Here is a 57,671-nt window from a genome sequence, read left to right on the forward strand (position 1 = left end):
CCTATTTTTATAAAAGCATTTTGATGGCGGCTTGAGATAATAATAGAATCATCATTTTTGTCATAATCAACACTATTTACATGAGCCCAGTTTCTACCTATACCAGTTCCTGCTATATCACCAAACTTATCTTGTTTATCAAGTTTTGCAAGTTCTTGGGAGCTTGTAGTATGGCCTGCCTTAGAAGCATCAACATTTAAACAAACCGCACCTTGATCTAGAACCAAAATAGCATCGGCTCTATAAGGATCAAGTATCTCAAACAATCTCCAATCATCAACAACATTTCCATTTTGATCAACTTCAACAATTGTATCTCTAACTGTTCTTACATTTTTACCATCTGGTCTTTTTACATTAGATGTGCCAACTCTTAGAAAATAATCGCCATTTGAAGCATTTTTTAAAGAGTGAGAAAAGTCATTATATCCAAGTGGTAATTGACGATCAAAAATTTGTCTTCCCATCAAATCATACTTAACATATCTTTGTCCAAAACCCCAAGTTAAAGCACCATCTACATTTTGTCTAAAGCCCATTTGAATACCGGTTTTGTATATATTACCATAATCCAATAATTTGTCTGAATCAAAAAACCATCTTACCTCGCCTTTTGTATCAACAACGAATGAATTTGATGAATCATTCCACTCTAAAGCACCACCAGCTGGATTATTCCAAGTAGCTTGAGAGCTTCTTCCAGGAGCTTTTCCTGAAACATTATTTATAAGATAAAGTCTGTCTGCAAATTCTTTTGCGGCAGGAGTTACAACTTTTACAGTGCCAAATAAAGGTCCTTTTTGCATAGTAAGCCCTGATGGAGTTAAACCTATACCGCCTGTTGTTATTAAATACTGCTCAGTAACTGTTTCGTTTTTAAAGCCAATAGCTGCTTTTGTATAAGTAACTTCAACAGTATTTGTATATGATGGATAAAGACCAAATACAGGTATGCCACCATAAGTTTTTAGAGTTTGATTATCTACCTTATAACTAATAGTTTGTCCATCTTTTTTCGGAAGAATGGTTACTTGCACATCTGAAAGGATGTAGCCACCATTCATAATTATAGCTGTTAGTGGGGCATATCCATAAGGATTTAACTTAATAGCGCCTATTTTACCTTGTACTTGATAGTCATTTTTTGGTCCGCTTGGTCCGCCTATGGCAAATGCAGTTGTGCTAAGTCCGCCTATAAGCATTGCAGCAACTAAGGCTGATGAAATAATACTTTTTGATTTCATTGATCTACTCCTTATTGATTTAAAATATTAAATACAAAAATTATTTTTTATATTTAATAAATTTATATATTTAAATAATTCTATAAAAATAAAATAACAAATAAATCACGCAAATATTAAAACAGCATTAATTAAATATACAAATACACTAAATTATATAGCTAGTTTAAATTTATATATTACTGAGTAATTTTTAAATAAACAATATATTTAATCTTAAATTTATACTAGCGTTATTTTTTTGGAAGTTGGTTTGTATAAAATTACATTATCAAATTTTTATTATAAGGAGTTTTATTATGAAATCTTTATTTGCTAAGACAACTAAACTTTTGTCAGCTGTTGCTATCTTTGGTGCTTTAAGTGCAAATGCTTTTACAGAAGGAAAGGACTACATGAAACTAGAAAATCCTCTACCTGTAGAAAACAATACACTAACAAAAGTATTTAGTTATGCTTGCCCATTTTGTTATAAATATGATAAAAGTGTAACACCAAAAGTTGTTGAAAAAGTTGCTGGTTTAAAGTATGTTCCATTTCATCTAAAAACAAAGGGTGATTATGGTGAGGCTGGAAGCAAAATATTAGCTATTTTAGCTGTTAAAGATATGAAAAATGGCACTAGTCTTTTAGATGAAAAATCACTATTTAAAAAAGCTAAATTTGCATACTATAAAGCCTATCATGACAAAAAAGAGAGATGGGATGCTGGTAAGAATGAAGCAGCTTTTTTAAAAACAGGTCTTGATGCTGTTGGTATGAGCATGGATGAATACAATAAAGAGTTACAAACTCCAGAAGTTCAAGACTTACTTAAAAAATGGGATGCTGCCTATGATGTAGCTAAAATTCAAGGTGTTCCAGCATTTGTTGTAAATGGTAAATATCTAATCTATACAAGCAGTATCAAATCAATAGATGGTTTTGCACAACTTATAGAAGAACTATTAAAAAAATAGGCTTTAAAAATGAATATAGTACAAAAAATATCATCTTGGCAATATACTAGATACCCTTGGATATTGTTGATAATTGTAAGTGCTGGGCTAGTAGTTTTAGCCCACTCTTTCTTTCAGCACTATCTTTATATGCCTCCTTGTGAGCAATGTGTATATATAAGATTTGCATTTTTATGTATGACTCTTGGTGGGATATTAGCTACAATAAACCCTAAGAAAAATTATTTTATACTACCTGGGTATGCTTTTGCTTTTTGGGGTGCAATACAAGGAATTATGTATAGTGTAAAGCTTGCTAGAATACATGCGGCAGCACATAGCGATGATCCTTTTGGTGTTCAAGGTTGTTCAACAGATCCAACATATCCATTTAACTTACCACTTCACATATGGGCTCCTGATTGGTTTTTACCTACTGGGGATTGTGGATTTGAGAACTCTGTAATACCAGATGGAGTTACTTTAAATAGCATTCAAGAATACTTCATAAACTTATATCAAGATGGCTGGTATTTGATACCTTCACAACACTTTATGTCTATGGCAGATAGTACTTTACTTGGCTTTGTTGTTTGTTTTATTGTATTATTAGTATTATTTACTAGTAAAATCATAACAACAGTTAAAAATCCAAAATAATAAAAAGGTCTATTGTTAGACCTTTTTTGGTATAGTTGTTTTTATATTTCAAAAAGGAATATGAGTGCATTTTTTAAATGAGAAAAATTTAAAATTTTATACCATAATAATTATTTTAAGCATGTTGGTTGTATTTCTTGGGGTAAATATGTACAACAATGCAAAATACCAGATAACAACACTTTTAAACAAAAATTCGCAAACAACAAGTCAAAATATAGTTGAAGTATTTCATTTTTGGCTAAATGAAAGGATAAATTTACTTTCTTCGGCTTCTAAATTCATAGAAGCATCTAATGTTCTTCAAGATGAAGAAAAAATCAAAAAATTTACAAAAATATTTTTAAAAGGTTCGGCAAGTGGTTTTGATCTTATACAAATTTTAAATAAAGATGGAGAACTTTATATAAACGGCGAAAAAATTATAAATGAGCATGAAAGAAAAACAAGACTAAATTTAATATGGTATTTAGACACCAAAGAAAATCTAAAACCAACTGTGAATTTTATGCCAACTCATACAATTTTAAAAGAAAAAACACTAAATATATGTGTTCCAAACTATAAAAACAATAAATTTGAAGCCGCTATTTGCGGGATTGTAAGACTAGAAAGTCTTTTTAAAAATATAAATAATTTCAAACTTCAACCAAATTCTTACTCTTTTATAGTAACACATAGTGGTGAAATTTTAACCAAAATAAATGATTTGAATTTAAAAAATAAAATTCAAAATAAATTTAAAAGTATATTTTTGATAGATGAAGATATAACAAGCTTGCAAGTAGATTCAAATTTTATATCTATTTCAGAAATTCCTTCACTAAACTGGTATATAGGAGCTGGGACAAACAATAAAGAAGAGATAAATAAACTTTTATCAACAATAACCAAAAATGCCATACTTGTTCTTTTTGCCTTTATATTACTAGCGGCTTTGGCAAATTTTTTACATAATTTAATGTATGAAAAAATTAAAAAAAGCAAGGATGAATATGAGCTTTTGCTTTCGCATAAAGCCAAAATGAGCGAAGCAGGAGAGCTACTAACTGGGATAAATCACCAATTTATCCAGCCTGTAAATTCATTAAATTTAATGATTTCAACCCTATTAATGTTAAAAAAAGAGGGTAATTTGGAAGATGGGGTTTTAGAGAGTATGCTGAGCAAAGGACAAAAATCAATCGTTCTTTTAAATAATACTATTGAAATTTTTAGAAATTTTTATAAAACCACAGAAAATATCAGTGAGTTTAGTATAAAGCAAAGCATTCAAAATCTTCTGACACTAATGCATACGGAACTAGCAAGAGCAAATGTTCATATTGTTTTGGATATAAAAGATGATAAACAAGTAAACCAAATAGAAAATATAATCCAGCAAATACTGCTTATACTTATTCACAATGCAAAAGATGCTTTAGTGGACAAGTTTAAAAATGACATACAAAAGAGAAAGATAACTATATCGGTAAAATTTAGCAACTTAAAGTGTTATATAAAAGTTAGTGAATTTGGTAGCGGCATAAATGAAATAATGATAGGTAAAATTTTTTCACAGCCAAAAACAACTAAAAAATACGGAAATGGTATAGGACTTTACTTTGGCAAAAAGCTAGCAAATGAAAAAATTAATGGAGATATCAAACTTATAAAAAATGCAGAACCTACAGAATTTGAACTAAGTTTTGATATAAATTTAAAAAGCAAAAAGGAAAACTTATGATAAATGAATCTCTAAAATTATTAAAAGATATATCAGTATTGATAGTAGAAGATGATGATATGTCAAGAGAGCTTTTGGTAAGTGGTTTGAAACCTTATTGCAACAATGTTTATGGAGCAAAAGATGGGCTTGAAGGAATAGAAAGTTTTAAAAAATACCAAGCAAATATTGTTATAACAGATATTCATATGCCTATAATGAATGGTCTAGAAATGATGAAAGAAATTTCTAAAATAAAACCTTATCAAAAATTTATAGTCTTCACATCTTTTGATACTGATATGAATTTAATAAAAAGCATACAACAAGGTGCTGCTCTTTTTTTAAAAAAACCAATAGACATAAAAGAGTTAAGATCTATGATAATAGCCTTAACTTATGAAAAATACCAAAAACTCACAAAAATAAACGATCAGATAAGTATAAATTTAGAAAAAGAAAAGATATTTAAAAATGGAGAAGAAATTTACCTATCTTATCTTCAAAACAAATTCTTTTGGTTATTTGCTTATAATCTAAATAAACTAGTTAGCTATGAGATGATAGAAGAATTTGTATATGATAATGAGTATGTAAGTAAAGGTGCTATTCAAAACACCATACTAAGATTAAAAAGAGAGCTTGGTATAAAGCTAAAAAATGTATCAGAAACAGGATATATATTAACTTGTGATTAGTATTTTTTTGCACAGCAAAATAGATAGTTTATAAAAAATAATTTTAATGATTTGTTGTTTGAAGTTTAAGTATTTTTTTGTTAAACCAATTAAGGCTTTAGTGATTATATGTTTTTTGTATAAATTATGGTGTCACTAAATATAATAATAGCTATAAATATCTAAATTATTGTTTTTTCTTGCCATTTATATATTAAAATATGAACATAATAAACCTAAAACACCCATCCCTCTTCACACAACAATCATCAACCCATATACACCCATATTAAACATAGCCATAATTTCTATTATTTTCCATACTTTTATATAAAACCAACCCCAATCTCACCCAAATTCAAATTATTTAAAATATTATTTTATATTTAAGTAGCATTTAAGCATTACTCTTATATAATTCCAGCTCACGATTTGAGAAACCACCTTTAACTTTTAGTTAATAAAGCTTTTCTTTTTAAATATCGTTGTTCTGTTAAATTATAAATGTTAAACTATTAGTCAATCTTTGAAATCTAAACAAGTGATCGATTGAGCCAGTCTATATTGTTTATAGACTTAAAACTGATTAACAAAAAAATTAAAGTTTTTTAGATTAAAAACTTCATATAAATTATATGGAGAGTTTGATCCTGGCTCAGAGTGAACGCTGGCGGCGTGCCTAATACATGCAAGTCGAACGGAGATTAATTAAGCTTGCTTTTTTAATCTTAGTGGCGCACGGGTGAGTAATGTATAGCTAATCTGCCCCTTACAAGAGGACAACAGTTAGAAATGACTGCTAATACTCTATACTCCTTCCAAACATAAGTTTGGTCGGGAAAGTTTTTCGGTAAGGGATGAGGCTATATTGTATCAGCTAGTTGGTAAGGTAATGGCTTACCAAGGCTATGACGCATAACTGGTCTGAGAGGATGATCAGTCACACTGGAACTGAGACACGGTCCAGACTCCTACGGGAGGCAGCAGTAGGGAATATTGCTCAATGGGGGAAACCCTGAAGCAGCAACGCCGCGTGGAGGATGACACTTTTCGGAGCGTAAACTCCTTTTGTTAGGGAAGAACCATGACGGTACCTAACGAATAAGCACCGGCTAACTCCGTGCCAGCAGCCGCGGTAATACGGGGGGTGCAAGCGTTACTCGGAATCACTGGGCGTAAAGGACGCGTAGGCGGATTATCAAGTCTTTTGTGAAATCCTATGGCTTAACCATAGAACTGCTTGGGAAACTGATAATCTAGAGTGAGGGAGAGGCAGATGGAATTGGTGGTGTAGGGGTAAAATCCGTAGAGATCACCAGGAATACCCATTGCGAAGGCGATCTGCTGGAACTCAACTGACGCTAAGGCGTGAAAGCGTGGGGAGCAAACAGGATTAGATACCCTGGTAGTCCACGCCCTAAACGATGTATACTAGTTGTTGCTTTGCTAGTCAAGGCAGTAATGCACCTAACGGATTAAGTATACCGCCTGGGGAGTACGGTCGCAAGATTAAAACTCAAAGGAATAGACGGGGACCCGCACAAGCGGTGGAGCATGTGGTTTAATTCGAAGATACGCGAAGAACCTTACCCGGACTTGATATCTAACAAATCATCCAGAGATGGAAGAGTGTCTGCTTGCAGAAATGTTAAGACAGGTGCTGCACGGCTGTCGTCAGCTCGTGTCGTGAGATGTTGGGTTAAGTCCCGCAACGAGCGCAACCCACGTCATTAGTTGCTAACGCTTAGGGCGAGCACTCTAATGAGACTGCCTTCGTAAGGAGGAGGAAGGTGTGGACGACGTCAAGTCATCATGGCCCTTATGTCCGGGGCGACACACGTGCTACAATGGCATATACAATGAGAAGCAATATCGCGAGATGGAGCAAATCTATAAAATATGTCCCAGTTCGGATTGGAGTCTGCAACTCGACTCCATGAAGCCGGAATCGCTAGTAATCGTAGATCAGCCATGCTACGGTGAATACGTTCCCGGGTCTTGTACTCACCGCCCGTCACACCATGGGAGTTGATTTCACTCGAAGTCGGAATGCTAAACTAGCTACCGCCCACAGTGGAATCAGCGACTGGGGTGAAGTCGTAACAAGGTAACCGTAGGAGAACCTGCGGTTGGATCACCTCCTTTCTAGAGTACAATGTATATTCTCTCACAAGATATACATCAAAGGAAAATATCTCAATCAATCCTTGTTTAGTTTTGAAAGATTGACAGCTAATAATTAAATATATTTTATTTCTATTAGTATTTAGAAATTAATATTGGGGAATTAGCTCAGCTGGGAGAGCGCCTGCTTTGCACGCAGGAGGTCAGCGGTTCGATCCCGCTATTCTCCACCATTTAAGGGCCTATAGCTCAGCTGGTTAGAGTGCACCCCTGATAAGGGTGAGGTCACAAGTTCAAGTCTTGTTAGGCCCACCATTAATATAGTTTAACAAAATACTCTTTTTAATTATTCTATATACTTTTTATCATTGTTTCTTGTATTAATATTTTATGTCTATACTTTTGTATGTCATATAATTTTGACAATAGTTTGTTTAAGATAAAAAACAAGCTTATGTATTTTTTGGTATTTATCTTTTAAATATTTTGGAATTTGGGTTAAATAAATATAATGCTAATAGTTAATAAAACATGTTTGAATTAAATTTTTTAAATCTAGATAGATAAAAATTACATTTTTGATTGTCTTTCTTTGAAATACCCTAAAAATAATTAAAGATATAAGTAAAATACGAAATAAAATAAATGTTTTATAGTAATAAAGAGGCATTTAAATACCTCTTTGAAGATTTAAATGTAAAGTTATTTTATTTATTTTGATTTTTGAATAAAATAACCACAAAATAATTGTAATAGTATCTATAAAAGTTTATTTTTAAATTATTCTTTAAATAAACATCTTGGATATATAAAATTTATTTTTTTATAGTTTAATACTATTAATCCAAGAGAGCAAGTTACTAAAAAATATTCTACAAATCCTGGTGATTTTGCTGAGCTAAAAACATGCATACTTCCAAAAAGTATGGCAAGATAAACTAATATTCTTCTAGTTTTACGATATTTTTGAAATTTATTTATACTAAATATGCCTGTAATAATTAAAACTAATGCCGAGATTAAACCTAGCCAAATAAATTTATTTCTTCCAAGCTCTCTTATAATTTCTAAAAACATTAACTCTTTATCTAGTACTATATAAGAATATAAATGAGCTATAATAAAAATAATAGAACTAAGCCCTAAAGCTCTTGCGTATTTATGAAGATTAAACTTACTAAGTACTATACAAAAAAATATTATTCCTAAAGCTATGTAACCAGTATATGAATAAAGCTTATCTAATGGATCAGCAGTGCTTAAAGCCATATTTATAGCAATAGTTAAAACTATTGCGTTTGCAATAAGAGATGATATAAATATTGTTATAAATTTTAGTTTCATTAAAAAAACTTCTCCAAATCCATACCATCATATAAACTTGCCACTTCATCGTAGCCATTAAACATTAGAGTCTTCTCTCGCTTAAAGCTTCCAAGCACTCGCTCATTTGCTTGAGACCATCTTGGATGATCTACGTTCGGATTTACATTTGCATAAAAGCCGTATTCGTTAGGTGCTAGTTGTTCCCAAGTTGTTTTTGGTTCCTCTTTTACAAACTCTATTTTTGCTATGGATTTTATGCTCTTAAAACCATATTTCCAAGGCACAACAAGTCTTAATGGTGCTCCATTTGCTCCGCCAAGTGGCTTGTCATACATTCCAAGTGCTATTAATGTAAGCGGGTGCATAGCTTCATCTATTCTAAGACCTTCTACATAAGGATATGGTATATTTGAAAATCTTGATTTTTGATCTGGAAATTTATTTGGATCAAAAAGAGTTGTAAATTTTATAAATTTTGCATCGCTTGTTGGTTGTGCTAATTTTATAAGCTCTCTTAGTTCAAATCCAACCCAAGGTACTACCATGCCCCAAGCCTCAACGCATCTAAATCGATAAACTCTTTTTTGTAGTTTAAATTTAAGCAAATCATTGATGTTTAAATTCATAGGTCTTTCACACTCTCCATCTACACTTACCATCCATTCATCTGTGTTTAAATCTTTTGCTTGATTGGCAGCTGCTGTTTTGTTTGTGCTAAACTCATAAAAATTTACATAGCTGCTTGCATTTTCATAAGAAGTTATTTTTCTTCCAGTATCATTGTTTGCTTCCAAGCTAATAATATTTTGAAATATCTCTTTTTCATCTTGTTGTACAAGACCTAATTCATTAGCTTTTGCATTTATGGCGGTTAGACTCGCCATGGCGCCAAGTTTTAAAAACTCCCTGCGCTTATTAAAAAATTTTTCATCTGTTATTTGCATTTTTATTCCTTAATATTTTTTGCCAATTATATAGATAAAATATTAATAAATTATTTATACTATAAAATAAAAATTATTATATTTTGCAAGTTATTTTTTTTGCAATGATATAAACAGACTCGTATGTCAGGGTGTTTTTAAATTCATTCTCGCATTTTGCTAATATGCTTTTACTAAGATATATATTCCCTAAACTATTTACACCACTATTTTTTAGGTGCCTAAAAAGTTCTATTGGGCTATTAAATTTAAGCTCATGTAGTTCGCTTTTTATTTTTACATCTTTATAGCTTTTGCATAAGCTTTGCAGTTCATCTACATCAAGATAACTAAGACCAAAACCTGTAAGATCATATACTTGTTTTAAATTTTCTTTACCAAATGTGCTTATTGCTAAAATCCCATTTTCTTTTAGATGATCGCTAAGCAAAGGAAGTATTTTTCTAGCATCCAACCATTGCAAGCAAGCGTTTGAAATTATTAAATCAAATTTACTAATATCACTAAAATCTGATATTTTATTCATATCTATAGTTTTGAAATTTACATTTTTATCTTTATAATATACACCATAATCATTTATATCGCTACTTAAATATTTATCATATCCTATATGTTTGCGAATTATTTTACCAAGCTCGTCTTGTCCTGAGCCAAATTCCCAGATTCTACTATAATGTGATTTTTTTTGTGCTAATAATTCTTTAAGTAGCCTTTCTCGCATAATCTTTTGAATTTTAGCTTCTTTTTCATAAGTATCTTTTGCCTTTAAAAAATTATTTGCTACTTTATCCAAAACTCATCCCAACTCTTAAAATTATTAAATACAAAATGTCCAGATTTTATGGTGCTTAGTTTTTCTTTGAAAAATTTTTGCATTGCTGTAAGTGGAAATATTTTATCATTAACTCCTGCTAATGCCTTTTGCCAATTTGTATTTATAGGTTCATTTTGACATAAATCAAATAAATATTTTAACTCTTTTTTATAATCCCTTTGTAAATTTATCTCCAAGTCTTTAGCACTCATATTTTTTATAAATTCTTTTGGTTCAAAACTTTCTATACTTCGCTTAAAAATCGCACTATGTATCCCGTAAACTCTATCAATCCCATGTGGTGTGCCACCTACTGCTAGGTTGAAAATTATTTTTTGTTTATTGTTTAGCAATAAATCAAAATCAATCCTTGATGCTACTCCAACCCCCATACTAAAACCAATTATTTGTATTTTTGCGTATTTTGATAGCAAATCTTTTGGAAAATTTAGATTTTCATATTCATATATGATGACAATATCAAACTCATCACTCATTTTTAAATGTGAAAAATGGTTTGGTTCACTTGCAAATCCTGTAAAGAATAATAATAAATTTTCTGAATTATTTTGTACTAAATATTTAAATTTCATAACAAACCACCTCTATAAGTTTGTTTAAGTCTTGCAATTTTATTAATGAGTTTAATGAAATTCTGATACGAGAACTATTTGGAGCGACAGTAGGTGGCCTTATTGCTGGAGCATAGTATCCGTTTTGTTCTAGCTTTTTTGCAAGTTTTGTTGCTATTTGGCTACTTTTTGTGATTATGCTTATTATGTGTGCATCGCCTATTGCATTTATTTTGTTGCCAGTTAAAATCGATTTAAAATCATAACCTAGTTTTATTAACTCTTTTCTTTGAGCGTTCATACCTTCTATTTTTTTGAATATAAAATGAGTATAAGCGACATTTATCTGTGGTAATGCTGTTGAGTATATAAGACTTCTTGCTTTGTTTATAAAAAAGTCTTTAAAATTTTGTTCACAAAGCAAGGTTGCACCTATGCTTGCTACCGCTTTTCCAAATGTAAATACCACAAAATCAACTTCTTTAGCAAATCCACTAGCTTTTACTAGCCCAAGCCCATTCTCGCCACAAGCTCCAACGCTATGGGCTTCATCTATATATAGTAAGATATTTTCATATTTTTGTTTTAGATTTACTAGACTTACTATATCTGCAAAATCTCCGTCCATGCTAAAAAGAGCTTCTGTTAAAACTATAATATATTTAAACTCATTTTGGTTTTTTTGTATCAACTCTTCTAAGTGATTTAAATCGTTATGCCTATATCTTTTAAAGTTAGCACCGCCTTGTTTTAAACCATCATACATACTAGCGTGTGCTTGTCTGTCTATTAAAAAAAGTATATTTTTTATCCCACTAAGTGCTGCTATTACTCCTACGTTTAGATGGTACCCACTGTTAAATAATAAGGCTTTTTTATTGTTTTGGTATGAGTTTTGTAAATATTGTTCTAATTTTTCAAATTCGTTATGATTGCCACTAAGACTTCTAGAGCTAGATGCGCTAAATTTTAAAGGCGCGCCTAACGTGCTTTTTATAAATTCATCATCAAACATCTGTGTAGATGCTATGCCAAGGTAATCATTGCTCGCTAAATTTAATAGTTTGTTTTTATTTTTTATTATATTTAAGCCATTAGTTTTTATATTTTGTAGTTCTCGTTTTTGAAAATTATTTTCTAACTCTTCTAAGATATTGTTAATTTCTATCACTACGCGTCCTTGAAATTTTATACTACTTAAAATTTATTCTATCATTATACATTTTAAACCACTATTATACATGGAAATTACTATTAGCTCTCTCCAAATTCCAACAAACTAAAATATTTTTATTTTTTTTACAATATTAAGCTCATATTAAGCATTGCTCTTATATAATTCCAGCTCACGATTTGAGAAACGGAGTTTATCTCCTTGAGAATATAAGTCAATATTTTATTTTTAAACAAATCGTTGTTCTTTTAATTACAATTGTTAAGAGTCACAAGCAAGTTTTAATAAAAACAATTTTACAGGACTTGTTAAAGATTTAAATATCTAATCTCTTGTATATAAATACAGAAGTTTAACATCACAAGATATTATAGAGTTAAAACTTATCTATATTATCTGTTAATGCTTTCCGTCTTGGGGATTATGTGTTTAGATTTAGTAACTACATATATTTATGTATAACAGTTACCTTTAACAAGGAAGTGATGCGAATTAGAATATAACAAAAAATATACTAACAACTTATTATGTATTAATAGGTAAAAAAAGGTAAGCTACTAAGAGTAAATGGTGGATGCCTTGGCTAGTAGAGGCGATGAAGGACGTGCCAGGCTGCGATAAGACTCGGGGAGCCGTCAAGGGGCTTTGATCCGGGTATTTCCGAATGGGGCAACCCAACTGATAGCGATGTCAGTTACCATATAATGGAGCAAACGTTGGGAATTGAAACATCTTAGTACCAACAGGAAGAGAAATCAAAAGAGATTACGCTAGTAGCGGCGAGCGAACGCGTAAGAGGGCAAACCACTAGTTTACTAGTGGGGTTGTAGGACTGCAACATAGACTAAACAAAGCTAATAGAATAACCTGGAAAGGTTAAGCGTAGAGGGTGATACTCCCGTATATGAAAGCAATGTTTTACTTAGCAGTATCCTGAGTAGGGCGGAACACGTGATATTCTGTCTGAAGCTGGGTAGACCACTATCCAACCCTAAATACTACTACTAGACCGATAGCGAACAAGTACCGTGAGGGAAAGGTGAAAAGAACTGAGGTGATCAGAGTGAAATAGAACCTGAAACCATTTACTTACAATCATTCAGAGCCCTATGATTTATCAGGGTGATGGACTGCCTTTTGCATAATGAGCCTGCGAGTTGTGATGTCTGGCGAGGTTAAGGAAACCCGGAGCCGTAGCGAAAGCGAGTCTTAATAGGGCGATTAGTCAGATGTTGCAGACCCGAAACGATGTGATCTATCCATGAGCAGGTTGAAACTGGTGTAAGAGCCAGTGGAGGACCGAACCCGCTAGCGTTGAAAAGCTATGGGATGACTTGTGGATAGGGGTGAAAGGCCAATCAAACATCGTGATAGCTGGTTCTCTCCGAAATATATTTAGGTATAGCGTTGTGTCGTAACACTAGGGGGTAGAGCACTGAATGGGCTAGGGCATACACCAATGTACCAAACCCTATCAAACTCCGAATACCTAGTGTGTAATCACAGCAGTCAGGCGGCGAGTGATAAAATCCGTCGTCGAGAGGGGAACAACCCAGACTAACAGCTAAGGTCCCTAAATCTCATTTAAGTGGAAAACGATGTGAAGTTACTGTAACAACCAGGAGGTTGGCTTAGAAGCAGCCATCCTTTAAAGAAAGCGTAATAGCTCACTGGTCTAGTGATTTTGCGCGGAAAATATAACGGGGCTAAAATGAGTACCGAAGCTTTAGACTTAGTTTTACTAAGTGGTAGGAGAGCGTTCTATTCAGCGTTGAAGGTGTACCGGTAAGGAGCGCTGGAGCGGATAGAAGTGAGCATGCAGGCATGAGTAGCGATAATTGGGGTGAGAATCCCCAACGCCGTAAACCCAAGGTTTCCTACGCGATGCTCGTCATCGTAGGGTTAGCCGGGTCCTAAGCAAAGTCCGAAAGGGGTATGCGATGGAAAATTGGTTAATATTCCAATGCCAACATTATTGTGCGATGGAAGGACGCTTAGAGTTAAAGGAGCCAGCGGATGGAAGTGCTGGTCGAAAGGTGTAGGTTAAGATCTAGGAAAATCCGGATCTTTTTAAGCCGAGACCCCACAGGCAGACAACATTCTTCGGAATCGAGTCTGAATCCTTGATACTGTCGAGCCAAGAAAAGTTTCTAAGTTTAGATAATGTTGCCCGTACCGTAAACCGACACAGGTGGGTGGGATGAGTATTCTAAGGCGCGTGGAAGAACTCTCTTCAAGGAACTCTGCAAAATAGCACCGTATCTTCGGTATAAGGTGTGCCTAACTTTGTTAAGGATTTACTCCGTAAGCATTGAAGGTTACAACAAAGAGTCCCTCCCGACTGTTTACCAAAAACACAGCACTCTGCTAACTCGTAAGAGGATGTATAGGGTGTGACGCCTGCCCGGTGCTCGAAGGTTAATTGATGATGTTAGCTCTGCGAAGCATTTGATCGAAGCCCGAGTAAACGGCGGCCGTAACTATAACGGTCCTAAGGTAGCGAAATTCCTTGTCGGTTAAATACCGACCTGCATGAATGGCGTAACGAGATGGGAGCTGTCTCGAAGAGGGATCCAGTGAAATTGTAGTGGAGGTGAAAATTCCTCCTACCCGCGGCAAGACGGAAAGACCCCGTGGACCTTTACTACAGCTTGACACTGCTATTGGGATAAAGATGTGCAGGATAGGTGGGAGGCTTTGAGTATATGACGCCAGTTGTATATGAGCCATTGTTGAGATACCACTCTTCTTTATTCTGATAGCTAACTGGCATGAGTTATCCTCATGCAGGACAATGTCTGGTGGGTAGTTTGACTGGGGCGGTCGCCTCCCAAAATGTAACGGAGGCTTACAAAGGTTGGCTCAGAACGGTTGGAAATCGTTCGTAGAGTATAAAGGTATAAGCCAGCTTAACTGCAAGACGTACATGTCAAGCAGGGACGAAAGTCGGTCTTAGTGATCCGGTGGTTCTGTGTGGAAGGGCCATCGCTCAAAGGATAAAAGGTACCCCGGGGATAACAGGCTGATCTCCCCCAAGAGCTCACATCGACGGGGAGGTTTGGCACCTCGATGTCGGCTCATCGCATCCTGGGGCTGGAGCAGGTCCCAAGGGTATGGCTGTTCGCCATTTAAAGCGGTACGCGAGCTGGGTTCAGAACGTCGTGAGACAGTTCGGTCCCTATCTGCCGTGGGCGTAAGAAGATTGAGGAGAGTTGACCCTAGTACGAGAGGACCGGGTTGAACGAACCACTGGTGTACGAGTTGTCCTGCCAAGGGCATCGCTCGGTAGCTACGTTCGGATGTGATAAGAGCTGAAAGCATCTAAGCTCGAAGCCAACTCCAAGATGAATCTTCTTTTAAGAGCTCTAGTAGACTACTAGTTTGATAGGCTGGGTGTGTAATTGATGAAAGTCATTTAGCTGACCAGTACTAATAGCTCGTTTGCTTATCTTTTTAAGCATCACTTCCTTGTTAAGGGTAAAACCTTATACAAGAAAAGATTGTTTAATAAAACAAGCTTTACTCTTAACGATATAATTTAACACAAACAGTGTTAAATAAGAGATTACACAAATAATCACTAATCTTTTATTTAACACTGCTCGTGGCTATACAGACGAGGAAACGCCTTGCTCCATCTCGAACCAAGAAGCTAAGCTCGTCCTGGCTGATGATACTCTCTCTTACTGAGATGTTGGGAAAGTAAGTCGCTGCGAGCTTTGTTTATTCTTTCTTTTTATAAATCCAATTAATATTATTTATTATATATCTTTATTTCTTATTCTTTTTTATGTTTTTTTATTTAATAAATTTAAAATATTTTTTATTCTTTTATGTTATTGTGTTTTACTTGGTTGTGATTAATATACAAGTGGTATATTTTATTGATTGTGGATAATTGTTTTTTATTCTTTTTTATTTTAATCATTTAAATTCTTGTTGTTTAATAGCTAGATGGTAGGTTTTTTATAAATTGAGGATATAGTTTATGAGGAATTTTAACAGCTCAATTAGCACAGAATTTAATCTAAAAGGTTATGATTATGATCCATATAAAAATAATTAGGAATAAATTTATTAGAATATAATAATTATAAAAATGTGCTAACAAAATAAAAGAGTGAGCAGATAAATCAAATTTACAAAGATACAAAAAACAAAACTACTTAAATAAACAAACTCTTCCTTGATGGACATATAAACAAAATAGAAATTTTACAATCACTAATCAACTCATCAAACAAATCATATTATAAAGTCACAAGCAAATAATATAAAAGCAACTGTAATTGTGTGATACTCTTACAGTATTTATAATAAGTTCTTTTATTTAAACAATATAAAAAAGATTAATTAGCTGTGAGTATACGAAGTACTTATTTGCTGAAAGGTAAATTAGCGATTACTCTTGTTTCGTTTTTTGTTAAAAATCTTAGTAAGTTTATCAATACTTTACTCATATAATACTGCTATATTTATAGATAAGTACAGTTGAATGCTTTATAAAAGTGTTATTTGATAATGTAGAATCTTTAATAGGCATTATAAAAAATTTATAGTGAATTGATTCATGTTCTTTTTTGTTGATAAATTTATTTATCTATTTATTTGTCTTTTATAAATATGTATATTCACTAAAGATAATTTATTTAACTTTTATGAAGAAAAAGGATTGGTATGGTGTTTTAAACAAAGAGTTAAAAACATAAATATTTGATGCTTTTAGTAATTCACTAAATTTAGATTTGCTTACACAAAACTCATCCATAACTTCAATATTTGGTAACTCAAGCATCTCACTCTTTAGTAAATTTAAATCCTTTTTTTGTAGTTTTAAATATATTATCAAATGCTTATCGCGAGTTTAAAAATCATAAATACGAGTATTCAAGTTAATAATAAAAGATAAAGTTAGAATGATTTTAAAAATGCAGTCGTAAAATAACTTCAGAAAAAGAAGAATTTGAAAATACATACAAAATAAAGATATAAGAATTAACAAATAAATGTATATATCAACAATTATTAACTATCTATAAAAAATAATTTGAGAAAAAAGAACATCGTTTTAAATTTACTATAGAACTTTATTCTGATAATTCAGTGTATTATGGCATTAGTAAAATAGTTGATTGTAAAAATTGGATGGTGATTTTGCAAAAGAAACAACAGAAAGTTTAAATTACAAAATAATCGCAGATATAATATTAAGTATAAAAAATGAAAATTATAAGGATAAAGTAAATAAAAACATACAAAAATATCTAAAAAATGGATAATTTAACACTATTAGATCAAATACCAAATGCTTATTTAGTATTTGATTTTTCAATAAAAAATTAAATCATTTAAACCCATAACTATCTTTTAGCCTTTTAAGATTTTCATTTCTTATATCTCTAGTATCAACTTTATTATCTGAATTATTTTCATAAAAATAAAATATATCAACTATCCAAAGGACAACTATAAAACTAATAATAACAAAAAAATATATCATTTTATCTACCTTTTAAGTCCATTTACGATTTCAAGCATAGAGTCACTTGTTGTAATTGCCTTCGAGTTTGCCTCATAAGCACGCTGTCCTGTTATAAGGTCAGTCATCTCCTCAACAAGCTGAACGTTACTCATCTCAACAAAGCCTTGTCTTATCGTACCAAGTCCATCTAACCCAGCTGTTCCAACTACAACATTTCCACTAGCACTAGTTTGCAAATAGTTGTTATCACCCATAGAGTGAAGTCCGGCTGGATTTATAAAATTTGCGAGTTCTATTTGCCCTATCTGATTTGTTTCTTGTTCTCCAGCTTGTAAAACAGATATCGTTCCATCGGTGCCTATTGAAATTTGAGTAGCATTAGCTGGTATTGTGATTTGTGGTATTAGTTGATATCCATCTGAGTTTACAACAGTTCCATTAGCATCAAGTTTAAAAGCGCCATTTCTAGTATAAGCAGTAGTTCCATCAGGTAGCTGAACTTGAAAAAATCCATCACCAGCAATAACCATGTCAAGATTATTACCTGTCTCTTTAAAATAACCCTGAGAGAAAATTTTATTTATAGCAGTAGGTCTAACACCAAGACCAACTTCTATGCCAGTAGGACTTGTTGTTGTCTGGCTTGTAGCTGTTCCAGCATATTCCATAGTTTGATACATCAAATCAGCAAATTCGGCTCTGTTTTTCTTATATCCGTAAGTATTAACATTTGCGATGTTATGAGAAGTAACATCTATTTGAGTTTGCTGAGCTATCATTCCTGTAGCTGCAGTATAAAGAGATCTCATCATAGTTTTATCCTTTTGTTATTTAAGCTTTTACTGCACCAAGTTTTGTAACAGCATCTTGATTTAGATCGTTCATATGGGTATTCATAACCTTTTGATACATATCAACCATTCTTTGAGTTTCTATAAGCCCGACCATCTCCGTGACTGGATTTACATTTGACATCTGAGTATATCCTTGCAAGAGACTACCGGCATCATCTACATCTCTTAACTCATCTAAATTTTTCAGTTCAAACAAATTAGCCCCAATTTTTTCTAAGTTTCTAATCTCTTTTGGTTGTGCGATAAAAAACTTAGCAAAAGCCTTACTGTTTGAGTATAAATTTCCATTTTTGTCAGATGTTATTCGTGTCCCCTGAGGTGTTTGAATACCTCTTTCATTTTGTTCTTGATAATTACTAGGTAAAACACGAAAACCATCTTTATTTACTATAAAACCCTCACTATCTAGTGTAAAGGCTCCATTTTTTGTCAATTTAGCACCATTTGGAGTTTGAACTAAAAAAAACAAATCCTCTCTTTTTAAAGCAAAATCAAATGTATTTAGGCTATGTTTTAATCCACCTGAGCTAAAATCAGTATATTGCTCACTTACCTGAGGAACTCTATCAATAGTTCGATTTAGATACTTTGCGGCATCCCTTGTATGATTTTTTAGTGGTAATTCATCTTGAGTTTGTTTAAAAATTCTTTCAAAATCACCTATAACAACATCATCTCTTTTAAAACCTATTGTATTTACATTTGCTAGATTATTTGATATTACATTTAATCTATTAAATTGTGCAACCATCGCTCCGGTTGCCTGATAATAACCATTTTGCATGTTTGTCCTAAATCCAAAATAATATTTAAAAATCAGCTAAAGCAAATAACGTTCCATATTTAAATTTATATACTTTTAATAAAATTTCGGTATAATCCATAACTTTTTATCATATAAATTAATGATATTTAACCAGTGAAATACTAGAAAGGAATTTAATGAGTTCTGCAAAAGAGGCATTTTCACAAATAGAAGAGCTTTTTGCCGAAAACGCAAAAGGTTTTATAACTTATGAAAAACTTGTAAAATTATTTGACAAAGCACCAACAGCTACTATAGTTAAGAAAATAGAAGCTTTAATGAACAAAAACAAAACTCAACTTTTAACAGCAGCTGAAGTTGCTAAAATGAAAAATTTAGCAGATGCTAAAAAGAGAAAAAAAGAGGCTGAAGAAGCTCAAGAAGAAAATATAGATGATGATTTTGATCTAGCTAATGACTCAGACTATCTTGAATGGTCAAGGTCTGATAGCCCTGTAAGAATGTATCTTAGAGAGATGGGTCAAATATCTCTTTTAACCAAAGATGAAGAGGTAGAAATAAGCAAAAAGATAGAACTTGGGGAAGATATTATCATAGATGCTTTTTGTTCTGTCCCGTTTTTGATTGATTTTATACTTGATTATAAAGAGCCACTTATAAATAGAGAGCGTCGTGTAAAAGAGCTATTTAAAAGCTTTGAAGAAGATAGTGATAGTGATGATGACAACGATGATGACAACGATGATGATTCAAGTGATTTAGATGATAACAATAGTGAAACCCCAGCATCTAAAAAAGTTGCAAAAAACGACAAAAGAGCATTAAAAGTAATAGAAAGTTTTAAGGCATTAGAAAAAGCAAAAAAAGAGTGGTTAAAAACTGCAAATAAACAAGGTGAAATAGACAAAGATGATATATTTGCAAATATAAATATAGCTTTTAAAAAGAAAATTTTAAAAGATAAACTTATGGATCTAGGTCCAACAAGCAAACTTATAAGCGAAATAGTAAAATCAATGGAAACTGCGCTAAAAAGCGATGATGAATTTGATAGAGAGCTTAAGCGTTTAGAATATCGTCTTCCTATGTTTAGCGATGAGCTTAAGAAAAATCACAAAGGAATTTTAAAAGATATCTTAAAACTCAGCAAAGATGACATAATAGCAAGAGTTCCTGAAGCTACTATGGTTTCTACCTATGTTGAGATCAAAAAACTTTTCCAAACAAAAGAGGCCAGTAAACAAGGGTTTAACCTAGAACCAGCAAAATTAAAATCAGTCTTAGAGCAAATAAAGCGTGGTAAAAAGATATCTGATGAGGCAAAAACAAGAATGGCTAAATCAAACCTAAGACTTGTTGTAAGTATTGCAAAAAGATATACAAATCGTGGATTGCCATTTTTGGATTTGATTCAAGAGGGAAATATAGGCCTTATGAAAGCTGTTGATAAGTTTGAATATAGAAAAGGCTATAAATTTTCAACATATGCAACTTGGTGGATAAGACAGGCTATAAGTAGAGCAATAGCCGATCAAGCAAGAACAATAAGAATACCTATCCATATGATAGAAACTATAAATCGTATAAATAAAATCAACAGAAAATACCTACAAGAAGAAGGCAAAGAACCTGATGTAAGCGTTATCGCAAAAGAGGTAGGGCTTAGTGTAGATAAAGTGAAACAAGTTATAAAAATAACAAAAGAGCCTATCAGTCTTGAAGCACCTATTGCAAATGAAGATGATGGTAAATTCGGGGATTTTGTTGAGGATAAAAACTCATTAAGCCCAATGGAACATATCCTTAAAAATGACCTTAGAGAACAAATAGATGATGTTTTATCTCAACTTAACGATAGAGAAAAAGCTGTTATTTGTATGAGATTTGGACTTTTAGATGATGAAAGTGATAGAACGCTTGAAGAGATAGGAAAAGCTTTAAATGTAACAAGAGAGAGAGTTCGTCAGATAGAAAGCTCAGCTATAAAAAAACTAAAACATCCTAAAGTTGGAAGAAAACTCAAAAACTATATAGAGGGTTGAAAAGTATTTTTTTAAGTTTTTTTAGTTACAATTATAAAAAGCACAGTAAGTGGTCGCTTGAAAAAGAGGAAAGTCCGAGCTACAATAAGACAGAGTTCCATCTAACGGATGGCTAGGGTGACCTAAGGGAAAGTGTAACAGAAAGCAAACTACCTTATTTTATAAGGTAAAGGTGAAACGGTGGGGTAAGAGCCCACCAGCACTCTTGGAAACTAGAGTGGCTAGATAAACCCAACTCGTAGCAAGAATGGGCGGTTTTAGTCTTATAATTAAACCATTCGCTAAAATTTGTATGTAAATGCAAATTTAGATAAATGACCACTCACGACAGAACTCGGCTTATCGCTGTGCTTTTTACAAATCATATCTTGGTGTAAATTTCAATGAAAATTATATTAGCCCCAAATAATTTTTTAGATGACTATGTTTTAGGAACTGAGCTATCAAAAAATGCAAATATATCATCCAATGCATATCTTTTTTGGAAAAATACAATATCTGCAAAATTTCAAAACTCGAGAACTGTATTTATAAATAAAAAAACCATACCAAGTAAATTTAACCAAGCATTAAAACAATGCACAGAGCTAAATGGACTTGTTTTAAGCAATACATTTTGCTCTTTTACAGGGATATCAAATTCACATCTAGTAAAATCAAATAAATCAAAATTTTATGATTTGGTTGAAATAAAAGAAATTTCTGGAATCAAATTTGTAAATTTAAAGAAATTTTATGATGATTTAAGTCTCGATTATAATCTTAACCTATATATAGAAAAATGCAAATTTTTCTCTCCAACGCCTTTTGAAAAAAAGATAAAACTTACAGACACACTATGTCTCGGGTATTATTAATCACAATTTTTATCTTAATATCAGCAAAAATAAACTATCATCACAAGATAAAATTATACTTAGGATAAAGAATGGAAAACATCATATTATACATAGTTGCTTATTTGCTTGGTGCTATACCTTTTGGGCTTTTGTTTTGCAAAATTTTTGCAAATACTGACATAACAAAGCAAGGAAGTTGTAGTATAGGCGCAACAAATGTCCTAAGAGTTATTAAAACAACAAACCCGAAATTAGCAAAAAAATTAGCCATTTTAACGATATGCTTTGATGCTCTTAAAGGGCTATTGCCAATCTTTGTAGCAAAATTATATGGAATAAATGATAATACTCTTTGGGCTATGGCTGTTCTTGCTGTTATTGGACATTGTTTTTCTCCATTTTTAAAATTTGAAGGAGGAAAAGGCGTTGCTACCGGTGCTGGAGTATTGTCATTTTTCCTCCCATTTGAACTTTTGATAGCATTATTTGTTTGGTTTATAGTAGGGAAGGTTCTAAAAATAAGCTCACTTGCTTCAATACTAGCACTAACAGCTTTTATCGCTTCTAGTTTTATAATTCATCCGGCTATCGAGCCGATAAATACACATGCACCAATATTAATTATTGCTTACATAATAATTTATAAGCATATTCCAAACATAAAAAGAATAATTTTAAAAGAAGAAGCCAAAGTAATATGAAACAAACGCTAACAACTTATATAAAAGATTTTGAGTTTAAAACTATAATAGGAATGTGTGATTTTGAAAGAGTAACACCACAAAAAATAAAAATAAATGCCGAGTATCAATCAAATGATTTTATTGATTATGTAGAGGTTATCAATTTCATAAGATATACTTATGATGACTATAAATTTGAAAAACTTGAGGACTCTCTTAAAATAATTTCAGAAAAATTAAAAGAAAATTTTCAAAATTTAATATCAATTAAAATAGAAATTTTCAAACTAGAAATCATAAAAAATGCAATAGTTGGAGCAAAGATAGAGGTTGTTTATTAATTTTTTTTTAAACTATCTTGAAAATTTGCTTAATTTATGATACAATTTCCTCCAAAATTATAATATATAAGGAATTAATAATGAGAATATTGGTAGTAGAAGATGAAATAACACTTAATAGAACTATTGTAGAAGGTCTTGGAGAGTTTGGATACCAAACAGATAGCTCTGAAAACTTCAAAGATGCAGAGTATTATATTGGTATAAGAAACTATGATTTAGTTTTGACTGATTGGATGCTTCCTGACGGAGATGGTATTGATTTAATACATGTTATAAAGCAAAAATCACCAAGGACTTCAGTAGTTGTTTTATCAGCAAAAGATGATAAAGAAAGTGAGATAAAAGCTCTTAAAACCGGCGCTGATGATTACATAAGAAAACCTTTTGATTTTGATGTTTTGGTTGCTAGACTAGAGGCTAGACTTAGATTTGGCGGAACAAATATCATCAAAATAGATGATTTAATAATCAATCCTGATGAAGAAAAAATAACATATCTTGGTAAAGACATAGAGTTAAAAGGTAAGCCTTTTGAAGTTTTAACTCATTTGGCTCGCCATTCAGATCAGATAGTAAGCAAAGAGCAACTACTAGATGCTATATGGGAAGAGCCTGAGCTTGTTACACCAAACGTAATAGAGGTAGCTATAAATCAAATTCGTCAAAAAATGGACAAACCTTTAAATATTTCAACAATTGAAACCGTTAGAAGACGCGGATATAGATTTTGTTTTCCGAAAAAAGCTTAAGAACTAGATTTATTTTACAATTAGCATCAGCATCTATGGTGCTGATCGCTATAGTTTCTATTATGTTATACTACTATATAAGAGTTACTATACTAGAAACTGTAGTAGCAGAGCTAACTTATGAAGCAAAGTTAATAATAGAAAAACCTTTGGAATTTAATCCAAAAAATGAGTATAAATTTAAAATACAACTTCCAAATAAAACAGTAACAAATGTTGAAATTTTAGAACACAAAGACAAGATAAAAAAACCTTATTTTTCACACTATGAAGATGAATTGCAAACATTTATGCAACTTGTATACAATTATAATGATAATTCATATATGAAACTTACAAAGGAAACCACAACACAAAGTAATATAATAAAGCAGATTTTAATAGATATAATAATTGTCAATGCTACCTCTATATGCCTTGTTATTTTTTATGCTCTATTTTTATCAAGAATGCTATTAGTCCCAATAAAAACCCTTGCATCAAAACTAGGTCAACTAAACGAAAGATTCCTAAAAGAGATAAATACAAACTCATTGCCGGTTGAATTCGAGCCACTTGGAAACGGCATAAATAGCCTTATCAACAGAATACAAACTTTTGTAGAATATCAAAAAGAGCTATTTATAGGTCTAGCACATGAACTAAAAACTCCAATAGCCGTAATAAAAACAAAAAATGAAGTTACTCTACTAAAACCTAGAGAAAATGAAAAATATATAGAAACCTTAAAATCAAACAACGAAATAATAAATTCAATGAACTCAATGATAAGTTCAATCCTTGAAATAGGTCGTCAAGAAGGTGCACAATTTGAAGAACCGGTAATGGTAGACGTTATAGGATTTTTAAATAAAATAGGAAATAATCTAGCAATATTGGTTCATCAAGAACAAAAAGAGCTGATTTTAGATCTAAATCCAAAAATTTTAAATCTAAAAATACAGCAAAATTTATTAATACATATAGTTCAAAATTTTGTTCAAAACGCCATTAAATTCTCGCCTGAAAACTCCAAAATAACACTCAAAACACAGATAATAGACAAAAAATTTATCATAGAAGTCACAGATGAGGGAATAGGGATAGATGAAAATAAAGATCTATTTGCGCCATTTAAAAGATTTGGCAACAAAAGTGGTGTTGGGCTTGGCTTATTTTTAGCAAAAGGTGCAGCACAAGCTCTGGGCGGAACAATAACTATAAAAAATAGACAAGAGCAAAATGGAGCGATAGCAACTTTCACTTTGCCAATTGTAAAAAACAAAAAAGGCAAATAATGGCAAAAAGAACAGCTGTAATAGATCTTGGCTCAAATTCAACTAGAATGGTTATTTTTGAAAGAACTTCAAGATGGGCATTTTTTACTCTTGGTGAATATAAGATGAAAGTTCGTTTGGGGGAAGGTGGATATGGAAATAATGGAAATATCTCACAAGAATCAATGGATACAGCTTTTGAAGCCTTTAGTGAGTTTAAAAATATAGCAACTAGTTATAAATGTAATAAAATTTTGGCTGTTGGAACATCAGCATTAAGAGATGCTCCAAATTCAAAAACATTTATAAATTTGATAAAAAATAAGCTAAAAATAAACCTAAAAATTATAAATGGAGATGATGAGGCTAAATTTGGTGCATTAGCAGCTATAAATTTATTATGCATTCCAAATCATTGTGTTACATTGGATATAGGAGGCGGTTCTAGCGAACTTGCTTTAATAAAGGATTTAAAAATTGTAAAAACCATATCACTAGATATAGGAACTGTAAGACTCAAAGAGCTTTTTAAAAACACAGATAACAAAGAAGAACTTGATATTTTTATCAAAGAAATTACTGAGAAAATACCTAGTGAGTTTAAATCAGAAAATATTGTTGTAATAGGCGGTTCTTTAAGAGCGTTATCATCAGCTATAATGAAAAAGATAAACTATCCATTGCCAAGCATACATGGGTTTTGTTACGAGATTGAAAAATACCATAAATTTATAAGCAATATCTCAACATCAAAAAAAGAAGAGTTAGAACAATTTAATATCAAAAAAGATAGGTTTGACACAATAAGAGAAGGTGCTTTAATTTTTTTAAATATAATCAAACATTTAAATATAAAAAATGTATATACAAGCGGTGTTGGCATAAGAGAGGGTATATTTTTATCTAATTTTTTAAGACCATCTTTAAAATTTCCAAGCAATTTAAATCCAAGTTTAAAAAGTCTACAAGATAGATTTATCTTAACAAACAATAAAAATATAGCATTTTACTCAAAAGAGATCTTCAAAGAGTTATCACCTCTTCACAACCTAAATGAAAAATACTTATACGAACTAAATATAGCTTCCAAATTATACAATGCTGGTCAAGACATAGGGTTTTATAATGATCATATCAGTTCAGCATATATTATACAAAATGCTTTAAATTTTGGTTTTAAGCACGAAGAAAAAGCACTTATATCCGCAATAATAAGTACAAATGGCAAAAAAAATGTATATGAATATGAAAAATTTAAGCCTCTGCTTCCAAAGCAATCACATATAAGATGGTTAAGCTTTATATTAGCATTAGCAAAAACACTAGATATAAATTGTTCATCTAAAAAATTATGCTTTAAATTTGAAAATCAAACACTTAGAATTTTTGGTTCAAAAAATCTAATAATGGCAAAAGAAGAGATCAAAAAACTAAATAAACCAGAACCTTTTGCTATAAGTTTTGAATAGAACTAAATTTAATATTTAGTCGCATTTAAATCATCTTGGATTAGATATTGTTGCTCTAGCTCTTCATATTTTTTATTTGATTTATTGTAGATTTCATCATCCACATTAAGTCTATTTTTCAAATCAACAATGTCAGAACAAGCATTTATGTTTCCAAGCTCACAACTTTTAAAAATATAAGATATACCTATTTTAACAATATCTTTATCATTAACTGTATTGTCTATATCTTTTGTAACTTGTTTGTTTATATACATAAAGCCAAGTTCGTTACAAGACATATCATCATTTAATTCACAGCCTTCGTAAAAGATATCATAAGCATCTTTAAAATTTCCATTATTTAGATATAAAACACCTTTATCAAAATCATCTATATCAAAACCAAAAGAACTATAAATAACCATTAAAACTAAAATAAACTTTTTCATTACATAAAACTCGGGGCATCATTAGAAAACAAGATTAAATCACCTATTTTTGTATGCTCTATCAGTGTTTCTTGCATTTTGTTTTTATCTTTTAAAATAACTATTTGTGGCTTACTAAGAAATTTTAGCAAGGCTTGCGCATTCAAAGGACTAGAAATAATGACAACATCAAAAATATCATTTATAATACGCGAAAGTTTTTCATTTTCATCCTTACTACTTTCCATTATTCCGGGAGTTATAAGAATTTTTCTTCCACTATAAGTGCTTACAAGCTCATAACTAGAACTCATGCCTGTAAAATTTCCATTAAAGCTATCATCGATGATAACCTTGCCATTAGCATTAATTTTTTCAAGTCTATGTTCAACATTTTTTAAATTTTTAATTTTATTTTGTATTTTATCACTATCTAGACCAAAAAATTTAGTAACCTTTATACAAGCACATAAATTTTCTATATTAAACTTACCTATCAATGAAGAAGAGAAAGAATTATCATCCAAAACAAAGCTTATTCCATCTAAATCTGATTTAATATCTTTTATATTTTTATTGTAAATTTCAATATTTTTTTCATCATTTTTCAAGGTAGAGCTATGTAAAAAAGCTTTTTTTAGATTATTGCTTTGCAAAGCTTCAAGTTTTGTGTTTCTTATGTTTTCAATGCTTTTAAAATACTCTATGTGTTGCTTTCCTATCTCTCCGACAACAACAACATCAGGATTTAAATACGTAGAAATTTCATATATATCGCCCTTTAGTCTAGCACCAGCTTCAGCTATATATATCTGAGTTTGATTAGTGATATTTTCGTTTATATCCTTAATAAGCCCCACTAATGTATTTACACTTCTTGGTGTTTTGTGACAATTGAAATCATCTTTTAAAATTTCAAAAAGAAAGTTTTTAATACTTGTTTTACCATAACTTGCTGTTATTAAAATTATTTTTAAATTTTTATTGCTTTGTATTTTATCTAACGCTTTTTTCTTATAATAAATAGCATTCATTTTTTCAAAAAAGTGGCTAAAAACAAAACTTATAAAGATAGGAAAAATAATATCTTTTGAAAAATTTCCATTATTTAGTATATAAAATAAATTTTGAATAATCAAAGCCAAGCAAAGAATAACAAAAAAGCGTTTGACTCTATTTGTAAATACTAATTTCTTATCTAGTTTTTTATTCCACAAAAATAAACTAGGAACAAAAGCAAAATAAAAATATATAAAAAATAAATTACCAGTAGTATAATAAAGCATAATAGGAACTATAAAGAAAAATACATGCCAAAGAGGTCTTGTGAAATGAAATATTACTCTTTTTATCTTATATGAAAACCATTGAAAACATGTCATTAAATAATAAGAAACCAATAAAGCAAAAAATATATTTGAAATACCAAAAAAAATATCTTTAATCTCAATCATTGTTTATTAACAACCTCTATACAACTTTCATCTTCGATATTTGAAGAACTGTTTATATCAGATATAACCCTATCTTGTATAAATTTAGAATGCAACAAAAAGAAAAAATGATCCCCACTTAAAGGATAAAAACTACTATCTTTTATCATCGAATGTATAAATTCTCCATTCTTTAATGGTGTGGCTTTGTCGTTTTCGCCCCAAAATATAACAGCTTTATTTGAGAATTTTTTAAACTTTCTTGAAAAATCTTCATCAACTACATTTTTTAAAGTTTCATACATCACAACACTCATTCCACTTATATCTTTTGTAGCAAACACTCTATAAAATCTACCAAATCCGAAAAATTTTAAAATTTTAAAAATTCTAATTTTAACTCTTACAAGAAAAGGTTTTTTGCTAATAATTCCCGCCGAACTAAGCAAAACTAAATTTTTTGGATTCAATAAAGTAGCAACCTTGCCACCAAAACTATGTCCAAGGATAATATCTGGTTTTTGTGGTAATGAGTTTATAAACTCTCTTATAATGTTTGAATAATCAGATGTTTTTAAAGGACTAAAAATATTACTATTTCCAAAACCTGGCATATCAACATATATATGTTTATAATCACAAAAAGTATCTTTAAAAGCCTTTTTCATAATTTCTTTACTAGCACCCCAGCCATGCAAAAAAAGTATAATTTTTTCGTTTTCCGGATTTAGCATTTCATAAGAAATCAAATATTTTTTTGATGAATATTTTATAGTTTTACTAGCCATTATTTATCTTTTTTACTAGAATTATATATACTTTCAAGTATTTCTACTGCCTTTTCAAGACGCTCATACTCATCCATATTTAAAATAACTGCTTCAAATTTATTGTTTTTTACCACAACTGCTCTTTTCGTATCTCCACTGCTTATTTTATTTAAAACTGAACTAAAATTTCTAACGACTTCAGTTGCAGTATAAATTTCATCTTTCTTAAATGCTAACATAAAAACTCTTTTTACATATAATTTTACATATAATCTAACATATTTAATATTACAAGGAAATTAAATATTTTATAAATTATATTTTATTCCCTTTTGAGCTAATTATGGAGCTTAAAAATTTATAATCAATATTTATATTTTGCTTATCGGGTAGCGAATTTGAAAGAGAAATAATAATATTTTTAAAATCATCAAACAAATAATGAGCAAGGCTTCCTGGATTTGGATTTATTTCATTAAGATAAATTTCATTATCTATTACAAAAAAATCACATCTAATCAAGGCACCTTCAAATGTGTTTTTATAAATTTTCATAAATGCATTTTTTAACCCATCTTCAAGTTCTTTTGATATATCTGCACTTTTTACTTTTTGTTCGTTTGAAAAAGATAGATATTTTTGTTCAAAATCTAAAAAATCACTCTTTTTTGGCTCTTCTATTATAGAAAATTTAAACTCATCATCTATAATACAACCGGCTAAATTATACTCTTTTACATTTTCCACAAACGGCTCAACTAAAACATCGCTATCAAACTCAAAAGCTATATCTTTAGCATAATCAAACTCATCTTGAGTTTTTACTACACTAACGCCTATGGAGCTACCGAGTCTTAGTGGTTTTAGTATAAATGGATACGAAGTTTTTGGATTATCTTCGCGTCTTATGACCTCATAATCAAGTGTCTTTACACCAACTTTTTTAGCAAAAAGTTTAGTTAATTCTTTGTTAAAACTTAACACACTAGCTTCAAGTCTAGGGCCTATATAATCCACACCAAAAAAATCAAACAATGAAGCTATCTTGCCATCTTCTCCATCCATACCGTGTATTAAATTTATAAAAATATCAGCATTGATTTTACTCTCACCAAACATAGAAGTAGTATAAAAACCACCTTGTTTTAAAGTTAGTTTTTTTGACTTTTTGTAAAGACCTTTGCTAAAAAAATTAGCTTTCATGTTTTTTGATTCTATGAGATAAAATTCCCTTAAACTATCACAAAACACAAAAACACACTCTTCATTTAAAACATTTTTTAAAACAATAGCACTTACTACGCTTATCTCGTGTTCAAAACTTTTAGCACCAAATACAATACCTAATTTCATTATATTTTTTCCTATCCTAATTTTTTTAAAGCTTGTTTTATAATTTCACCAGTTTCCATAGACTCGGCATCAATACCAGCAAGAACTTTATAAATTTTATCTTTTTTAAACCCAAGTGCCTCAAGAGCCATAATTGCTTCATTTTTATGTGCAGAGATGTTTTCTTCATTTATAAGTTTAGCATCACTTAATTCAGCGATTATTCTTCTTGCTGTTTTTAACCCAATTCCTGGAACTTTTTTTAAAGTATCTAAATCCCCATTTAATATAGCATTTGTAAAAGAATTTGGATTTAAAGATGAGCATATTGCCATAGCTGTACTTGCACCTATTCCACTTAATTTTATAAGCATTTTAAACATTTTTTGCTCACTTAAATCTAAAAAACCATAAAATAAATTTGCATCTTCTCTTATTATTTGAGTTATATTAAGCTCTACTTTTGAACCACTTTGAAGTTTTGCAGAACAAAAAAGAGATATAAAAATACCATAACTAACACCGCTAACTGTTTTTAATATAACAAATGCCGGATCTTTTTTTGTTATAACACCTTCAATAGCTTTTATCACTGTTTTTCCTTTAATTTTGGAAGTAATTCAAGATCATTTGATTTTTTGATTTCAAATTTAACATCATCACCTTCTCCTATTTTTGTTACCATAACAACTCTTGAAATCTCATTTTGCCTTGTATGATAAACAACTTCTGTCGAAGGATTAACTATTATAAACTTAATCTCATTTAATTCAAGCCAATTGCTTCTATTTACAATTTTAGAAGCAAAAATCTCATTTTGCATAAAATCAAGCTCATTTTTTAACTCTTTTAAATTATCTTTTTTTGTATTATATTCTTTTAAAAGCATATTATACTCACCAACTAATTGCTGGTACTCTTTAAGTTTTTTTATAAAAGTAACAGGTGGAACAACCTTAGATTTTTGCAATTCTTCAACTTTGGATTTTATTGTATGTATAGAAGATTTATTTGTATCTATAATTATTTTTTTTGCTTCTAATATTTTTGGTATTTTTTTAATATCTTTTTTTAAGTCATTAATTTTTTCAACTTGACCCTCTATATCGTAACTCCTATCTTTTATCTTGGTTGCATCTATAATAAGTTTATTATTGTTTCCTCTTAAATATTTAATATCTATTAAACTAAGGCCAGTTATTGTACAATTTGACACTAATGTTTCAATTATTACCTCATCGGCTGTTATATTTCCACCTATTACACTTCTTATAATAGCTTTTTTTGCTACAACAGTTCCACCTTCAAGCCTATCAATATAAACCTCATCGGCTTCAACAAATCCAATATGAACATATATATCCGCCTTTTTAGCTTTTACTTTTGCTTTTGCGTGAGTTTGACCACCTATCTTAACGTTATCTGCAATCACAGATGCATTAGAGCCAATATTTCCTTTCACGCTAACATCTTTTGCCTCAACAACAACGCCAGTTCCAATAGCATCTTTAAATATATCATCTTCTTTTATTAAAATACTAACATTAGAATCCAACTCTGTCTTAACAGAACCTGTGTCTTTAAAAGTTATTTCATTTATTTCAAGTTGCTCTTTTATATCATAAACACCCTGATTATCACTCACAAATCCTGGTTTTTTAGCTATATATTTTATACTTGTATCATCTTCTATTTTTTTTATGTTTTCGGTAATGTCTATCTCTTTTAGATTATTGTCTTTAGGTAATTGAACCTCTATAAAATCACCTCTAACATTCCTGCCACTCTTTCCATTTTGAGGTTTAATATATTCAATTATCATTTCATCTAATACAACACCTGAGACAAAACCTCTACTGGCATGATCTATCTTGTCATTTTTATCAACATTTTTAAGCTTATTTTTATAGTGCAAAATCAATTTAGACTCTATTGATTTTCTAGGTTCAAAACCTTTTGCCACAATAAAAGTATAATCATCATCTATAATCTCTTTGATACGCAAAATAGAAGATATTTTTTTTAATTCATTTTTTAGGCTGTCATCCCTGATACCTATAAGAATATTAGCTCTAATTAGTTTTTTGGCTATAAAATTATACATTAACTCTTCATAACCATTTTCATAAATAGCATCTTTAGTTGCATGAACAGTTCCCACTATCTTTGTTAAAGATTGATTTGCTCCTATGCTGATATTTGGAATTTTTGGCTTAACAAGAACTCTAATGTCGTAAAACTCAACCTTGTAAACCTGCTCTATAGCAAGAGTAGGATCAAGATAAAAATCAAGATCGTTAAAAATACCAAGTTCATTTCTAGATAAACTAACAGGTTCTTGATTTTCTTTATTTGTATACAATGTAGTAAAATCCAATAAATTAAAATCTATAAATTTAGCTTCGACTCCAGTATTTTTACTAATCTCTTTTATATCTTCATATGGTGTTTTTGAATCTGTACTAATAGGCGACAGATATTTTACTTCACTCAATCTAGTTCCTAATTGTAAAATATATTTAAATATCTATTATTATCTCTAAATTTTTATTAAAAATTGGTTATAAATAAAACCACATATTAGTAAAAAATATTTTTAAGTTTTTTTCGGTAGTATCATATATTTTAATTTTGATTATATGGGAAAATAACTTGATTAAGGGTTTTATTTCAAATGCTTCAGGCATAATGCTTTCTAGGATACTAGGTCTTGTGCGTGATATACTTACTGCACTAATCTTGGGCGCTGGGATTTTTAGCGATCTATTTTTTATAGCTTTTAAGATGCCAAATTTATTTAGAAGAGTTTTTGCAGAGGGTGCTTTTTCACAATCTTTTTTGCCAAATTTTGTAAAATCTAGCAAAAAAGCTACTTTTAGCGCTGAAATCTTTTTTAAATTTCTATTTTTTATCTCACTTTTAACTCTGCTTGTAAACATATTTACAAAAGAATTTATAACAATAATAGCTACTGGATTAAAAGATGAGGATATGATAAATGCTATACATTTAGTAAAAATAAACTTTTTTTATCTTATGCTTATTTATATGGCTAGTTTCATGGCCTCACTTTTACAATACAAAGGTCATTTTGCAACAACCGCATTTTCTACAGCACTGCTAAATTTAAGCATGATTTGCGCTTTATTGCTTGCAAATCATAAACCGGAAAAAGAGGTGGCTTTATATCTTAGCTTTGGTGTTGTTATAGGCGGTATTTTGCAACTAATAACACACATAATAGCACTTTATAAAAAAAATCTAAACAAGATGTTTTTTGGAGGAATTTACGGCTTTATAAAAGGCAAAAGAGCTGATACTAAAAATTTCTTTATCAATTTTTACCATGGTGTTTTTGGCTCATCAGCACTTCAAATTAGCTCTTTTATGGATACTTGGTTGGCTAGTTTTTTAGCAACAGGAAGTATTAGTTATATGTTTTATGCAAATAGAATTTTTCAACTTCCACTTGCTATCTTTGCTATAGCTTTATCACAAGCATTATTTCCAAAAATAGCAAGGCTCTTAAAAAATAATGACACAAAAAATGCGCTACTTCAAACAAAAAAAAGTTTTAACATACTATTTTTTACACTTTTAGCTTCTTGTATTGGAGGTATAGTATTATCAGAACCTATAATTTGGCTACTTTTTGAAAGAGGAAATTTTACACAAGAAGACACGATACAATGCGCAAGGGTTTTAAGTGCTTATCTTATAGGGCTTTTGCCATTTGGGCTAATTAAACTTTTTTCGCTTTGGCTATACGCAAAGATGAAACAAAAAATCGCTTCTAAAATAGCAACAATAGGACTTATAATAAATCTTATTTTGGCACTCATATTAATGCAATTTTTAGGTGCTGTTGGTTTAGCACTAGCTAGTTCTATAGTTGGTTTTTTACAATTTGGGTTTTATTTAAAAGAATTTGGATATAGAAAATTTTTAGGTATAATTGAGCCTAAATTTATATTTTTTACAATGATATTTTTAGTGGTTGAGTTTTTTAGCCTTGAATATTTAAAGGAATTTTTTTATGCAAATTTACGATAGTTCTAAAAAAACAAAATTAGAATTTAAGCCAGAAGGTGAGATTGTTCGAATTTATGTATGCGGTCCTACAGTTTACGATCATTCACATTTAGGTCATGCAAAATCAGCTATAAGTTTTGATTTACTAAGAAGAGTTCTAGTAGAACTTGGATATAAACTAAAATTTGTAAGAAACTACACTGATATTGATGATAAAATTTTAAAAAAAATGAGCGAAACAAATCAATCACTAGAAGAGATAACAAATTTTTACATAAAAAGCTATGAAGATGATATGAAAGCTTTAAATGTATTGGATCCCGATATCAAACCAAAAGCAACAGAGTGTGTAAAAGATATGATTAATTATATATCAAATCTAATAAACAAAGGTTTTGCTTATAAACTAGATGATGGGATATATTTTGACACAACAAAAGACAAACACTATCTAAGCATAAGTGGCAGAGAAAATGAAGAAAATAGCGTAGCCAGGATAGAAGCAAATAATTACAAAAATAACCAAAGAGACTTTGTTTTATGGAAATTTGATGAAAACTTTTATGATGCACCTTTTGGCAAAGGAAGACCAGGATGGCACTCAGAGTGTGCGGCTATGATAAAAAAATATCTGTCAAATGATAGTGAGTTTGAGGTTGATATTCATGCTGGAGGTAGTGATTTGTTATTTCCACATCATGAAAATGAAGCAGCACAATGCAGATGTGGTGAAGAAAAAACACTATCAAAATACTGGATGCATAATGGTTTTATACAAATAAATAATGAAAAAATGGCTAAAAGTTTAGGTAATAGTTTTTTTGTAAAAGATGCGTTAAAATTATACCATGGAGAGGTTATTAGGTTTTATCTTTTAAGCACACATTATCGTGCGAATTTTAATTATTCATTGCAAGATTTAAATGCATCAAAAAAACGCCTTGATAAATTATATAGACTTAAAAAAAGAGTTTATGGTGTAAAAGAAGGTGAAGTAGATATAGGCTTTAAAGATGAAATTTTAAAAGCTTTAAGTGATGATTTAAATACATCAAAAGCGTTAGCTGTTGTTGATGAGTTTATAGCTAATGCAAATGAAGTCTTGGATAAAGAACCAAAAAACAAAAGCATAAAATCTCAAATAGTCGCAAATATATTATTTATAAATAAAGTTATAGGAATAGGTATTATAGATAATTTTGAGTATTTTCAGTTTGGTATAGATGAACAAAGTAAGCAAAAAATAGATGAACTTATAAGCAAAAGAGATGAAGCAAAAAAGGTAAAAGACTTTCAAACAGCAGATAAAATAAGAGAAGAGCTTACAAAAATGCAAATAAGCATAATGGATACCGCAAATGGAACATTTTGGGAAAAAATATGAAGCAACTTACCTTATTTCAAGTATTAAAAAGATTCAAAAGCTATTTTAAGGATTATATACCATATTTTATACTAGCATTTATTGGTATGATTTTAGCAAGTGGTGGTTCAGCAGCTACGGCATGGCTAGTGCAACCTGTTTTAGATAAGATTTTTGTTGAAAAAAATAAAGAATTACTATATATATTGCCTTACGCAATAATACTTGTTTATTTTCTAAAAAATGCCGGAACATTTATGCAAGCATATTATACAGCCTATATAGGGCAAGATACAATTAGGCGTTTTAGAGATGAGTTGTTAGAAAAACTATTAAGCCTTGATATGAGTTTTTTTAACAAATATAGAACTGGCGAATTAATGAGCAGAACAATGAATGATATTGAAAGAATTAGAACCATAGTATCTACAATGATACCTGAGTTCATAAGAGAAATTATAACCGCCATATCATTACTTTGTGTTGTTATATATCAAAGTCCAAGATTGGCATTTTTTGCTCTCATAGTACTTCCAGTTGCTGCATATCCCATAATAACTCTTGCAAAAAAAATGAAAAAAATCTCAAGAAAATCTCAAGAAAAAATATCAGATATAAGCTCGGCTTTAAATGAAATTTTTACAAATATTGAGATAATAAAAGCAAATAATGCACAAAGTTATGAGCATAAAAGATTTGCGGACGAAAATTTTAATTTTCTAAAAATAAACTTAAAAGCAACAAGAATAGAACAATTAGTAAGTCCTTTGATGGAGATGATAGGTTCTATAGGTGTTGCTATGGTTATAATTATAGGTGGTAAAGAGGTAATAAATGGCACTATTAGTATAGGATCGTTCTTTTCATTTTTATCTGCTCTTTTTATGCTTTATACCCCAATAAAAAGAGTTGTCGGAATTTATAGCAAACTACAAGATGCAATAGCGGCAAGTGAAAGAACATTTGAGCTAATAGATAAAAAAAGTTCAATGTTAGATGGCAATTTACAAATTCCAGACAAAATTAATAGTATAATTTTTGATAATGTTAGACTAAAATATGACAAAAAAGAGGTATTAAAAGGTATTAATTTTGAGGCAAAAACATCTGAAATGATAGCCTTTGTAGGCTCTAGCGGCGGTGGAAAAACATCAATTATAAACCTTCTTATGAGATTTTATGATACAAATAGTGGCAATATAAAAATAAACGGCATAAATTTAAAAAATTTTAGTATAAATTCAATTCGTGAAAAAATAGGACTTGTAACACAAAGAATATATATATTTAATGACACAATAGCAAATAATGTATCTTACGGAAAAGAATATAACGAAGAAGCTATCATAAATGCATTAAAAATGGCAAATGCTTATGAATTTGTAAGCGAATTAGACAATGGTATAAATACTATTCTTGATGAGTTTGGCACAAATCTTTCCGGAGGACAAAGACAAAGAATAGCAATAGCAAGAGCATTATACAAAAATCCAGAAATTTTAATATTTGATGAAGCTACATCAGCTCTTGATAATGAAAGCGAAAAAGAGATCACAAATGCTATAAATAGATTAAAGCATACAAAAATAATATTTGTTATAGCTCATAGACTAAGCACTATACAAAATGCTGATAAAATAGTTGTGATAAGTAATGGAGTTGTTGCAGGTTTTGATACCGATGAAAATCTAAGCAAAAATTGTGATGTTTATGCAAAACTCAAAGGCAAAGCCTTAGTTTAAGAAGTTTTTTGATACAATATTTGATATACTTTTAAGGATGTTTTTTGATTTTAAAATATGATTATTTAAAACAAATTTTTTTTAAATTTGATCCAGAAACCGCTCATAAAATAGTAGAAAACACATTGCATTACGCAGATGTATTATGTCCTAAATTTTTTGATATTAGTTCAAATTATTTTACATTTGAAAATCAAGCTTTAGAACAAAATATACTTTCAACAACATATAAAAATCCAGTCGGCATAGGTGGCGGATTTGATAAAAATGCTACGATGCTATCTGGTCTAAAATCTTTAGGTTTTGGATACTTAGAATACGGAACTTTTACACCAAAACCACAGGATGGAAATGCCAAACCTCGCCTTTTTAGATTAATAGATGAAGAAAGTATACAAAATGCAATGGGTTTTAATAATAAAGGAAGCGAATATATAAAAAATATTGTTAAAAACAAATATCCATTTCAAATTCCAATTTGGGCAAATATTGGAAAAAATAAACTTACACCAAATGAAAATGCAATTTCTGATTATGAAAAATTAGCAAAGGATTTTGATAATTTTTGCGATGCATTTGTAGTAAACATATCATCACCAAATACGCCAAATTTAAGAGATTTACAAGAAAAAGATTTTATAAAAGAACTTTTTTTGACATTAAAAAATATTACAAAAAAGCCAATTATTTTAAAAATTTCACCTGATTTGGAGATAAAAAAGGCGATTGAAATTTGTATAAGTGCAATAGAAAATGGCGCAAACGGTATAATCATAGCAAATACTAGTATTAACTATTCACTATCAAACTCAAAGAACTTAAGGGATTTTGGTGGTCTTAGTGGACAAAATATAAAGCAACTTTCAAGAGATATGTTTAAATTAATATCAGATGAAATATATGGCAAAACAGTATTGATAGCCTGTGGCGGTATAGACAATGCACAAGAAGCCTATGATAGAATTAAAATGGGGGCCAGTTTGATTCAAATTTTTACAAGCTTTATATACAAAGGTCCCAAAATTTGTTATGATATAAATAGTGGTATTTTAAAATTATTAAAACAAGATGGATTATCTAATATAAAAGATGCTATCGGTATAGATATTAAAAGATAAAGAAGGATTATTTTTGATAAAATTTAATAAAACTATACTAAAAAATAAGCTAGAAGTTTATCATATACCTGTTAATAAAGGCTCAAAAGTTATAAGTGTAGATATATTTTACAAAGTTGGGTCTAGAAATGAGATTATGGGCAAAAGTGGGATAGCTCACATGCTAGAACATCTAAATTTCAAATCAACAAAAAACCTAAAAGCTGGAGAATTTGATGAAATAGTAAAAGGATTTGGTGGTATAAATAATGCTTCTACTGGATTTGATTATACACATTATTTTATAAAATGCTCAAATGAAAATCTCAAAAAAAGCTTAGATTTATTTGCTGAACTTATGAAAAATTTAAATCTAAAAGATAGTGAATTTCAACCTGAAAGAGATGTTGTTACAGAAGAAAGAAGATGGAGAACCGATAACAATCCATTAGGATATTTATATTTTAGGCTTTACAACAATGCTTTTATGTATCATCCGTATCACTGGACACCAATAGGCTTTATGAATGATATAAGAAATTGGAATATCAAAGATATAAAAGAATTTCACTCAACATATTATCAACCAAAAAATGCAATACTAATAATAAGTGGTGATATCTCAAAAGATGATGCGTTTGCGCTGGCAAAAGATAGTTTTGAAAATATAAAAAATACAAAACAAATACCAAAATCACATTGTATAGAGCCAAAACAAGATGGTGAAAAAAGAGCTATAATATATAAAGATAGTCCTACTCAAATGATTGCAATTGCATATAAAATACCACCATTTAATCACGAAGATCAAATAGCCTTAAATGCTATGAGCGAATATCTAGGAAACGGGAAAAGCTCTATTTTACAAGATATTTTAGTAGAACAAAAACAGCTTGTAAACCAAATATATGCATATCCTATGAGTAGTATAGATGAAAATCTTTTTGTATTCCTTGCAGTTTGCAATCCAAACATTAAAGCAGAAGATGTAGAAAAAGAAATTTTACAAATAATATCAAACATAAAAGAAAAAGAGATAGATGAAGATGATATTTTAAGAGTTAAAAATATTATAAAAACAGATTTTGTATACTCATTTGATAGTGCTTCCAAAGTCGCTAATTTATATGGCAGTTATCTTGCAAAAGGAGATATAAAACCTTTATATAAACTGCAAGAAAGTATAGAAACTATAGATAAAGAAATGCTAAAAGAGGCTGCAAAAAAATACTTCATAGCAAAAAACTCAACCACGGTTATACTAAAAAAGGAAGAGGCATGAAACAACAAATCATAGGTGCAATGACAGCATTGATAACACCATTTAAAAATAATAAAATAGATGAAGAAACTTATGAAAAACTAATCCTTAGACAGATAAAAAACGGGATAGATGCCGTGGTGCCGGTTGGAACAACTGGAGAAAGTGCAACTCTAACGCATGATGAGCATAGAGTTTGTATAGAAATAGCAGTTAATGTCTGTAAAAATACAAATACAAAAGTATTGGCTGGAGCTGGGAGTAACGCCACGCATGAAGCCATAGATATAGCTCAGTTTGCACAAAAAAATGGAGCTGATGGTATACTTTCTGTAGCACCTTATTATAACAAGCCTATGCAAAATGGATTATACGAACACTATAAAGCTATAGCAAGTAGTATAGATATACCAGTTTTATTGTATAATGTTCCAGGAAGAACAGGCTCTGATATAATGCCTCAAACAGCTCTTAAGCTTTTTAAAGATTGTAAAAATATATATGGCATAAAAGAGGCAACAGGAAAAATAGATAGATGTGTTGATCTGTTAGCACACGAGCCTGATTTGGTAGTAATAAGCGGAGAAGATGCCATAAATTACCCTATTTTAGCAAATGGTGGTAAGGGTGTCATATCTGTAACATCAAATTTATTACCAGATAATATATCTGATTTAACACATTTAGCTTTAGAAGAAAAATTCATACAAGCTAAAAAAATAAATGATATGTTATATGATATTAATAAAATTATGTTTTGTGAAAGCAATCCAATACCAGTAAAAGCAGCTATGTATTTAGCTGGATTAACACCTGTACTTGAATATAGATTGCCATTAACAAAACCAAGTAACGAAAACTTAAAAAATATAGAAAAAATTATGAAAAACTATAATATAAAAGGATTTTAATGTATTTAAAAGATGATTTTCAAAATAAAACTTTAGTAATTAGCGGTGGAACCAGAGGGATAGGAAGATCTATTGTCTTAGAATTTGCAAAAATGGGTGCAAATATTGCTTTTACCTATAACTCAAACGAAGAGCTTGCAAAACAACAAGCATTGGATTTAGAAAAAGAATACAATATAAAAGCTAGAGCTTATGCTTTAAATATACTAGAGCCAGAAATGTATAAAGATTTGTTTTTGAAAATAGATGAAGATTTTGATAGAGTTGATTTTTTTATATCAAACGCAATTATAGCTGGTCGTTCTGTAGCTGGCGGTTATACTAAATTTTTAAAATTAAGACCAAGAGGAATAAACAATATCTTTACAGCAACAGTAAATGCATTTGTTGTTGGAGCTCAAGAAGCGGCAAAAAGAATGCAAAAAGTTGGAGGTGGAAGCATAATATCTCTTTCATCAACTGGGAATTTGGTCTATATACAAAACTATGCTGGACATGGAACAGCAAAAGCAGCTGTTGAAGCCATGGCAAGGTATGCAGCAACAGAACTTGGAGAGCTTAATATAAGAGTAAATATCGTAAGTGGAGGTCCTATAGACACAGATGCTTTAAAAGCATTTACAAACTACGAAGAGGTAAAAGAAGTAACATCAAAACTTAGTCCTTTAAATAGAATGGGCCAGCCTGATGATTTAGCAGGAGCATGTCTATTTTTATGTTCAAGCAAGGCAAGCTGGGTGACAGGACATACATTTGTTATCGATGGAGGAACAACATTTAAATGAGTCTAAATCTGCCAAATTCACTAGCTTTTTTTAGAATACTATTAGCACCGTTGATGTTTTATATACTTATAAATGCACAGTCTAATTTTTCATATGTGCATATAAGTTGGATAAATTATTTTGCTGGGCTTATTTTTGTTATAGCTAGTGTAACAGACTTTTTTGATGGATATATAGCAAGAGCATGGGACCAAAAAACAAAACTTGGTGCCATACTTGATCCATTGGCTGATAAAATGCTTATATTGGCAGCTTTCTTAGGTCTTATGATGATACAAAGAGCAAATCCTTGGGCTGTATATATAATACTAGTAAGGGAGTTTTTTATAACTGGTTTTAGAGTTGTTGTTGCAAGTGAGGGTTTAAATGTTTCGGCCTCTATAGCTGGAAAAATAAAAACAGTTTTTCAAATGATAGCCATAGGATGGCTTGTAATGCAATGGTCATTTTCAGATGCATTGCTTTGGTTGTCAGTAATTTTAACACTATATTCAGGTCTTGAATATATTATAACTTACATAAAAGCAAGATAAGAAAAACCTTAAATTATAAACTTTCTTTATCAACAGATACGGCGCTAGTTTTAAGCTCCTTTAGCTCATAAAACAGATAATAATATATTAATTCATCTGGATTCAAGCTTTTATTAACAAACACAGGTTCAATCATATTCATAATCTTATCGGACAAACTGGCAACCTCGACCAATAAAAGTTCATCTGATCTATTTTTTGCAACCTTAATACAATTAGAAAATAAAGAAAAAATAGACTCAAATTCGTTTAAAACAACATTTGAAACTATCTTTGAGTCATTATAGACTATTTTATTTAATTTATCTTTTAGGTCAACTAAAGCAACCAATGTTTCTTTTATTTTATTTTTATGCTTTGCTGTATTTTTATAGCCTTTTTTGGAAGAATTGCCATATTCAACAACAAGCAAATCCATCGTTTCTTCTATAAATTCCAAGCTCTGCTTTAAATTTTTATTTATATTTGGATCAACACCATTTTTCTTCATCTTGTGTCTTAAGAGCATTTGGATTTGTTGCAAATAAGAGCTTATACTTTCATAGTAATTTTCATCATTAAAAACTCTTTTAAAAAAAGAACTTTCATTTTGACTTTTTGAGTTTTTGTTTTTTAGATTTTCCATCATATTATTAAACTCAATTACACTTAATTTTGATTTGTTTTCAATATTATCATTATTGATATTTTCAAAAGTGGTAATATATTGTTCTAGCTTTTCTATATCTTTTTTTATAGCAGTAAAATTCATATAAATCTCTTATAAATATTTTTAAAAATATTATACTAAAAATATAAAAAATTTAAAATAAAAAACATTTTAACAAAAATTAAGTATGTAAATATTTATTTAAACCTTATTTTTGGCAGACTTTTTTATATCAAGTCTGCTTAGTTAGCCTGTTAAAAATGCTTAAAAACAAAGAAAATATAAGAAAATCAAAAAAAGTTAAGAACATCGATAAAATCGCTATTTTCAAAAAAAGAAACAAAAAAGATGTTAAAAATGTATAAATGGTGCGCCCGAGAGGATTCGAACCTCTGGCCTTTTGAACCGCAATCAAATGCTCTATCCAGCTGAGCTACGAGCGCAAGAAGTTTAAAGTAAAATACTTATTTTAGATTTGTGATTTTATCAAAATATCCTTAAATTAAACATAGTTTGAATAAATTTATACTTTTTTTAGTGATAACTTGTTAATCTTTAGAGTAAAAATAAATTTAAAAATAATTAAAAAGGATAAAGATGAATAATTTTTTTGACAGCTTAAAAGAGATAAAAAAAGATATGGTAAAAGAGCAAAAATCGACTCAATCAAAAACAATAACAAAAGAAGATGTGATAGCAAAAAAAGAAAAAAAACTAAGAGATGATTTCTTGGCGTATATAAAAGATTGCAATATAAAGAAGATTTAAATCTTGATTCAATCATATAAATTTGAAATTTCCGGCCTAGTTCAAGGTGTTGGATTTAGACCTTTTGTGTATTCATTGGCAATCAAACACAACCTTTTTGGCAATGTATACAACGATGATAGTGGTGTAAAAATCAGTATTTACGGAGATGAAAATAATATAAATTTTTTTGAAAAAGATCTGGTCAAAAAACTACCTCCGCTTGCTAGAATTGATGATATAAAAAAATACAAAATAGATGAAAAATTTGATAAATTTGAAATCATAGAATCTAAACAAGCAAAAAAAATATCACCAATACTTCCTGATTTTGCACTTTGTAAAGATTGTGAAAGAGAATTTTTTGATCCAACAAATCACAGATTTAACTATCCGTTTATAAATTGCACAAACTGTGGCCCTAGATTTAGTATAATACAATCATTACCATATGACAGAAAAAACACAACAATGAGCGTATTTAAAATGTGTAAAACTTGTGAAAGTGAATATACAAACCCTTTAGACAGAAGATATCACGCACAGCCAATTTCTTGCCCCGATTGTGGGCCTAGGTTAATGCTAAAAGATAAAGATAAAAATATATTATCTATAGATGAAAAAGCTATAAAAACAGCATGTGATCTAATAAATAATGGAAAAATACTTGCCATAAAAGGTCTTGGTGGATTTCATTTAGTTTGCAATGCATTTGATGAAAATGTAGTTAATAAATTAAGAGAGAAAAAACATAGGCCTCATAAACCATTTGCGATAATGTCAAAAAATATAGGCTCGGCAAAACAAAATGCTCATATATCAAAAGATGAAGAAGAGCTTTTAACATCAAATTTAAAGCCAATAGTTCTTCTAAAAACAAAAAATGAAACAAAAATAGCAAAAAGTGTAGCTCCAAATTTAAACAAAATAGGATTAATGCTTCCATTTAGCGGAATTCATCTAGCTCTTTTTAAGTATCTAAAATGCGATATAATAGCAACTAGTGCAAATATGTCATCACAACCAGTTATATACAAAGAAGATCAGCTATTAAATTCCTTATCAGATGTTATTGATTTTTATTTAGATCACGATAGAGAGATATTTTTTCCAAGTGATGATAGTATAGGATTTGTAAACAATAAAAAAACATTTTTTATAAGAACATCAAGAGGACTTAATCCAAATTTTATAAGCACAAACTCAAACAAAAAAGGAGTTTTTTTAGCACTTGGAGCTGAGCTTAAAAATCAATTTGCTATATACAACAACGGAACTATAATCATAAGCCCATATATAGGTGATCTGAAAAATGTAGCAACCTTTGATAGATTTTTAGATGTCTTAAACTTATTTCAAAGTACATATGAGCTTAAATTTGATGAAGTTATAGCTGACTTACACCCTCAATTTTTGAACTTAAAATATGCTAAGTCAAAACAATACAAAATAACGCAAATTCAACACCATTATGCACATTTGCTTAGTGTTATTCTTGAAAATAATCTATCTTTGGATAAAAAATATCTTGGATTTTGTTTTGATGGAACTGGTTTTGGGGATGATGGTAAGATTTGGGGTGGCGAAGTTTTTGAAATAAATGGCAAAAATTACAATAGACTCTATCATTTTGATGAATTTTTATTGCTAGGTGGAGAAAGTAGCATAAAAAATATACATAAATTAGCACTTAGCGTGATATTTAAATACGATATAGAAGTTGAAGCTAGAGAATTTCTAGATCAATTTGATAGCAAAACTATAAAAAATTTAAAACTAATATCAAAAAATAATCAATCATCAATAAAAACAAGCTCTCTTGGTAGGATATTTGATGCTTTTGCTTGTATAGTGCTTGGTATAAATAATATAAGTTATGAAGCACAAACTGGAATGGAGCTTGAAAAATTTTATGATGAAAATTTAGATTTTAGCTATGAATTTAAATTAGATGATGGTATTATAAATTTTAAAGATGCTTTCCTGGGTGCTTTAAAAGATGACAAGATAAAAGCTTCAACTGGATTTATAAACGGAGTAGCAAACTTAATGTGTAAAATAGCAATAAAAGAAGATTTGGAGGTTATTTTTTCTGGTGGTGTTTTTCAAAATAGCATACTTTTAAATGCAATTCATAATAAATTCAAACATCATAATATAAAATACTATGAAAATTCAAAATTTTGTTCCAATGATTCAAATATATGCTTAGGACAAATTCAATATCTCTTAATATAAAGGATAACAATGGATGAAATTATAAGATTTAGTGTATCTTTGCCAAAACCTCTATTAAACGAATTAGATAATAGAATAGAAGAAAAAGGGTATGTGTCAAGAAGTGAGTTTATAAGAGATATGATTAGAGAAAAAATGGTTCAAGATAGCTGGAACAATGAAAAAAAATACGTTAATTGGTGTTTTAACACTAATATACGAACATCATCATAGCGATCTTGTTTTAAGAATGTTAGAACTTCAACACGATGCTGATATAGAAATAATTTGCACAACACATATACACCTTAACCATGAAAATTGCCTTGAAACACTAGTACTAAAAGGTAGGGGAAAAAAAATAAAAAAATTTTGTGATAGAATTGGTGGTCTAAAAGGTGTAAAGCTATGTGAACTTACCAAAACAGCAGTAACACATAGCTAATATTAGTCTCTAAATATAAGTCTTTTTATCTTATTTAGCCCCAATTTCATACCGCTATATCTCATTATTTTAGCCATTTGTTTCCAAATAGGTAATTCATAGCATGGGTGTGGACATTTGTGGCATCTTGGTTTTTCTATATGTGGACACCTTTTTAGTCTTTCATAGGCATAATTCGTAATTTGCATACATTCATCACATAAACAAACATCCATATTTAGCATATTATTTTCACCATTAAAATCTACAGAAATACTCCTTTGTGTTTTTTTATCATCTTTATGTTTATCATCACAATAAAGCTGAATAAATTTTGTTACAGTTTGTATTTCACTTTTAAATTTATCTTTTGTCATTTTTCTATATCTTTACTTTTTTATTTAACATAAATATAACAAAAAAAATATATAAATTCATTAAGATAAATCAAGAAAATAACAAAAAAAAATAATTATTTTAATATTTTTTCGTTGCGATTTAAAAATTATAGAATACAATTAGACCTAATTGTATACAAAAGTAAAAAAATCGCTTTAAGAATAGTGTTTTATTGCTTATTGTATTTATTATTTTTTAAGTTTAATTTGTTTGTAATAAATCCTATAAAAGTATAGAAGCTGGCTGAAATATCATAGATATGGTAGTAGAAAAAGACTTGCTTACCGTATGAACCGATTATATAAATATTTTTATAATACAAAACAACAAGCAAAAACAAATCATAGATAAAACAAATAAATATGCTAAATGGCCAAAAAAGCACATTAATAGCATATTTTTTACTGATAAGTATAATTTAGCAAGATGAGTTGTAATAAAGATGAAGTTAGATAAACAAATAAAAGAACTTTAGTTAAGAAATGAAATTCTAAAATGCTAAACGATGACACAATAAAAGCCGAAAGTATAGACTATAAAGATGATTTAAAGAATAAACTTTAAATTCTTAAATTGAATTTTTATAAAAATATATTAGAATATACAAAATTATAAATTAGGAACAAAAAATGCAGCAAGACAATTTAGAATTTTGGAAAAATCAAGCACTTAAATATAAAAATAACATAAAAGCTGTAAATTTTGATTCAAATTCGGAAGAACTTGAGAAATTATTTTTAGAAAAATACATTCCAGACAATAAAATTGTTTGTGATTTTGGTTGTGGAAATGGTTTAAACATCATAAATCTGGCTAAACAAAGACCAAATTCTACATTTTATGGAATAGACGCTGTAAAAGAAATGATAGAAAATGCAAACAGTCAAATACAATCTTTGCAAAATATAAAATTCTTAAATTTATCTGCAACAGATAATTTGTCTGATAAACTTCAAATAAAATTTGATATTATCATAAGTAAAAGATTGTTGATAAATTTAAAAGGTGATTTAAAATATAAAGCTATAAATAATATATATAAATGTTTAAAGCAAGATGGTACATATATTATGGTGGAAGCTTTTATAGAGCCGCTAGAAAAAATAAATAAATTAAGAGCAGCTTTGAATCTTGAACCAATTCAAGTACATCATTTCAATGAATATCTAAAAAATGAATTTTTAGATGATATAAAAGACAAATTTAAGATCAAAGAAATTTGTGATTTTAATAGTATTTATTATTTTATATCTAGAGTTTTAAATGCTGCAAACTCAAGTCCCAACAATCCATCTTATGATAGTAAATTAAATCAAATAGCATTAGCTTTATCAAAAACAGAAAATTTAAAGATAGATGGGTTGTCTCCAGAAATTATGTATATTTTTAAAAAACTATAATATAGATAAAAATAAAAAATTTCTTATTTTTAAAGTTATTTTAATATTTACCATTTAAACAAAAAGAATATGCATAAATTTAAAATTACGTACAAAACTTATGCTTATCATGGTTTTTGCTATGTATTATTGTCGCATTATCAATTTTGTATTTTAAAGAATATTACAACATATATAAACAAGCTAAGATTTTACCAAAAAATATTTATTAAGTTTCATGTATTTATTAAATACAAATAAAGCGTAGAATTAGATTAAACTTTGTAAAATCTAACAAATTCATTAGAAATTTTAATCATAACAAGCGACAACAATAAAATTTAAAAAGAACTTGTCAATATAGCTGAGGTATAAAAAGTGTTCACGCTACACTAAATTCAAATCTAAATAAATTTAAAGTGAGAGTTTAGTTATCTAAACTCATTTAATGCTTTTTGCAAATCCTCTTTACTGTCTATTCCTATACTTTTACTGCTAACTTCTAGCATTAGTATTTTTTTGCCATTTTCAAGAACTCTTAATTGCTCTAATTTTTCTAGGTTTTCAAGCGTGGAATAAGAAAGGTTGCAAAATTCATTCAAACTTTTAACGCTATATCCATAAATTCCAAGATGGGCTTTATAGGTAGCCATCAGATCGGATCTATTAAAAGGAATACAAGAGCGAGAAAAATAAAGAGCATATCCATCTTTATCTGTCACAACTTTTACTAAATTTGAATCATCTACATTTTCTTTATCTATTTTTTTATAACAAGAAAACATAAAAGCATTATTTTGATTTTTTGTGCAAAAAGTCTTAAAATTTTGTATAACCTCTGTTTCTATAAATGGCTCATCGGCTTGAACATTAATAATTATCTCATCATCCTTAAGGCCTAAAATCTCAGTAGCTTGTCTTATTCTATCTGTTCCGCTTTGATGATTTAAGTCAGTTAAAACAGCTTTTATGTTGTATTGTTTTGCTATTTGAAGAACTTTTTCATCATCAACAGCAACAACCACATCATCACATTCACTAACAGCCTTTGCCGTGGCAACAAACATAGGAACCCCGTTTATAGGGGTTATTATTTTTTCAGGAAACCTTGTTGATTTTAATCTTGCTGGAATGATAATCATTGTTTTATCCAAGATAAAATTTCATCTTTTACGCTGTCTTTTTCAACTATATCAGGGTGTAAATTCTTAGCATTGAATAACTTTTTTATGCTTTTTGGAATTTCTTGATCTAGTTTTTTGGCAAGTTTTTTAAGTCCTTGTTTCTCATCTTTGCTTTGCATATCACAAGCTTTTAGCATACTAGGTGCAAATTTTACCCAATGTGCTGTTGATGTTACTATGTTTATGCTTTTATCATCTATCATTTTAAAGCAAGTAGCAGTATGCGGGTCTATAGCATAGCCTTTTTTAACCCATTTTTTTATAAATTTCTCACACTCTTTGTCAGTGCAAAAATCAGCCACAAAATCCTCTTGTAATTTTGCAAGTTCGCTCTTTTTGAGTTTATAAAATTTGTTTTTACTCAAATCTTTCATAAGCTCTCTTGTCCTAACGGCTCCAAATTTATCAAACAATAGTCTTTCTATATTTGAACTAATCAAAATATCCATCGCAGGACTTATAGTTTTTGCTAATTTTTTATCTCTTAAATCATATTTTCCGGTATTAAAAAATTCTGTCAAAATTTTATTTTTATTTGATGCTATTTTTATTTTTCCTATTTTAGCACCCATTTTTTTTGCATAATAAGCACCCAAAGCATTTCCAAAATTTCCACTTGGAACAATGATGTCAATACTTTGATTTTCATCTATAACCTTATCTTTTAAAAGCTTTGCGTAAGTATAAGCATGATAAATAATTTGAAACATTATGCGACCAAAATTTACAGAATTTGCAGCACTTAGATTTAGACTTTCTCTTTTAAGTTCGGCTTTAAACCCATCATCAGCTAAAAGAGTTTTTAGTGTATTTTGGGCATCATCAAAATCACCTTTTATACCTATCACTTTTAAATTTTCACCTTTCATACAAACCATCTGAAGTCTTTGAACTTCACTTGTTCCATCGGCTGGATATATGCAAACGACCTTTATATTTTCAGTATTTGCAAATGTGTTTAGTGTTGCAGGCCCTGTATCGCCGCTCGTAGCACACATAATCAGATATTTTTCATCTTTTTGTTTAGCCAGGGAGCTTAAAACTTCACCAAATGGAGCAAGAGCCATATCTTTAAAAGCACGAGTAGGTCCGTGATATAGCTCATTTACATATATATTTTTATCTATTTTTTTTAGTTCAACTGGGTTTTTTGGATCATCAAAGCTTCTATATCTTTTTAAAGCTTTTTTTAAAATATCTTTTTTAATATCAAACTTAAATAATTTTAAAATTTCTAATGCAAATTTTTCATATTTCAAATCAGCCAATTCACTCCAAAGTTCTTGTGAAATACAAGGAAATTTTTTTGGTGCATAAAGACCACCATATTTACTACTAGGTGATAATAATGCCTGAGTAAGCTCTACTTTTTTTAGATTTTCATCTTTTTTTGCTCTTGTTTGGACTAATTTCATATGCTACCTTTTGTATAGTTATATTTATTTTAATTATAAAATTTTTGAGTTTATAAGCTCTTTAAACTCACCACTAAGTCTTACTTGTAGTTTTATCAATGACACATTAAGACCAAAATCTTTAATCTTTACAAAATCTTTATTTGTAACCAAAATAGATGTTGCATTATGCTCTTTTATGATTTTTAACAACTCATCTTTTTTGAAGCTATAATGGTCTGGAAAATAGTAATATCCCACACACATTTTTTTAAATTCATCAAGTCTATTTGGATTTGCTATAGCTGAAATCAAAACCATTCTTTGAGTAGGATCTATTATCTTTGTGCTTTTAAAATAAGAGATATCTTCTTTGGCTATAAAATCAGCAAATTTATAAAAATAAAAAGGATATCTATAAGCCCCACTAGGTATACAAACATCAAAAAATGGTTTTTGCTTTGGTTTTATGAGAATATTAAATTTTTTTATATGAAATTTACCAAAACCATCATCTAAAAGTATATATTTTGCACCGAGCTCTTTTGCTTTTTGTATAGCAATGTTTCTATTTTCGCTAACGATTACATTGGCGTTTTTGACATTTGTTGCATACTCCATAGCCTCATCGCCGCTAGTTAAGACATCAGTTAAAATATCTCCGTTTATACAAACGCAAACAAGCCCGCTACTCTGTCTTTTATAGCCCCTTAGAATTATAAAACCATCTTTAAATTCATTCGCTATAGCCATACAAAGGGGGGTTTTGCCGCTACCACCAAGGGTTATGTTTCCTATGCTTATTATAGGTATTTGAAAATCTATCTCTTTTGAAAATTTTTTTTTAAAATAGACTGCAAAAGTATATAAAATAGTTATCGGAATTAAAAAAAATGATAAAATTTTATCAAAAATATTTGGGTGATAAAAATATCTTTGCACCCAAATATTTAACTTATTAAACACGATTTTTTGCTATCTCTTTGATTTTATCGCAAATATAATATATCTCTTCTTCTGTTAATGCACCATATATAGGCAAAGATAGTATTTGCTGATAATTTTTAAGAGCATTAGGAAAAGCATTAACTTTAAGCCCATATTTACTTTTATAGTATGTCAACAAATGAATAGGCACATAGTGAAGCGATGTGTGAATTCCATTTTCTAACAATTCTTTAGCGAACCCATCGCGATTTTTATCAACTTTTATTATGTATTGATTATAAATATGGTCTCGTTTTTTTACTGGTAAACTTATATGTGGGCAATCTTTCAATTCTTCATCATAAATAGCCGCTATCTCTTGTCTTTTTTTGGCAAAAGCTTCATGTTTTTTAAACTGAGCAAATGCAAAAGTACCATTTAATGTAGTAAGGTCATACTTTAAACCTATATCAACAACATCGTATATGTAGCCCATGTTTCCACTTTTATCAAGCCCACTAACCATCGCATAATTTCTTAAAAGTTGTGCTTTTTTTGCAATTTCATCATTATTTGTTACCATAAAACCCGCTGCTGCAGTTGGATTTATGGTTTGAGAATGAATCTGAAAACAAGTAAAAAGTGATTTTTTGGCACCTATTTTTTCACCTTTATAAGTAAGCCCAACAGCTCTATTTGCATCTTCTAAAATATGAACATCATATTTTTTTGCAATCTCTTCTATCTCATCCATCATAGCAGCTTGACCTGCTACATGATTTACAAAAATACCTTTAAGTTTTTTATGATTATTCTTTTTCAAAGACTCTTCTAAAGCTTGTGGATTTATAGTAAAATCATCTTCATTTATGTCAACAAATATAGGCTCAGCATCAAAATATCTAATAGCTTGCGCTACGCTTGGAAAAGCATTAACCGAGCATATAAACTTATCTCCGCGTTTAACTTCCATAGCGCTCAATGCAAGATGGTGTGTTGCTGCATTATTTATAGTTGTGATGGCATATTTTACATCAAATGTTTTTCTTAAAGATGCTTCAAAATCATCAATAATGTTAGTATTTTGATCGCTTAAAGCTTTTTTTATCATATCTAGCTCTTCATTATCCATAGATGGTTTATAAAATAAAATTTCCTGCATAATAATTCCTTAAATTTCTGCTATTTTAGGCATTTGTCTTTTAAATTTGTTTCGGTTTATTCTAGATAAAACATTATCTATCAACTCTTTGTTTTTAAACTTTTCATACAACAAATCGTAGTTGTCGCCATTTTTTTCTATAAAAAATAGAACCTCATCTAGTATTTTATAACTATACCCTAAATCACTTTCATCGCTTTGACCATGCCACAAATCAGCACTGGGTGCTTTATTTATAATTTTTTCATCAATTTCTAGAAATCTTGCGAATTCAAAAATCTCAGTTTTATAAAGCTCACCTATTGGATTTAAAGCACACGCCAAATCACCATATATTGTTCCATAGCCAAGCATTAATTCACTTTTATTGCTGGTTCCAACAACAAGTGAGTTTAGTAATGCTGAGCGATGATATAAAATGCTCATTCTTATTCTAGCACTTAAATTTCCCATTGAATATTTATCAAGTTTACCAGATAAAGTTTCTTCAAAATTATTTAATATATTTTGTATATTTATAATTTTATATTTTATATTTAAGTCTGAGCATAATTTTATGCCATCTTTTAAATTTTCATCATTAGAAAAATAAGTAGGCAATAAAAATGCATTTACATTTTCTGGATTTGATATCTTACAAAGTTTGGCTACCACTGCTGAATCTATACCACCGCTAATACCAACAACAAAACCTTTGCAGGTTGATTTTTCTAAATATTTACTAAGAAATTTAACTAAAGTATTTTGAACTTGCTTGTAATCTTTTTTATCCATAAAAATATATCTTTCTATTTTTAATACCTAAACTAGAAAATAATTTGTAATTATACTAACTTATTTATAAAAGTTTCTTTTAAAAGATAAATTGATATAATAATTATCAATATTTATTTATACCAAAGGATTACATGGTAGTTTTTCTTAAGCAATTTGGCCCATATCAAACAAATTGTTATATATTAAAAGACAATAATAAGGAAATTATAATAGATCCTGGTGAAGGTTCTTATAGCTGGGTTATGGATAACGTCAAAGATCCTCGTGCTATACTATTAACACATGGTCATTTTGATCATATTTATGATGCAACTGTTTTAAAAAGAGAGCTTAAAATACCTATTTTTATACACAAATTAGATGCATTTATGCTAAGAAGCGATAAAGATTTTTGTGGATATGAGTGTTGTGAAGCTGATTTTATGATAGATGAAGGCGAATATAATTTTGGAGGCTTTAAGTTTAAATTTCTACATTTTCCAGGCCATACACCAGGATGTTGCATGATACAGATAGAAAATTTAATGTTTAGCGGAGATTTTTTATTTAAAGAAAGTGTTGGTAGATGGGATTTTGAATACTCAAGTAGAAGCGATATGCTAAAAAGTCTGATAAAAAGCAAAAATTTGCAAGGAAATTTTAATATGTATCCTGGTCATGGGTCAGCAACAACATGGGAAAAAGAGAAAGAAAATATAGATGTTTATATAAGATATGTTCAAAAAAGCTAAAAACTTTGAAAATGTCTTGACAAATACAAAAAAAAATAATATAATCACAACTTCAATTTTATTATTGGGGTATCGCCAAGCGGTAAGGCAACTGGTTTTGGTCCAGTCATTCAGAGGTTCGAATCCTCTTACCCCATCCACCTCATATCGCGGAGTAGAGCAGTGGTAGCTCGTCGGGCTCATAACCCGAAGGTCGGCAGTTCAAATCTGTCCTCCGCAACCAAATACCGATTTTATCGTATCAAACTAGCACTTTTTTAAATACTTAATTATTTCTTAAAGCTTTTTCAATTAAAATTAATACTTTTTATTATCTTTTAAATAACTGAATTAATTAAATTTTCTATTGTTTCACTTGATTTTTCAATTTTATTAGTTATATATCTTTGCGTTGTTGTTATATTTGTATGTCCTAATGTAAAAGATACCTGTTCTATTGGTAATTTTAAATGATTAATTGAATAACTTGCAACTAAATGTCTTATATCATGAAGCCTAATTTTGGGTAAATTATTGCTTTTAAGTAATGTTTTCCAGCTTCTTCGCAAATCCTGATATTTATTATTTGTATTTGGATTAATAAAAACATAACTATCAAGCTTATTATTTTTCTTAGCTTCAATGTATCTTTTATATAATCTATTGTATAAATCTTCACTCATTTTATATATCATATCTTTTTTAGCTTTGTTTATCTTATAAGGTATTGTATATGTTTTATTTTTTAAATTTACATCATCCCATTTTAAAGATAAAACTTCGTTCTTCCTTCTTCCATGTAAAAGAAAAAAGAATATATCGCAAGTTTCATTATTATTTAATACAATAGCTTTTATTATCTTCTTTTGTGTTGATATACTATAGTCAAAATATATTTTATTGTCAAATTTTGGAAGCTCTACAAAGTCGCAAGGATTTTTCTCAATTAATTCCATTTTGATAGCAAATTTAAAAATAACTCTTAATTTAACAAGTATGTTTTTAATAGTTTTAATCTTATATTCTTGTTTAATCAATGAATTACAAAATAATTGTATATCTATAAATTTTATATCTCTTACATCTCTTAAGCCTAAATCATTGCGGAAATGTTTATTATATGTAGCTACATCACTTCTTAAAGTTGAATAGCTTAATATGCACTCATAAAAACTTACATAAGTATCAAATAATTTATTAAAATTCATAACTTCTTAAATCTCTTATAATAAAGTCTTCAATCAAAGGATTATTTAAATCGTGTTTTTTATCATTATTTGATACAAAGCTCATATCTCTATCGATTAATAAATTCTCTGTATATGCTAAATGCTGTAAATTACAATTTTCTTTGTCTAAACTTTCATAATATGATATTAACTCAAAATCTTTTTTTCTACTTAAAGGCTTGTTTTTATTATAGTTTGCTAAATATCTCTTTCTTTGGGCTTGTCTTGATAAGTGATTTATTGTTACATCTACTGAATCTGGTAATTTAATTCTTAAATTCTCTTTTTTCTTTTCTTGTTTTTCAAAGTCATAAGAGTTTATAAGATTATCTTTTATATAATGCTCGAGTCTTCCATTTAGATAGATAAGCTCTTCTTTGTTTCTTGGAATTTTTATATTTATATAATCGTCTTCCTTGTTCCACTCCAAAAAAAATTATCATCATTTTTCATATCGTTTAGATGATGAAAATCCTTGAAAGTAGATATAAAATTTATCTTTCTATATACCCACAAAGGAACTTTTGTTCTTGATGTTATAAATCTTCTTACTTTATGCTTTACATACCAACAAGAAAGTTCATCAAGTTTATCGGTTTTATCGACATTTATAAAAGTCTTTTGAATATATTTCATAACATAACCACTAGCATTATAAATACTTGTTTGAAAACCATTGATTTCATTATTCATAATTTGCTCTTTAGTTATAGCATTTTTTCTTAAGTTCTGTGGAGCATAGAATATATCACGATATATTTTTAACATAAAATCAAAATTGTTTTTATCTGTATAAAATAAGGCATGTATATGTGGAACTCCATCGCTTTTATGTGGTTCAAAACATCGTATATAAGAACTTTGCGAACCTTTAAATTTCTTCCTAAATCGCATTATAAATAAATTCCATTGATGATTTAAAACTTTAATCAAATCATTAATTGTTAATGTAGCTTGGTTTTTAGCTTTATATTTTACATCATAAGGCAAGTATTTATAATCCTTAGCCTTAAACCTTGAATAATCACCTTTTAAAGCATCCCTAAAGCAACCATTAAGAGTTATGGTTAAAAATACAGGGCTTAAGAGATTATCATTTGATAAGCTATATATCGTATTTACTCGGTTTGTAACTTCAGCATAATACTTAGATGAGAAATTAGCAGACATTGATATATCAAAAAGAGATTTAATCTCGCCTAGATTATTTACAAATTGATGATTTAATAAATAACTTCTTTGATTATCCATTTTTGACTGGCAAAATTTCAAATCGTTATCAGTAACACCAAACATTTAAATCCTTCCTATCTTAAAAGTAAGAGTTTTTTATTAAATTGACAAGAAGCCCCACTTGCTTACTCGCGAAGCTCGTTCGCAAGTTGGGGCTTACGCCGGAAAAAACAAAACAACCCAAAAAGCTAAAATAAGCAAAAAACACATATTTTTAGTTTTTAGGCTAGGGGTTTGATTTAAGTGTTTTAAAGTTTAGACTTATTATGCAAACCCCTATTAGGATACTATTAGGGGGATTTATCCCCCTAATAGTATCCTAATTAAATAATTTCAATACTAACAGTCAAAACACTTTTAACATCCTTTTCTTGTTCTACTGAAAACAAATATTTTAAAAGCCAAATATCTTTTAATATAGGTATTCCATTACGATATTTATTAGAAGTTGTTTTATTTATTCCACTAAGGACTAAAACATCGCCTTTTTTTAAAAAATATGAGCTTTTAAGCTCTTTTTTTGATGTGATAGGTGTATTAGTATCATTTAATAAATCTTCTAATACCAAGGACAAATCAACCTTAATAACATCTTTTAGGAATATGGGTTTTAAACTTATCTTTAGTCCAACATCTTTATACTGAAATGATGAAGTAGTAGAACTTTGAGCGTTTGTTACTTCGCTTTGTGAAGTTAGATAAGGAATTGTTTTAACAGAGCTAAAAAATACATCATTATCATTATAAGCTGTTAAAAAAGGACTTGAAATAATCTTAGTAATACCATTTTCATCAAGGAAATTTAAAACACCAAAATAAGCAGAAGAATTATCTTTTATAATGTTTGAATTACTCATATATGGAGCAGTTAAAAGATTTACATATAGTTTTAAATCTCCGTGATTA

At 29.5% G+C, this 57,671-nt stretch carries 52 protein-coding genes, 5 tRNA genes, 3 rRNA genes, 1 other RNA gene and 1 pseudogene (2 of these 62 running past the window's edge); 33 read left to right on the forward strand and 29 right to left on the reverse strand.

Annotation, left to right across the window (positions count from 1 at the left end):
• Nucleotides 1-1,244, reverse strand: the 5' portion of a protein-coding gene (locus CPIN18021_RS03005; protein ID WP_078422926.1) for an aryl-sulfate sulfotransferase. Its footprint begins 628 nt before the window's first position; 1,244 of the gene's 1,872 nt are visible here — the first part of the coding sequence; the start codon lies at nt 1,242-1,244; its stop codon lies off the left edge, out of view.
• A 299-nt stretch (nt 1,245-1,543) separates the two neighbouring features.
• On the opposite strand from CPIN18021_RS03005, the gene CPIN18021_RS03010 reads away from it, so the two are divergent.
• The 7 genes from CPIN18021_RS03010 (at nt 1,544) to CPIN18021_RS03040 (ending at nt 7,663) form a co-directional block, all read left to right on the forward strand.
• Entirely contained in the window at nt 1,544-2,203 is a 660-nt protein-coding gene (locus tag CPIN18021_RS03010) for a thiol:disulfide interchange protein DsbA/DsbL (protein WP_078422925.1), read from the forward strand.
• 9 nt (nt 2,204-2,212) lie between these two features.
• Nucleotides 2,213-2,842, forward strand: a complete 630-nt coding sequence (gene dsbI, locus CPIN18021_RS03015) for a protein-disulfide oxidoreductase DsbI (RefSeq protein WP_078423095.1) — start codon at nt 2,213-2,215, stop codon at nt 2,840-2,842.
• 64 nt (nt 2,843-2,906) lie between these two features.
• A complete protein-coding gene (locus tag CPIN18021_RS03020) occupies nt 2,907-4,568 on the forward strand; it encodes a sensor histidine kinase (RefSeq protein ID WP_089503386.1) in 1,662 nt (553 codons plus the stop codon).
• Entirely contained in the window at nt 4,568-5,245 is a 678-nt protein-coding gene (locus CPIN18021_RS03025) for a response regulator transcription factor (protein WP_078424870.1), read from the forward strand. Before CPIN18021_RS03020 ends, CPIN18021_RS03025 begins: the two co-directional genes overlap by 1 nt.
• A 611-nt stretch (nt 5,246-5,856) precedes the next feature.
• Nucleotides 5,857-7,369, forward strand: a 16S ribosomal RNA gene (locus CPIN18021_RS03030).
• A gap of 136 nt (nt 7,370-7,505) precedes the next feature.
• Nucleotides 7,506-7,581, forward strand: a tRNA-Ala gene (locus CPIN18021_RS03035).
• 5 nt (nt 7,582-7,586) lie between these two features.
• Nucleotides 7,587-7,663: transfer RNA gene (locus CPIN18021_RS03040), tRNA-Ile, on the forward strand.
• A gap of 465 nt (nt 7,664-8,128) precedes the next feature.
• On the opposite strand, the gene CPIN18021_RS03045 is transcribed toward CPIN18021_RS03040, so the two are convergent.
• The 5 genes from CPIN18021_RS03045 to CPIN18021_RS03065 form a co-directional block, all read right to left on the reverse strand.
• Nucleotides 8,129-8,692 (reverse strand): cytochrome b family protein, encoded by a 564-nt coding sequence (locus CPIN18021_RS03045; protein ID WP_078423096.1) that lies wholly within the window; start codon nt 8,690-8,692, stop codon nt 8,129-8,131.
• Nucleotides 8,692-9,618 (reverse strand): protein-methionine-sulfoxide reductase catalytic subunit MsrP, encoded by a 927-nt coding sequence (gene msrP, locus CPIN18021_RS03050; RefSeq protein ID WP_078424376.1) that lies wholly within the window; start codon nt 9,616-9,618, stop codon nt 8,692-8,694. Before msrP ends, CPIN18021_RS03045 begins: the two co-directional genes overlap by 1 nt.
• Nucleotides 9,619-9,694: 76 nt before the next feature.
• The gene (locus tag CPIN18021_RS03055; protein WP_089503407.1) at nt 9,695-10,414 is read right to left on the reverse strand and encodes a methyltransferase domain-containing protein; all 720 of its coding nucleotides are present in this window, start codon (nt 10,412-10,414) and stop codon (nt 9,695-9,697) included.
• Nucleotides 10,402-11,028, reverse strand: a complete 627-nt coding sequence (locus CPIN18021_RS03060; protein WP_078423098.1) for a pimeloyl-ACP methyl esterase BioG family protein — start codon at nt 11,026-11,028, stop codon at nt 10,402-10,404. Before CPIN18021_RS03060 ends, CPIN18021_RS03055 begins: the two co-directional genes overlap by 13 nt.
• The gene (locus tag CPIN18021_RS03065; protein ID WP_078424871.1) at nt 11,018-12,175 is read right to left on the reverse strand and encodes an aminotransferase class I/II-fold pyridoxal phosphate-dependent enzyme; all 1,158 of its coding nucleotides are present in this window, start codon (nt 12,173-12,175) and stop codon (nt 11,018-11,020) included. Before CPIN18021_RS03065 ends, CPIN18021_RS03060 begins: the two co-directional genes overlap by 11 nt.
• 553 nt (nt 12,176-12,728) lie before the next feature.
• On the opposite strand from CPIN18021_RS03065, the gene CPIN18021_RS03070 reads away from it, so the two are divergent.
• Nucleotides 12,729-15,634 (forward strand): 23S ribosomal RNA (locus tag CPIN18021_RS03070).
• Nucleotides 15,635-15,781: 147 nt separating this feature from the next.
• Nucleotides 15,782-15,900, forward strand: a 5S ribosomal RNA gene (gene rrf, locus CPIN18021_RS03075).
• Nucleotides 15,901-16,826: 926 nt separating this feature from the next.
• On the opposite strand, the gene CPIN18021_RS08865 is transcribed toward rrf, so the two are convergent.
• Entirely contained in the window at nt 16,827-16,976 is a 150-nt protein-coding gene (locus CPIN18021_RS08865) for a hypothetical protein (protein WP_157886659.1), read from the reverse strand.
• 346 nt (nt 16,977-17,322) lie between these two features.
• Here CPIN18021_RS08865 and CPIN18021_RS08870 point away from each other — a divergent pair, with 346 nt between their 5' ends.
• Nucleotides 17,323-17,460 carry a hypothetical protein gene (locus CPIN18021_RS08870; protein ID WP_157886663.1) on the forward strand — a complete coding sequence of 46 codons (138 nt, stop codon included), beginning with the start codon at nt 17,323-17,325 and terminating at the stop codon, nt 17,458-17,460.
• Nucleotides 17,461-17,525: 65 nt separating this feature from the next.
• Here CPIN18021_RS08870 and CPIN18021_RS08875 read toward each other — a convergent pair whose 3' ends face one another.
• Genes CPIN18021_RS08875 through CPIN18021_RS03085 form a run of 3 tightly spaced genes read right to left on the reverse strand, consistent with a single transcriptional unit; the run spans nt 17,526 to nt 19,301 of the window.
• Nucleotides 17,526-17,681 (reverse strand): hypothetical protein, encoded by a 156-nt coding sequence (locus tag CPIN18021_RS08875; protein WP_157886664.1) that lies wholly within the window; start codon nt 17,679-17,681, stop codon nt 17,526-17,528.
• Between the two features lie 5 nt (nt 17,682-17,686).
• Nucleotides 17,687-18,475, reverse strand: a complete 789-nt coding sequence (gene flgG / locus CPIN18021_RS03080; RefSeq protein WP_078423099.1) for a flagellar basal-body rod protein FlgG — start codon at nt 18,473-18,475, stop codon at nt 17,687-17,689.
• 19 nt (nt 18,476-18,494) lie between these two features.
• A complete protein-coding gene (locus tag CPIN18021_RS03085; protein ID WP_078424377.1) occupies nt 18,495-19,301 on the reverse strand; it encodes a flagellar hook-basal body protein in 807 nt (268 codons plus the stop codon).
• Nucleotides 19,302-19,459: 158 nt separating this feature from the next.
• Here CPIN18021_RS03085 and rpoD point away from each other — a divergent pair, with 158 nt between their 5' ends.
• The 8 genes from rpoD to CPIN18021_RS03125 all read left to right on the forward strand — a co-directional run bounded on the left by rpoD (nt 19,460) and on the right by CPIN18021_RS03125 (nt 26,665).
• Nucleotides 19,460-21,325 carry an RNA polymerase sigma factor RpoD gene (gene rpoD, locus CPIN18021_RS03090; protein ID WP_078423101.1) on the forward strand — a complete coding sequence of 622 codons (1,866 nt, stop codon included), beginning with the start codon at nt 19,460-19,462 and terminating at the stop codon, nt 21,323-21,325.
• Between the two features lie 37 nt (nt 21,326-21,362).
• An RNA gene (rnpB, locus tag CPIN18021_RS03095) (RNase P RNA component class A) lies at nt 21,363-21,683 on the forward strand.
• Nucleotides 21,684-21,708: 25 nt separating this feature from the next.
• A complete protein-coding gene (gene cheQ, locus CPIN18021_RS03100) occupies nt 21,709-22,182 on the forward strand; it encodes a cheVAW transcriptional regulator CheQ (protein ID WP_078424378.1) in 474 nt (157 codons plus the stop codon).
• 71 nt (nt 22,183-22,253) lie between these two features.
• On the forward strand, nt 22,254-22,865 hold the full coding sequence (plsY, locus tag CPIN18021_RS03105; RefSeq protein WP_078423102.1) for a glycerol-3-phosphate 1-O-acyltransferase PlsY: 612 nt from the start codon (nt 22,254-22,256) through the stop codon (nt 22,863-22,865).
• The gene (locus CPIN18021_RS03110; RefSeq protein WP_078423103.1) at nt 22,862-23,188 is read left to right on the forward strand and encodes a dihydroneopterin aldolase; all 327 of its coding nucleotides are present in this window, start codon (nt 22,862-22,864) and stop codon (nt 23,186-23,188) included. The genes plsY and CPIN18021_RS03110 overlap by 4 nt, the downstream gene beginning before the upstream one ends.
• Before the next feature lie 80 nt (nt 23,189-23,268).
• On the forward strand, nt 23,269-23,940 hold the full coding sequence (gene hsrA / locus CPIN18021_RS03115) for a homeostatic response regulator transcription factor HsrA (RefSeq protein WP_069637195.1): 672 nt from the start codon (nt 23,269-23,271) through the stop codon (nt 23,938-23,940).
• 35 nt (nt 23,941-23,975) lie between these two features.
• Nucleotides 23,976-25,217: a sensor histidine kinase gene (locus CPIN18021_RS03120; RefSeq protein ID WP_226995951.1), complete on the forward strand. Its 1,242-nt coding sequence runs from the start codon at nt 23,976-23,978 to the stop codon at nt 25,215-25,217.
• Nucleotides 25,217-26,665 (forward strand): Ppx/GppA phosphatase family protein, encoded by a 1,449-nt coding sequence (locus tag CPIN18021_RS03125; protein WP_078424379.1) that lies wholly within the window; start codon nt 25,217-25,219, stop codon nt 26,663-26,665. Before CPIN18021_RS03120 ends, CPIN18021_RS03125 begins: the two co-directional genes overlap by 1 nt.
• 8 nt (nt 26,666-26,673) lie before the next feature.
• Here the strand turns inward: CPIN18021_RS03125 and CPIN18021_RS03130 are convergent, their stop codons facing one another.
• The 7 genes from CPIN18021_RS03130 to CPIN18021_RS03160 all read right to left on the reverse strand — a co-directional run bounded on the left by CPIN18021_RS03130 (nt 26,674) and on the right by CPIN18021_RS03160 (nt 33,104).
• Nucleotides 26,674-27,096, reverse strand: coding sequence for an SEL1-like repeat protein (locus tag CPIN18021_RS03130; RefSeq protein ID WP_078423105.1), 423 nt, complete (start codon nt 27,094-27,096; stop codon nt 26,674-26,676).
• Nucleotides 27,096-28,529: a Mur ligase family protein gene (locus CPIN18021_RS03135; RefSeq protein WP_078423106.1), complete on the reverse strand. Its 1,434-nt coding sequence runs from the start codon at nt 28,527-28,529 to the stop codon at nt 27,096-27,098. Before CPIN18021_RS03135 ends, CPIN18021_RS03130 begins: the two co-directional genes overlap by 1 nt.
• The gene (locus tag CPIN18021_RS03140; protein ID WP_078423107.1) at nt 28,526-29,296 is read right to left on the reverse strand and encodes an EstV family lipase; all 771 of its coding nucleotides are present in this window, start codon (nt 29,294-29,296) and stop codon (nt 28,526-28,528) included. Before CPIN18021_RS03140 ends, CPIN18021_RS03135 begins: the two co-directional genes overlap by 4 nt.
• Nucleotides 29,296-29,517, reverse strand: coding sequence for a type II toxin-antitoxin system Phd/YefM family antitoxin (locus tag CPIN18021_RS03145; RefSeq protein ID WP_069632856.1), 222 nt, complete (start codon nt 29,515-29,517; stop codon nt 29,296-29,298). The genes CPIN18021_RS03140 and CPIN18021_RS03145 overlap by 1 nt, the downstream gene beginning before the upstream one ends.
• A gap of 76 nt (nt 29,518-29,593) precedes the next feature.
• Entirely contained in the window at nt 29,594-30,631 is a 1,038-nt protein-coding gene (locus CPIN18021_RS03150; RefSeq protein ID WP_078423108.1) for a D-alanine--D-alanine ligase, read from the reverse strand.
• A gap of 11 nt (nt 30,632-30,642) precedes the next feature.
• Entirely contained in the window at nt 30,643-31,203 is a 561-nt protein-coding gene (gene ruvA / locus CPIN18021_RS03155) for a Holliday junction branch migration protein RuvA (protein WP_078424380.1), read from the reverse strand.
• Complete coding sequence (locus CPIN18021_RS03160; RefSeq protein ID WP_078424381.1) at nt 31,200-33,104, reverse strand: flagellar assembly protein A; 1,905 nt, start codon at nt 33,102-33,104, stop codon at nt 31,200-31,202. Before CPIN18021_RS03160 ends, ruvA begins: the two co-directional genes overlap by 4 nt.
• A 158-nt stretch (nt 33,105-33,262) precedes the next feature.
• On the opposite strand from CPIN18021_RS03160, the gene murJ reads away from it, so the two are divergent.
• The 8 genes from murJ to pgsA are packed head-to-tail and all read left to right on the forward strand — an operon-like array spanning nt 33,263 to nt 42,334.
• A complete protein-coding gene (gene murJ, locus CPIN18021_RS03165) occupies nt 33,263-34,663 on the forward strand; it encodes a murein biosynthesis integral membrane protein MurJ (protein ID WP_078424382.1) in 1,401 nt (466 codons plus the stop codon).
• Nucleotides 34,647-36,026, forward strand: a complete 1,380-nt coding sequence (gene cysS / locus CPIN18021_RS03170; protein ID WP_078423112.1) for a cysteine--tRNA ligase — start codon at nt 34,647-34,649, stop codon at nt 36,024-36,026. The genes murJ and cysS overlap by 17 nt, the downstream gene beginning before the upstream one ends.
• A complete protein-coding gene (locus CPIN18021_RS03175) occupies nt 36,023-37,747 on the forward strand; it encodes an ABC transporter ATP-binding protein (protein WP_078424033.1) in 1,725 nt (574 codons plus the stop codon). Before cysS ends, CPIN18021_RS03175 begins: the two co-directional genes overlap by 4 nt.
• A 44-nt stretch (nt 37,748-37,791) precedes the next feature.
• Nucleotides 37,792-38,865 carry a quinone-dependent dihydroorotate dehydrogenase gene (locus tag CPIN18021_RS03180; protein WP_078424383.1) on the forward strand — a complete coding sequence of 358 codons (1,074 nt, stop codon included), beginning with the start codon at nt 37,792-37,794 and terminating at the stop codon, nt 38,863-38,865.
• A gap of 13 nt (nt 38,866-38,878) precedes the next feature.
• Nucleotides 38,879-40,126 carry a M16 family metallopeptidase gene (locus tag CPIN18021_RS03185; RefSeq protein ID WP_078424384.1) on the forward strand — a complete coding sequence of 416 codons (1,248 nt, stop codon included), beginning with the start codon at nt 38,879-38,881 and terminating at the stop codon, nt 40,124-40,126.
• Nucleotides 40,123-41,016 (forward strand): 4-hydroxy-tetrahydrodipicolinate synthase, encoded by an 894-nt coding sequence (gene dapA, locus CPIN18021_RS03190; protein ID WP_078423115.1) that lies wholly within the window; start codon nt 40,123-40,125, stop codon nt 41,014-41,016. Before CPIN18021_RS03185 ends, dapA begins: the two co-directional genes overlap by 4 nt.
• Entirely contained in the window at nt 41,016-41,801 is a 786-nt protein-coding gene (locus tag CPIN18021_RS03195) for an enoyl-ACP reductase (protein ID WP_078405940.1), read from the forward strand. The genes dapA and CPIN18021_RS03195 overlap by 1 nt, the downstream gene beginning before the upstream one ends.
• The gene (gene pgsA, locus CPIN18021_RS03200) at nt 41,798-42,334 is read left to right on the forward strand and encodes a CDP-diacylglycerol--glycerol-3-phosphate 3-phosphatidyltransferase (protein ID WP_078423116.1); all 537 of its coding nucleotides are present in this window, start codon (nt 41,798-41,800) and stop codon (nt 42,332-42,334) included. The genes CPIN18021_RS03195 and pgsA overlap by 4 nt, the downstream gene beginning before the upstream one ends.
• A gap of 13 nt (nt 42,335-42,347) precedes the next feature.
• Here the strand turns inward: pgsA and CPIN18021_RS03205 are convergent, their stop codons facing one another.
• Both CPIN18021_RS03205 and CPIN18021_RS03210 read right to left on the reverse strand, forming a co-directional pair.
• Nucleotides 42,348-43,085: a hypothetical protein gene (locus CPIN18021_RS03205; protein WP_078423117.1), complete on the reverse strand. Its 738-nt coding sequence runs from the start codon at nt 43,083-43,085 to the stop codon at nt 42,348-42,350.
• Between the two features lie 264 nt (nt 43,086-43,349).
• Nucleotides 43,350-43,426: transfer RNA gene (locus tag CPIN18021_RS03210), tRNA-Arg, on the reverse strand.
• Nucleotides 43,427-43,580: 154 nt separating this feature from the next.
• Between CPIN18021_RS03210 and CPIN18021_RS08985 the strand changes: the two genes are divergently transcribed.
• The 3 genes and pseudogenes from CPIN18021_RS08985 to nikR all read left to right on the forward strand — a co-directional run bounded on the left by CPIN18021_RS08985 (nt 43,581) and on the right by nikR (nt 46,392).
• Nucleotides 43,581-43,751, forward strand: coding sequence for a hypothetical protein (locus CPIN18021_RS08985; RefSeq protein WP_193431652.1), 171 nt, complete (start codon nt 43,581-43,583; stop codon nt 43,749-43,751).
• A 3-nt stretch (nt 43,752-43,754) separates the two neighbouring features.
• Nucleotides 43,755-45,968, forward strand: a complete 2,214-nt coding sequence (gene hypF / locus CPIN18021_RS03215) for a carbamoyltransferase HypF (RefSeq protein ID WP_078424385.1) — start codon at nt 43,755-43,757, stop codon at nt 45,966-45,968.
• Between the two features lie 9 nt (nt 45,969-45,977).
• Nucleotides 45,978-46,392, forward strand: a pseudogene (gene nikR, locus CPIN18021_RS03220) (nickel-responsive transcriptional regulator NikR).
• 2 nt (nt 46,393-46,394) lie between these two features.
• Here the strand turns inward: nikR and CPIN18021_RS03225 are convergent.
• A complete protein-coding gene (locus CPIN18021_RS03225; RefSeq protein ID WP_078423119.1) occupies nt 46,395-46,748 on the reverse strand; it encodes a nitrous oxide-stimulated promoter family protein in 354 nt (117 codons plus the stop codon).
• Between the two features lie 651 nt (nt 46,749-47,399).
• Between CPIN18021_RS03225 and CPIN18021_RS03230 the strand changes: the two genes are divergently transcribed.
• Nucleotides 47,400-48,170: a class I SAM-dependent methyltransferase gene (locus CPIN18021_RS03230; protein ID WP_078423121.1), complete on the forward strand. Its 771-nt coding sequence runs from the start codon at nt 47,400-47,402 to the stop codon at nt 48,168-48,170.
• Between the two features lie 410 nt (nt 48,171-48,580).
• Here CPIN18021_RS03230 and kdsB read toward each other — a convergent pair whose 3' ends face one another.
• From kdsB to CPIN18021_RS03255, 5 genes are read right to left on the reverse strand one after another with little or no spacing between them, the layout of a single operon-like run.
• Entirely contained in the window at nt 48,581-49,291 is a 711-nt protein-coding gene (gene kdsB, locus CPIN18021_RS03235; protein WP_078423122.1) for a 3-deoxy-manno-octulosonate cytidylyltransferase, read from the reverse strand.
• Nucleotides 49,288-50,748: a threonine synthase gene (thrC, locus tag CPIN18021_RS03240; protein ID WP_078423123.1), complete on the reverse strand. Its 1,461-nt coding sequence runs from the start codon at nt 50,746-50,748 to the stop codon at nt 49,288-49,290. The genes kdsB and thrC overlap by 4 nt, the downstream gene beginning before the upstream one ends.
• Before the next feature lie 33 nt (nt 50,749-50,781).
• Nucleotides 50,782-51,696, reverse strand: coding sequence for a tetraacyldisaccharide 4'-kinase (locus CPIN18021_RS03245; RefSeq protein WP_089503408.1), 915 nt, complete (start codon nt 51,694-51,696; stop codon nt 50,782-50,784).
• Nucleotides 51,686-52,816 carry a DegT/DnrJ/EryC1/StrS family aminotransferase gene (locus CPIN18021_RS03250; protein WP_078424387.1) on the reverse strand — a complete coding sequence of 377 codons (1,131 nt, stop codon included), beginning with the start codon at nt 52,814-52,816 and terminating at the stop codon, nt 51,686-51,688. The genes CPIN18021_RS03245 and CPIN18021_RS03250 overlap by 11 nt, the downstream gene beginning before the upstream one ends.
• 9 nt (nt 52,817-52,825) lie before the next feature.
• Nucleotides 52,826-53,590 carry an NAD+ synthase gene (locus CPIN18021_RS03255; protein ID WP_078424388.1) on the reverse strand — a complete coding sequence of 255 codons (765 nt, stop codon included), beginning with the start codon at nt 53,588-53,590 and terminating at the stop codon, nt 52,826-52,828.
• A 134-nt stretch (nt 53,591-53,724) separates the two neighbouring features.
• Between CPIN18021_RS03255 and CPIN18021_RS03260 the strand changes: the two genes are divergently transcribed.
• From CPIN18021_RS03260 to CPIN18021_RS03270, 3 genes are all read left to right on the forward strand, one after another.
• A complete protein-coding gene (locus CPIN18021_RS03260; protein ID WP_078424389.1) occupies nt 53,725-54,324 on the forward strand; it encodes an MBL fold metallo-hydrolase in 600 nt (199 codons plus the stop codon).
• 65 nt (nt 54,325-54,389) lie between these two features.
• A tRNA-Gln gene (locus CPIN18021_RS03265) sits at nt 54,390-54,464 on the forward strand.
• An 8-nt stretch (nt 54,465-54,472) separates the two neighbouring features.
• Nucleotides 54,473-54,547: transfer RNA gene (locus tag CPIN18021_RS03270), tRNA-Met, on the forward strand.
• Nucleotides 54,548-54,641: 94 nt separating this feature from the next.
• Here CPIN18021_RS03270 and CPIN18021_RS03275 read toward each other — a convergent pair.
• The 4 genes from CPIN18021_RS03275 to CPIN18021_RS03285 all read right to left on the reverse strand — a co-directional run.
• Entirely contained in the window at nt 54,642-55,511 is an 870-nt protein-coding gene (locus CPIN18021_RS03275; RefSeq protein WP_078423128.1) for a tyrosine-type recombinase/integrase, read from the reverse strand.
• Nucleotides 55,501-55,962: a hypothetical protein gene (locus CPIN18021_RS08990; RefSeq protein ID WP_180375111.1), complete on the reverse strand. Its 462-nt coding sequence runs from the start codon at nt 55,960-55,962 to the stop codon at nt 55,501-55,503. The genes CPIN18021_RS03275 and CPIN18021_RS08990 overlap by 11 nt, the downstream gene beginning before the upstream one ends.
• A complete protein-coding gene (locus CPIN18021_RS03280; RefSeq protein ID WP_180375110.1) occupies nt 55,932-56,828 on the reverse strand; it encodes a rolling circle replication-associated protein in 897 nt (298 codons plus the stop codon). Before CPIN18021_RS03280 ends, CPIN18021_RS08990 begins: the two co-directional genes overlap by 31 nt.
• A gap of 260 nt (nt 56,829-57,088) precedes the next feature.
• Nucleotides 57,089-57,671: the 3' portion of a type II secretion system protein GspD gene (locus tag CPIN18021_RS03285; RefSeq protein WP_078423130.1), read on the reverse strand. The gene runs 548 nt beyond the window's last position; the window shows 583 of its 1,131 coding nt (coding positions 549-1,131); its start codon lies off the right edge, out of view; its stop codon occupies nt 57,089-57,091.

Source organism: Campylobacter pinnipediorum subsp. caledonicus, from assembly GCF_002022005.1.
GTDB lineage: Bacteria > Campylobacterota > Campylobacteria > Campylobacterales > Campylobacteraceae > Campylobacter_A > Campylobacter_A caledonicus.

Bases quoted from the DNA above. Each gene is read 5' to 3' on its own strand.
- CPIN18021_RS03010 (WP_078422925.1), top strand. From the start codon at position 1,544: ATGAAATCTTTATTTGCTAAGACAACTAAACTTTTGTCAGCTGTTGCT.
- dsbI (WP_078423095.1), top strand. From the start codon at position 2,213: ATGAATATAGTACAAAAAATATCATCTTGGCAATATACTAGATACCCT.
- CPIN18021_RS03045 (WP_078423096.1), bottom strand. From the start codon at position 8,692: ATGAAACTAAAATTTATAACAATATTTATATCATCTCTTATTGCAAAC.
- msrP (WP_078424376.1), bottom strand. From the start codon at position 9,618: ATGCAAATAACAGATGAAAAATTTTTTAATAAGCGCAGGGAGTTTTTA.
- CPIN18021_RS03060 (WP_078423098.1), bottom strand. From the start codon at position 11,028: ATGAAATTTAAATATTTAGTACAAAATAATTCAGAAAATTTATTATTA.
- CPIN18021_RS08865 (WP_157886659.1), bottom strand. From the start codon at position 16,976: ATGCTTGAGTTACCAAATATTGAAGTTATGGATGAGTTTTGTGTAAGC.
- CPIN18021_RS08875 (WP_157886664.1), bottom strand. From the start codon at position 17,681: ATGATATATTTTTTTGTTATTATTAGTTTTATAGTTGTCCTTTGGATA.
- flgG (WP_078423099.1), bottom strand. From the start codon at position 18,475: ATGATGAGATCTCTTTATACTGCAGCTACAGGAATGATAGCTCAGCAA.
- CPIN18021_RS03085 (WP_078424377.1), bottom strand. From the start codon at position 19,301: ATGCAAAATGGTTATTATCAGGCAACCGGAGCGATGGTTGCACAATTT.
- rpoD (WP_078423101.1), top strand. From the start codon at position 19,460: ATGAGTTCTGCAAAAGAGGCATTTTCACAAATAGAAGAGCTTTTTGCC.
- cheQ (WP_078424378.1), top strand. From the start codon at position 21,709: ATGAAAATTATATTAGCCCCAAATAATTTTTTAGATGACTATGTTTTA.
- plsY (WP_078423102.1), top strand. From the start codon at position 22,254: ATGGAAAACATCATATTATACATAGTTGCTTATTTGCTTGGTGCTATA.
- CPIN18021_RS03110 (WP_078423103.1), top strand. From the start codon at position 22,862: ATGAAACAAACGCTAACAACTTATATAAAAGATTTTGAGTTTAAAACT.
- hsrA (WP_069637195.1), top strand. From the start codon at position 23,269: ATGAGAATATTGGTAGTAGAAGATGAAATAACACTTAATAGAACTATT.
- CPIN18021_RS03120 (WP_226995951.1), top strand. From the start codon at position 23,976: ATGGTGCTGATCGCTATAGTTTCTATTATGTTATACTACTATATAAGA.
- CPIN18021_RS03125 (WP_078424379.1), top strand. From the start codon at position 25,217: ATGGCAAAAAGAACAGCTGTAATAGATCTTGGCTCAAATTCAACTAGA.
- CPIN18021_RS03130 (WP_078423105.1), bottom strand. From the start codon at position 27,096: ATGAAAAAGTTTATTTTAGTTTTAATGGTTATTTATAGTTCTTTTGGT.
- CPIN18021_RS03135 (WP_078423106.1), bottom strand. From the start codon at position 28,529: ATGATTGAGATTAAAGATATTTTTTTTGGTATTTCAAATATATTTTTT.
- CPIN18021_RS03140 (WP_078423107.1), bottom strand. From the start codon at position 29,296: ATGGCTAGTAAAACTATAAAATATTCATCAAAAAAATATTTGATTTCT.
- CPIN18021_RS03145 (WP_069632856.1), bottom strand. From the start codon at position 29,517: ATGTTAGCATTTAAGAAAGATGAAATTTATACTGCAACTGAAGTCGTT.
- CPIN18021_RS03150 (WP_078423108.1), bottom strand. From the start codon at position 30,631: ATGAAATTAGGTATTGTATTTGGTGCTAAAAGTTTTGAACACGAGATA.
- cysS (WP_078423112.1), top strand. From the start codon at position 34,647: ATGCAAATTTACGATAGTTCTAAAAAAACAAAATTAGAATTTAAGCCA.
- CPIN18021_RS03175 (WP_078424033.1), top strand. From the start codon at position 36,023: ATGAAGCAACTTACCTTATTTCAAGTATTAAAAAGATTCAAAAGCTAT.
- dapA (WP_078423115.1), top strand. From the start codon at position 40,123: ATGAAACAACAAATCATAGGTGCAATGACAGCATTGATAACACCATTT.
- CPIN18021_RS03195 (WP_078405940.1), top strand. From the start codon at position 41,016: ATGTATTTAAAAGATGATTTTCAAAATAAAACTTTAGTAATTAGCGGT.
- pgsA (WP_078423116.1), top strand. From the start codon at position 41,798: ATGAGTCTAAATCTGCCAAATTCACTAGCTTTTTTTAGAATACTATTA.
- CPIN18021_RS03205 (WP_078423117.1), bottom strand. From the start codon at position 43,085: ATGAATTTTACTGCTATAAAAAAAGATATAGAAAAGCTAGAACAATAT.
- CPIN18021_RS08985 (WP_193431652.1), top strand. From the start codon at position 43,581: ATGAATAATTTTTTTGACAGCTTAAAAGAGATAAAAAAAGATATGGTA.
- CPIN18021_RS03225 (WP_078423119.1), bottom strand. From the start codon at position 46,748: ATGACAAAAGATAAATTTAAAAGTGAAATACAAACTGTAACAAAATTT.
- CPIN18021_RS03230 (WP_078423121.1), top strand. From the start codon at position 47,400: ATGCAGCAAGACAATTTAGAATTTTGGAAAAATCAAGCACTTAAATAT.
- kdsB (WP_078423122.1), bottom strand. From the start codon at position 49,291: ATGATTATCATTCCAGCAAGATTAAAATCAACAAGGTTTCCTGAAAAA.
- thrC (WP_078423123.1), bottom strand. From the start codon at position 50,748: ATGAAATTAGTCCAAACAAGAGCAAAAAAAGATGAAAATCTAAAAAAA.
- CPIN18021_RS03250 (WP_078424387.1), bottom strand. From the start codon at position 52,816: ATGCAGGAAATTTTATTTTATAAACCATCTATGGATAATGAAGAGCTA.
- CPIN18021_RS03255 (WP_078424388.1), bottom strand. From the start codon at position 53,590: ATGGATAAAAAAGATTACAAGCAAGTTCAAAATACTTTAGTTAAATTT.
- CPIN18021_RS03260 (WP_078424389.1), top strand. From the start codon at position 53,725: ATGGTAGTTTTTCTTAAGCAATTTGGCCCATATCAAACAAATTGTTAT.
- CPIN18021_RS03275 (WP_078423128.1), bottom strand. From the start codon at position 55,511: ATGAATTTTAATAAATTATTTGATACTTATGTAAGTTTTTATGAGTGC.
- CPIN18021_RS03280 (WP_180375110.1), bottom strand. From the start codon at position 56,828: ATGTTTGGTGTTACTGATAACGATTTGAAATTTTGCCAGTCAAAAATG.